Source organism: Shimia biformata (assembly GCF_016888515.1).
Classification (GTDB): Bacteria; Pseudomonadota; Alphaproteobacteria; order Rhodobacterales; family Rhodobacteraceae; genus Shimia_A; species Shimia_A biformata.
This window is the reverse complement of sequence record NZ_JAFEJK010000001.1, coordinates 847,439-903,500: the sequence shown is the minus strand read 5'-3', so window position 1 is coordinate 903,500 and position 56,062 is coordinate 847,439. Positions and strand designations below refer to the sequence as shown.

The 56,062-nt window shown below is 60.2% G+C and carries 57 protein-coding genes and 1 riboswitch (2 of these 58 cut by a window edge); of the genes, 27 read left to right on the top strand and 30 right to left on the bottom strand.

Features of this window, described 5'->3' with window-relative positions; translation table 11 throughout:
- From JQ863_RS04350 to JQ863_RS04340, 3 genes are all read right to left on the bottom strand, one after another.
- Positions 1–249, bottom strand: the beginning of a protein-coding gene (locus JQ863_RS04350) for a ChrR family anti-sigma-E factor (protein WP_204113096.1). The gene continues 390 nt to the left of window position 1, outside the view; 249 of the gene's 639 nt are visible here — the first part of the coding sequence; the start codon lies at positions 247–249; its stop codon lies beyond the left edge, outside the window.
- Positions 246–827 carry a sigma-70 family RNA polymerase sigma factor gene (locus tag JQ863_RS04345; RefSeq protein WP_239113340.1) on the bottom strand — a complete coding sequence of 194 codons (582 nt, stop codon included), beginning with the start codon at positions 825–827 and terminating at the stop codon, positions 246–248. Before JQ863_RS04345 ends, JQ863_RS04350 begins: the two co-directional genes overlap by 4 nt.
- Positions 828–948: 121 nt before the next feature.
- On the bottom strand, positions 949–1,794 hold the full coding sequence (locus JQ863_RS04340; protein ID WP_204113094.1) for a PhzF family phenazine biosynthesis protein: 846 nt from the start codon (positions 1,792–1,794) through the stop codon (positions 949–951).
- Positions 1,795–1,895: 101 nt separating this feature from the next.
- Here JQ863_RS04340 and JQ863_RS04335 point away from each other — a divergent pair, with 101 nt between their 5' ends.
- From JQ863_RS04335 to JQ863_RS04305, 7 genes are all read left to right on the top strand, one after another.
- Complete coding sequence (locus tag JQ863_RS04335) at positions 1,896–3,191, top strand: NAD(P)/FAD-dependent oxidoreductase (RefSeq protein WP_204113093.1); 1,296 nt, start codon at positions 1,896–1,898, stop codon at positions 3,189–3,191.
- Positions 3,188–3,970: a DUF1365 domain-containing protein gene (locus JQ863_RS04330; RefSeq protein WP_204113092.1), complete on the top strand. Its 783-nt coding sequence runs from the start codon at positions 3,188–3,190 to the stop codon at positions 3,968–3,970. The genes JQ863_RS04335 and JQ863_RS04330 overlap by 4 nt, the downstream gene beginning before the upstream one ends.
- Positions 3,971–3,987: 17 nt before the next feature.
- Positions 3,988–4,548, top strand: coding sequence for a DUF3833 domain-containing protein (locus tag JQ863_RS04325; protein ID WP_204113091.1), 561 nt, complete (start codon positions 3,988–3,990; stop codon positions 4,546–4,548).
- Entirely contained in the window at positions 4,548–5,294 is a 747-nt protein-coding gene (locus tag JQ863_RS04320) for an SDR family NAD(P)-dependent oxidoreductase (RefSeq protein WP_204113090.1), read from the top strand. Before JQ863_RS04325 ends, JQ863_RS04320 begins: the two co-directional genes overlap by 1 nt.
- Complete coding sequence (locus tag JQ863_RS04315) at positions 5,291–6,718, top strand: cryptochrome/photolyase family protein (RefSeq protein WP_204113089.1); 1,428 nt, start codon at positions 5,291–5,293, stop codon at positions 6,716–6,718. The genes JQ863_RS04320 and JQ863_RS04315 overlap by 4 nt, the downstream gene beginning before the upstream one ends.
- A 131-nt stretch (positions 6,719–6,849) precedes the next feature.
- On the top strand, positions 6,850–7,848 hold the full coding sequence (gap, locus tag JQ863_RS04310) for a type I glyceraldehyde-3-phosphate dehydrogenase (protein ID WP_204113088.1): 999 nt from the start codon (positions 6,850–6,852) through the stop codon (positions 7,846–7,848).
- A 68-nt stretch (positions 7,849–7,916) separates the two neighbouring features.
- Entirely contained in the window at positions 7,917–8,060 is a 144-nt protein-coding gene (locus JQ863_RS04305) for a hypothetical protein (protein ID WP_204113087.1), read from the top strand.
- A gap of 67 nt (positions 8,061–8,127) precedes the next feature.
- Here JQ863_RS04305 and JQ863_RS04300 read toward each other — a convergent pair whose 3' ends face one another.
- Positions 8,128–10,416, bottom strand: a complete 2,289-nt coding sequence (locus JQ863_RS04300) for a glycosyl hydrolase family 28-related protein (RefSeq protein WP_204113086.1) — start codon at positions 10,414–10,416, stop codon at positions 8,128–8,130.
- A 197-nt stretch (positions 10,417–10,613) separates the two neighbouring features.
- Between JQ863_RS04300 and JQ863_RS04295 the strand changes: the two genes are divergently transcribed.
- Positions 10,614–11,036, top strand: a complete 423-nt coding sequence (locus JQ863_RS04295; RefSeq protein WP_204113085.1) for a hypothetical protein — start codon at positions 10,614–10,616, stop codon at positions 11,034–11,036.
- On the opposite strand, the gene JQ863_RS04290 is transcribed toward JQ863_RS04295, so the two are convergent.
- Together JQ863_RS04290 and JQ863_RS04285 are read right to left on the bottom strand one after the other, a co-directional pair.
- On the bottom strand, positions 11,033–11,428 hold the full coding sequence (locus JQ863_RS04290) for a DUF4864 domain-containing protein (protein WP_204113084.1): 396 nt from the start codon (positions 11,426–11,428) through the stop codon (positions 11,033–11,035). The genes JQ863_RS04295 and JQ863_RS04290 overlap by 4 nt on opposite strands.
- A 52-nt stretch (positions 11,429–11,480) precedes the next feature.
- Positions 11,481–13,124 carry a lysine--tRNA ligase gene (locus tag JQ863_RS04285; protein WP_204113083.1) on the bottom strand — a complete coding sequence of 548 codons (1,644 nt, stop codon included), beginning with the start codon at positions 13,122–13,124 and terminating at the stop codon, positions 11,481–11,483.
- A 172-nt stretch (positions 13,125–13,296) separates the two neighbouring features.
- On the opposite strand from JQ863_RS04285, the gene JQ863_RS04280 reads away from it, so the two are divergent.
- On the top strand, positions 13,297–13,665 hold the full coding sequence (locus JQ863_RS04280) for a tellurite resistance TerB family protein (protein ID WP_239113339.1): 369 nt from the start codon (positions 13,297–13,299) through the stop codon (positions 13,663–13,665).
- 42 nt (positions 13,666–13,707) lie between these two features.
- Here JQ863_RS04280 and JQ863_RS04275 read toward each other — a convergent pair whose 3' ends face one another.
- Together JQ863_RS04275 and dacB are read right to left on the bottom strand one after the other, a co-directional pair.
- Positions 13,708–15,294, bottom strand: coding sequence for a U32 family peptidase (locus tag JQ863_RS04275; protein WP_239113207.1), 1,587 nt, complete (start codon positions 15,292–15,294; stop codon positions 13,708–13,710).
- 137 nt (positions 15,295–15,431) lie between these two features.
- Complete coding sequence (gene dacB / locus JQ863_RS04270; protein ID WP_204113080.1) at positions 15,432–16,922, bottom strand: D-alanyl-D-alanine carboxypeptidase/D-alanyl-D-alanine endopeptidase; 1,491 nt, start codon at positions 16,920–16,922, stop codon at positions 15,432–15,434.
- An 85-nt stretch (positions 16,923–17,007) separates the two neighbouring features.
- Between dacB and JQ863_RS04265 the strand changes: the two genes are divergently transcribed.
- Positions 17,008–17,853, top strand: coding sequence for a DMT family transporter (locus JQ863_RS04265; RefSeq protein ID WP_204113079.1), 846 nt, complete (start codon positions 17,008–17,010; stop codon positions 17,851–17,853).
- A gap of 22 nt (positions 17,854–17,875) precedes the next feature.
- Here the strand turns inward: JQ863_RS04265 and JQ863_RS04260 are convergent, their stop codons facing one another.
- Together JQ863_RS04260 and JQ863_RS04255 are read right to left on the bottom strand one after the other, a co-directional pair.
- A complete protein-coding gene (locus tag JQ863_RS04260; RefSeq protein WP_204113078.1) occupies positions 17,876–18,535 on the bottom strand; it encodes a nicotinate-nucleotide adenylyltransferase in 660 nt (219 codons plus the stop codon).
- Between the two features lie 41 nt (positions 18,536–18,576).
- Positions 18,577–19,134 (bottom strand): hypothetical protein, encoded by a 558-nt coding sequence (locus tag JQ863_RS04255; RefSeq protein WP_204113077.1) that lies wholly within the window; start codon positions 19,132–19,134, stop codon positions 18,577–18,579.
- A gap of 121 nt (positions 19,135–19,255) precedes the next feature.
- On the opposite strand from JQ863_RS04255, the gene ettA reads away from it, so the two are divergent.
- The gene (gene ettA / locus JQ863_RS04250; RefSeq protein ID WP_204113076.1) at positions 19,256–20,911 is read left to right on the top strand and encodes an energy-dependent translational throttle protein EttA; all 1,656 of its coding nucleotides are present in this window, start codon (positions 19,256–19,258) and stop codon (positions 20,909–20,911) included.
- Positions 20,912–21,002: 91 nt separating this feature from the next.
- Here ettA and JQ863_RS04245 read toward each other — a convergent pair whose 3' ends face one another.
- Entirely contained in the window at positions 21,003–21,878 is an 876-nt protein-coding gene (locus tag JQ863_RS04245) for a haloacid dehalogenase-like hydrolase (RefSeq protein WP_204113075.1), read from the bottom strand.
- A 400-nt stretch (positions 21,879–22,278) separates the two neighbouring features.
- Here JQ863_RS04245 and JQ863_RS04240 point away from each other — a divergent pair, with 400 nt between their 5' ends.
- Entirely contained in the window at positions 22,279–22,665 is a 387-nt protein-coding gene (locus JQ863_RS04240) for a DUF302 domain-containing protein (RefSeq protein WP_204113074.1), read from the top strand.
- Positions 22,666–22,811: 146 nt separating this feature from the next.
- Complete coding sequence (locus tag JQ863_RS04235) at positions 22,812–23,027, top strand: hypothetical protein (protein ID WP_204113073.1); 216 nt, start codon at positions 22,812–22,814, stop codon at positions 23,025–23,027.
- 7 nt (positions 23,028–23,034) lie between these two features.
- Here the strand turns inward: JQ863_RS04235 and JQ863_RS04230 are convergent, their stop codons facing one another.
- Entirely contained in the window at positions 23,035–23,424 is a 390-nt protein-coding gene (locus tag JQ863_RS04230) for an acyl-CoA thioesterase (RefSeq protein WP_204113072.1), read from the bottom strand.
- Between the two features lie 74 nt (positions 23,425–23,498).
- Between JQ863_RS04230 and JQ863_RS04225 the strand changes: the two genes are divergently transcribed.
- The gene (locus JQ863_RS04225) at positions 23,499–24,662 is read left to right on the top strand and encodes a geranylgeranyl reductase family protein (protein WP_204113071.1); all 1,164 of its coding nucleotides are present in this window, start codon (positions 23,499–23,501) and stop codon (positions 24,660–24,662) included.
- A 10-nt stretch (positions 24,663–24,672) separates the two neighbouring features.
- On the opposite strand, the gene trxC is transcribed toward JQ863_RS04225, so the two are convergent.
- The 8 genes from trxC to JQ863_RS04185 form a co-directional block, all read right to left on the bottom strand.
- Entirely contained in the window at positions 24,673–25,104 is a 432-nt protein-coding gene (trxC, locus tag JQ863_RS04220; protein WP_204113070.1) for a thioredoxin TrxC, read from the bottom strand.
- A gap of 41 nt (positions 25,105–25,145) precedes the next feature.
- Positions 25,146–26,195: an AbrB family transcriptional regulator gene (locus JQ863_RS04215; protein ID WP_204113069.1), complete on the bottom strand. Its 1,050-nt coding sequence runs from the start codon at positions 26,193–26,195 to the stop codon at positions 25,146–25,148.
- A gap of 89 nt (positions 26,196–26,284) precedes the next feature.
- A complete protein-coding gene (locus JQ863_RS04210) occupies positions 26,285–27,274 on the bottom strand; it encodes an ABC transporter substrate-binding protein (protein WP_204113068.1) in 990 nt (329 codons plus the stop codon).
- Between the two features lie 49 nt (positions 27,275–27,323).
- Positions 27,324–28,163: an ABC transporter permease gene (locus JQ863_RS04205; protein WP_204113067.1), complete on the bottom strand. Its 840-nt coding sequence runs from the start codon at positions 28,161–28,163 to the stop codon at positions 27,324–27,326.
- The gene (locus JQ863_RS04200; protein WP_204113066.1) at positions 28,160–29,035 is read right to left on the bottom strand and encodes an ABC transporter permease; all 876 of its coding nucleotides are present in this window, start codon (positions 29,033–29,035) and stop codon (positions 28,160–28,162) included. The genes JQ863_RS04205 and JQ863_RS04200 overlap by 4 nt, the downstream gene beginning before the upstream one ends.
- 75 nt (positions 29,036–29,110) lie before the next feature.
- Positions 29,111–29,896 carry an ABC transporter ATP-binding protein gene (locus JQ863_RS04195; RefSeq protein WP_204113065.1) on the bottom strand — a complete coding sequence of 262 codons (786 nt, stop codon included), beginning with the start codon at positions 29,894–29,896 and terminating at the stop codon, positions 29,111–29,113.
- A gap of 69 nt (positions 29,897–29,965) precedes the next feature.
- Positions 29,966–31,423, bottom strand: coding sequence for a dihydropyrimidinase (hydA, locus tag JQ863_RS04190; RefSeq protein WP_204113064.1), 1,458 nt, complete (start codon positions 31,421–31,423; stop codon positions 29,966–29,968).
- A 93-nt stretch (positions 31,424–31,516) separates the two neighbouring features.
- Positions 31,517–32,767, bottom strand: coding sequence for a Zn-dependent hydrolase (locus tag JQ863_RS04185; RefSeq protein ID WP_204113063.1), 1,251 nt, complete (start codon positions 32,765–32,767; stop codon positions 31,517–31,519).
- Between the two features lie 130 nt (positions 32,768–32,897).
- On the opposite strand from JQ863_RS04185, the gene JQ863_RS04180 reads away from it, so the two are divergent.
- The 3 genes from JQ863_RS04180 to JQ863_RS04170 all read left to right on the top strand — a co-directional run bounded on the left by JQ863_RS04180 (position 32,898) and on the right by JQ863_RS04170 (position 35,403).
- Positions 32,898–33,533, top strand: a complete 636-nt coding sequence (locus tag JQ863_RS04180; protein WP_204113062.1) for a TetR/AcrR family transcriptional regulator — start codon at positions 32,898–32,900, stop codon at positions 33,531–33,533.
- An 80-nt stretch (positions 33,534–33,613) separates the two neighbouring features.
- Positions 33,614–34,237, top strand: a complete 624-nt coding sequence (locus JQ863_RS04175; protein ID WP_204113061.1) for a TetR family transcriptional regulator C-terminal domain-containing protein — start codon at positions 33,614–33,616, stop codon at positions 34,235–34,237.
- Positions 34,238–34,251: 14 nt separating this feature from the next.
- Positions 34,252–35,403 carry an MFS transporter gene (locus tag JQ863_RS04170; protein ID WP_239113206.1) on the top strand — a complete coding sequence of 384 codons (1,152 nt, stop codon included), beginning with the start codon at positions 34,252–34,254 and terminating at the stop codon, positions 35,401–35,403.
- A 94-nt stretch (positions 35,404–35,497) separates the two neighbouring features.
- Here the strand turns inward: JQ863_RS04170 and preA are convergent, their stop codons facing one another.
- From preA to JQ863_RS04150, 4 genes are all read right to left on the bottom strand, one after another.
- Positions 35,498–36,802 (bottom strand): NAD-dependent dihydropyrimidine dehydrogenase subunit PreA, encoded by a 1,305-nt coding sequence (preA, locus tag JQ863_RS04165; RefSeq protein WP_204113060.1) that lies wholly within the window; start codon positions 36,800–36,802, stop codon positions 35,498–35,500.
- 15 nt (positions 36,803–36,817) lie between these two features.
- A complete protein-coding gene (locus JQ863_RS04160; RefSeq protein ID WP_204113059.1) occupies positions 36,818–38,140 on the bottom strand; it encodes an NAD(P)-dependent oxidoreductase in 1,323 nt (440 codons plus the stop codon).
- 163 nt (positions 38,141–38,303) lie between these two features.
- On the bottom strand, positions 38,304–38,915 hold the full coding sequence (locus tag JQ863_RS04155; protein WP_204113058.1) for an SOS response-associated peptidase: 612 nt from the start codon (positions 38,913–38,915) through the stop codon (positions 38,304–38,306).
- 2 nt (positions 38,916–38,917) lie between these two features.
- Entirely contained in the window at positions 38,918–39,550 is a 633-nt protein-coding gene (locus JQ863_RS04150; protein WP_204115051.1) for an arylesterase, read from the bottom strand.
- A 54-nt stretch (positions 39,551–39,604) separates the two neighbouring features.
- On the opposite strand from JQ863_RS04150, the gene JQ863_RS04145 reads away from it, so the two are divergent.
- Both JQ863_RS04145 and JQ863_RS04140 read left to right on the top strand, forming a co-directional pair.
- Positions 39,605–40,288 (top strand): ABC transporter ATP-binding protein, encoded by a 684-nt coding sequence (locus JQ863_RS04145; RefSeq protein ID WP_204113057.1) that lies wholly within the window; start codon positions 39,605–39,607, stop codon positions 40,286–40,288.
- Positions 40,285–42,810: an ABC transporter permease gene (locus JQ863_RS04140; protein WP_204113056.1), complete on the top strand. Its 2,526-nt coding sequence runs from the start codon at positions 40,285–40,287 to the stop codon at positions 42,808–42,810. Before JQ863_RS04145 ends, JQ863_RS04140 begins: the two co-directional genes overlap by 4 nt.
- Positions 42,811–42,876: 66 nt before the next feature.
- Here the strand turns inward: JQ863_RS04140 and gcvP are convergent, their stop codons facing one another.
- The 4 genes from gcvP to JQ863_RS04120 all read right to left on the bottom strand — a co-directional run bounded on the left by gcvP (position 42,877) and on the right by JQ863_RS04120 (position 48,074).
- Entirely contained in the window at positions 42,877–45,726 is a 2,850-nt protein-coding gene (gene gcvP / locus JQ863_RS04135; protein ID WP_204113055.1) for an aminomethyl-transferring glycine dehydrogenase, read from the bottom strand.
- 110 nt (positions 45,727–45,836) lie between these two features.
- Positions 45,837–46,196 carry a glycine cleavage system protein GcvH gene (gene gcvH / locus JQ863_RS04130; protein WP_204113054.1) on the bottom strand — a complete coding sequence of 120 codons (360 nt, stop codon included), beginning with the start codon at positions 46,194–46,196 and terminating at the stop codon, positions 45,837–45,839.
- A gap of 18 nt (positions 46,197–46,214) precedes the next feature.
- Positions 46,215–47,339, bottom strand: coding sequence for a glycine cleavage system aminomethyltransferase GcvT (gene gcvT, locus JQ863_RS04125; protein ID WP_204113053.1), 1,125 nt, complete (start codon positions 47,337–47,339; stop codon positions 46,215–46,217).
- Positions 47,340–47,502: 163 nt separating this feature from the next.
- Positions 47,503–47,590, bottom strand: a riboswitch (glycine riboswitch).
- A gap of 37 nt (positions 47,591–47,627) precedes the next feature.
- A complete protein-coding gene (locus JQ863_RS04120; protein ID WP_204113052.1) occupies positions 47,628–48,074 on the bottom strand; it encodes an Rrf2 family transcriptional regulator in 447 nt (148 codons plus the stop codon).
- Positions 48,075–48,182: 108 nt separating this feature from the next.
- Here JQ863_RS04120 and JQ863_RS04115 point away from each other — a divergent pair, with 108 nt between their 5' ends.
- The 8 genes from JQ863_RS04115 (at position 48,183) to JQ863_RS04080 (ending at position 54,573) form a co-directional block, all read left to right on the top strand.
- Complete coding sequence (locus JQ863_RS04115; RefSeq protein ID WP_204113051.1) at positions 48,183–48,755, top strand: gamma-glutamylcyclotransferase family protein; 573 nt, start codon at positions 48,183–48,185, stop codon at positions 48,753–48,755.
- Between the two features lie 133 nt (positions 48,756–48,888).
- Positions 48,889–50,091 (top strand): 3-oxoadipyl-CoA thiolase, encoded by a 1,203-nt coding sequence (gene pcaF, locus JQ863_RS04110; protein WP_204113050.1) that lies wholly within the window; start codon positions 48,889–48,891, stop codon positions 50,089–50,091.
- A 15-nt stretch (positions 50,092–50,106) separates the two neighbouring features.
- The gene (paaA, locus tag JQ863_RS04105; protein WP_204113049.1) at positions 50,107–51,099 is read left to right on the top strand and encodes a 1,2-phenylacetyl-CoA epoxidase subunit PaaA; all 993 of its coding nucleotides are present in this window, start codon (positions 50,107–50,109) and stop codon (positions 51,097–51,099) included.
- A gap of 12 nt (positions 51,100–51,111) precedes the next feature.
- The gene (gene paaB, locus JQ863_RS04100; protein WP_204113048.1) at positions 51,112–51,396 is read left to right on the top strand and encodes a 1,2-phenylacetyl-CoA epoxidase subunit PaaB; all 285 of its coding nucleotides are present in this window, start codon (positions 51,112–51,114) and stop codon (positions 51,394–51,396) included.
- Positions 51,396–52,160 carry a 1,2-phenylacetyl-CoA epoxidase subunit PaaC gene (gene paaC, locus JQ863_RS04095; RefSeq protein ID WP_204113047.1) on the top strand — a complete coding sequence of 255 codons (765 nt, stop codon included), beginning with the start codon at positions 51,396–51,398 and terminating at the stop codon, positions 52,158–52,160. Before paaB ends, paaC begins: the two co-directional genes overlap by 1 nt.
- 85 nt (positions 52,161–52,245) lie before the next feature.
- The gene (gene paaD, locus JQ863_RS04090; protein WP_204113046.1) at positions 52,246–52,719 is read left to right on the top strand and encodes a 1,2-phenylacetyl-CoA epoxidase subunit PaaD; all 474 of its coding nucleotides are present in this window, start codon (positions 52,246–52,248) and stop codon (positions 52,717–52,719) included.
- An 11-nt stretch (positions 52,720–52,730) separates the two neighbouring features.
- The gene (locus JQ863_RS04085; protein ID WP_204113045.1) at positions 52,731–53,804 is read left to right on the top strand and encodes a 2Fe-2S iron-sulfur cluster-binding protein; all 1,074 of its coding nucleotides are present in this window, start codon (positions 52,731–52,733) and stop codon (positions 53,802–53,804) included.
- 10 nt (positions 53,805–53,814) lie between these two features.
- Complete coding sequence (locus JQ863_RS04080; RefSeq protein WP_204113044.1) at positions 53,815–54,573, top strand: Phenylacetic acid catabolic protein; 759 nt, start codon at positions 53,815–53,817, stop codon at positions 54,571–54,573.
- A gap of 24 nt (positions 54,574–54,597) precedes the next feature.
- Here JQ863_RS04080 and JQ863_RS04075 read toward each other — a convergent pair whose 3' ends face one another.
- Positions 54,598–55,194, bottom strand: a complete 597-nt coding sequence (locus tag JQ863_RS04075) for a TetR/AcrR family transcriptional regulator (RefSeq protein WP_204113043.1) — start codon at positions 55,192–55,194, stop codon at positions 54,598–54,600.
- A gap of 4 nt (positions 55,195–55,198) precedes the next feature.
- Positions 55,199–56,062, bottom strand: partial view of a phenylacetate--CoA ligase PaaK gene (gene paaK / locus JQ863_RS04070; RefSeq protein ID WP_204113042.1) — the 3' portion only. Its footprint extends 447 nt past the window's final position; 864 of the gene's 1,311 nt are visible here — the last part of the coding sequence; its start codon lies beyond the right edge, outside the window — the gene reads right to left on this strand; it ends in the stop codon at positions 55,199–55,201.

The following is a 56,062-nucleotide window of genomic DNA, read 5'->3' as shown; positions in this document are numbered from 1 at the left end:
GGGCGGCTCTGGCGGCGTAGGGTCGTCCAACATGGCCAGAATGCTGGACTTCAGGCCAGCCGACACCGGCTGCGCCTCGATTGTCTCAAGCACAGCGCCGCCAAGGGTCATATGGGCCTCGTAGCGGGCGCGGCACTCGTCACACATCGAAACATGCGTGGCCAGGACCATGGCATAGGGATACGGCAGGTTACCCGACACGTAGGCCGCCATCATCGGCTCGGGGATATGATGCGAAGGTGTCATCATGGTGTTGGTCTCAGATCTTTCAATTCATGTCTCAACCGCTCTAGTCCAAGGCGTATCCTTGACTTGATCGTCCCAAGCGGAAGACCGGTTTCCTCGGTTATCTCCTGGTGGGTCAGCTCACCCAGATAGGCGCGCTCTATCATTTCCCGCTGCTTCTGCGGCAACGCGGCAAGGGCCTGCCGAAGCAAATCCGTTTCCTGACTGAGCCCCAGAATTTGCCCGGGGTCCTCCTCTGGCGCGGTCGCCTCGGTCTGCAATTCCTGTGGCACCGGGCGCGCCTCGCGCCGGGCGATGTCGATCATTCGGTTGCGGGCGATGCGATAGATCCAGCCTGAAGCCTGCGCGCGATGCGGATCGAACTGAGCCGCCTTTCGCCAGACCGACAGCATGGCGTCCTGCACGATATCCTCAGCTTGGGCTGCGGGTGTGCCGCCCTTCATAATCATCGCTTTCAGGCGCGGCGCGAACAGGTCAAAAAGGCGCGCGAAGGCATCCTTGTCCCGCTGATCGCGCACAGCCAGCATCAGGCGCGTTTCCTCGGTCACTTCGCTTGGCTCGCTCACCCGTTGCCCCTTCATCCGACGCCTCGGGCCGGCCGCAAGAATGCGCCGGTCCTTTCGTTCGATCGTTTCCGTCATGGTCAACATAACGTCATTACGGGGGGACACCGCAAGCGGATCACTCTTTCTGAGAAAAAAATCAGATGGTCACGGTGCCGTCGATAATAAATGTGACATGGCCGCCAATCCAAGGGGCATTGCTGGTCCGTGACGGGATCACAAAGACTTCGCCCGCCCGGTCGATCACGGTGCCCTGACGGAACCGGAGATCACGTGTCAATCGACCCTCGGCTCTCAACCATTGTGCCAGCGCCGCAACAAGGGACCCGGTGATCGGGTCTTCACTCATACCCGATGATGGTGCGATATTGCGGACCTCGTAATCAAAACCGTTCCCCTCGGGATGCCTGCCGATCAAGCCCACGGCAACCCAATCGGGCCAGTTCACAAGCGACGAGTCCACGGCCATCACCGCCTCGGCATCCACGAGTTCAAGGATCTTCCAGTCCGGCCCATTGTCAAGACTGACTGCTGTCACGACCCTTTCGGGGGCCAATTTCAGATCGCTGATCAGCCGGCTTGTCGCCGCGCGGTCCAGTGGCGCGATTTTTGTGTCCGGCGCAGCGAAAAAGGGATAGCCGCCGCTGACGTCAATCTCGACCAGTCCGATGCCACATTCCTGTACCACGCGGCCCTCTTGTCGCGGACGCCCGCCCGCCGCCAGCCATGCCATGCAACTGCCCAGCGTTGGATGCCCGGCAAACACCATCTCGCGCCCCGGTGTGAAAATACGCAGCTTATAGTCGGCGCCCGGGTCCTCGGGCGGAAAGATAAATGCTGTCTCGGCCAGGTTGGTCCAGGCTGCGAAACGCTGCATCTGGACATCGGACAAGCCAACGGCATCCAGCACGACCGCCAGCCCGTTGCCCTGGCACAGCTGCGACGAGAACACGTCGACCTGCATGAAATGTCTGTGTCGAACCATCGGAAATCCCCTGACCGCGCTTTTGAAATCTATGCGACGTAAAACTGATCCACTCTCGCCCGCGCGCCGTATCCCGTCAAATCGCAACTAAAGGACCAGACATGTCGTTTGACGCCAGCCCAATCACCCCGCGCCACATCGCCATCGTCGGAGGAGGCATCTCTGGCCTTGCCGCCGCATATCTTCTGGCGCCAGTCCACCGTGTCACACTGGTCGAAGCGGCGCCCCGGCTTGGCGGGCATGCGCGCACCGTTGTTGCGGGCCGGAACGGGAACCAACCGGTCGATACCGGGTTCATCGTGTTCAACCACATCAACTACCCGCATCTGACCGCGATGTTCGACGCATTGAATGTCCCTACCGCCAAAAGCGAGATGAGCTTCGGCGCAACCATCGATGGCGGTCGCATCGAATACGGGCTTCAAAGCCTGGACGCGCTGCTGGCCAACCGCAGCAACCTGTTGAAACCGCAGTTTCTGCGCATGGTGGCGGACATCCTGAAATTCATTCGCCGCGCCGAGACTGCGGCGACCACTCCCGACATGACGATTGGCGACCTGATGGAAGGCTTGAAGGTGGGCGACTGGTTTCGCCGCTATTACCTGCTTCCTATTACCGGTGCGATCTGGTCGACGTCACCGGAACAGATCCTGGACTTCCCGGCGCAAACGCTGGTCAGTTTTTTCCGCAATCACAACCTGTTGCAATATGGCGGCCAACACCAGTGGCACACCGTTGCCGGTGGTAGTCACGAATATGTCTGGCGGCTTGAGCGGCATCTGCGATCGCGGGGCGTCCACATTCGCACCGCGACTCCGGTTCAGGCGGTTGAACGTGGTCCCCGAGGTGTCACCATCCGCATTAAAGGAGAAGACCCGATCCAGGCCGATGACGTGATCATGGCCTGCCACTCGGATGATGCGCTGCGCCTTCTGGCCAACCCGACACCGGCGGAGCGGCAGGCGCTTGGGATGATCCGGTATCAGGACAACTTCGCCGTTCTGCATTGTGACCCTGCACAGATGCCCCGGAAACGGGCGGCATGGCAGTCCTGGGTCTATAAGGCAGATCATGCCAAGCCGAACATGGGGATTGGCGTGACCTACTGGATGAACCGGCTTCAGAATATCGACGAAAACGACCCCCTGTTCGTGTCGCTTAATCCGTGCGACCCCGTACCCGACCACCTGATCTATGACGCAACCACATTCCGACACCCGGTCTTTGACCATGACGCATTGCGCGGTCAGTCCATGATCGGCGACATTCAGGGGCACAATAGCACGTGGTTTGCGGGCGCCTACCTGCGCCACGGGTTCCACGAAGATGGGTTCCACAGTGCCGTAAACGTCGCCGAGGCCATTGATCGCCAAACCCGGGTCGAGGTTGCGGCATGAGTTTCTCGCCCGAACATGTTGCGGCGCGCACCTGGCATGGGAGGCGGGGAAGGATCGCCAACGCCTTTGCTTATGGCGTCGATTTTGTCCTGATCGACCCGGATACTCCGCGCGGTGCGCCGTTGTTGTCTCGCAATCGGTTCAATCTCTGGTCGGTCCACGATCACCACCATGGCGGTGAGCGCGGCAAGGGTGTCGGGGCGCCTTGGGCACGCCGGCAACTGTGCGAGGCCGGCTTGCCGGATGCCGACCGGGTGGAATTGCGTCTTCTTACACAGCCAAGTCTGTTGGGAATGCAGTTCAATCCGGTCAGCTTCTGGCTTGCTTTTCGTGGCGATGACCTGATTGCCGCTATCGCCGAGGTCAATAACACCTTTGGTGATCGGCACAACTACCTCTGTGCCAAACCTGGCTTTGCTCCTATCCACCCCGCAGACCGGATCACCGCGCGCAAATTGTTCCATGTCTCTCCATTTCAGGAAACGCGGGGGCGCTACACGTTCAATTTCCGCATTACCGCCGACCGGATTGCCATCCGCATTGACCTTCGAAACGGGGATGAGGGTGTTCTGGCCACGCTGAATGGCGCACGTCGCGCCGCAACTGCAGGATCACTGGTTTGGGCCGCACTGCGCCGCCCATTCGGAGCCGCGCGCATCCTTGGCCTGATTCACTGGCAGGCGCTGAAGCTATGGGTCCGGCGCGCGCCATTTCACACCCGCCCGGAACCGCCCTCCGCCGAGATTTCGGCCCCGACCCCACCTGTTCCGGCCGAATAGACTGACGAGTTGAGACGATGACCGAGTTCCTGATCCTCCTTGCCCTGATCGCCGCATTTTTCCTGTTGCGCCGCCGTTTTGGTTTTCGTGCGCAATCACCCGAAGATTATGCCGAAACCTTGCCCCATATCGACCTGCGACAGCACCTGAACGGTCCCATTGACTGCGAAGGCGCGATCTTTGGCCCTACAGGACGCGTCACCAGCCGCTTCGTGGCACGGATGGATGGCCGCTGGACCAACACCACTGGTACCCTGACCGAGGGTTTCACATATGACAGCGGCACCACGCAAAGCCGCGAATGGACGCTGTATCCGGGTCAGAACGGCAATTTCACCGCAACCGCGCCCGACATTATCGGCACCGCCGAGGGCGTCGTTTCTGGCGCGACCATTCGTATGACTTATCGCATTCGGCTACCGCAAAACGCCGGGGGTTATGTGCTGGATGTCACCGATTGGCTGTATCTGACATCTAACGGCGTGATGGTGAACCGGTCCGAGATGCGCAAGTTCGGCATAAAAGTGGCCGAGCTTGTCGCCACGATGCGGCCAGCGGACATGTCTGCCGCCGCGTAATGTTCAAGGGTCAGACAATCTGGATCGTCGGCGCCAGCGAGGGGCTTGGCGAAGCGCTGGCGCGGGCCTTGGACCAACAGGGCGCGCGACTGATCCTGTCCGCGCGCAACCGCCGGAAGCTGGACTTGTTGGCCGCAGAGTTGAACCGCGCCGTTTCGCTTCCAATGGATATCACTGACGCGGCCAGTGTTGCGAAAGCGTGGGAAACTGATGCGCTCGACATGGCTGCCGAGATCGACCACATCGTCTATTGCGCCGGAGCCTATGCGCCGATGGCATCGTCGGACTGGGATACGGGGGCCGCCCTGTCAATGGTTGACGTAAATTTCTCGGGTGCGTTGCGCGTGCTTGGTCATGTCGTGCCTGCATTCCTGACCCGCGACCGTGGTGAGATCACGCTGATCGGTTCACTGGCCGGGTTCAGGGGGCTGCCCGGAGCGATAGGCTACAGCGCGTCAAAGGGGGCACTCATGCATCTGGGAGAGAACCTTGCAGTTGACCTGCGGCACACGGGCGTCAGGACACGCATCGTTAATCCCGGGTTCATCGACACGCGGTTGACCCGGAAAAACAACTTTCGCATGCCAATGCTGATGGACCCGGACACAGCCGCACGGCATGTTGTGACGGCCATGACCTCGCGCCGTTTCGCAACCTCTTTCCCGCGCCCGTTTTCCTGGCTGTTCCGGGTGGCGCCGCTTTTGCCCAACTGGGTCTACTTGTTGCTGTTCGGAGCAAGGGCATGACCACTGTAATTCACTGGTTCCGGCAGGATTTGCGCTTGGCCGACAATCCCGCGCTTTGCGCCGCTGCGCGGGCCGGGTCTGTGCTTCCAGTGTACATTCTGGACGATCAGAACGCCGGGGACTGGGCGATGGGGGCCGCCTCGCGGGTCTGGCTGCACCATTCGCTCTGCCGGTTGAACGAAAGTCTCAGCGGGAACCTGAGGCTGTTTCGAGGTGATCCAGAAATCCTGATCCCCCAGATTGCGCGGGACAACAACGCGACAGCGGTTTTCTGGACCCGTGCATATGAACCTTGGCGAATGGCTCGTGACGCCGCGCTCAAGGCTGATTTGAAAACGAAGGGTCTGAGGGTCGAAAGCCACAACGGGGCACTTTTGTGGGAACCGTTCGATGTGAAAAAGCCCGACGGCTCCCCCTATCGCGTCTTCAGCCCGTTTTTCCGAAAGGGCTGCCGCGCGGCGGGTGAACCTCGTGCGCCGCTCGCCGCCCCATTGCTTGACCTCGTGCCAATCGGGACCGACCCCAACCGCCTTGACCTTCTCCCCGGTCAATCCTGGGCCGCAGATGTGACCGGGGACTGGCAGCCCGGGGAAGCAGGCGCGCGCGACCGGCTGGACAGGTTCCTCGAAGACGGTCTGGCTGGGTACAAGGAAGGGCGCAATTTTCCTGCACAGAAAAACGTGTCACGCCTGTCGCCGCACCTGCATTTCGGCGAGATCTCACCAAACCAGGTCTGGCACGCCGCCCGTCTGCGGATCGAGGGACGCGACCTGGATCACTTCCTGTCAGAGCTGGGCTGGCGCGAGTTCTCTCATTCGCTACTCTTTCACAATCCCGACCTTCCGTCGGAAAACCTGCTAAAGACATTTGACCATTTTCCATGGCGCGACGACCCACAGTCACTGAGACTGTGGCAACGCGGGCAAACCGGCATCCCCATCGTCGATGCCGGAATGCGGGAGCTTTGGCAGACGGGATACATGCACAACCGCGTCCGCATGATCGTCGGATCGTTCCTTGTGAAAAACCTGCTGATCGACTGGCGCCACGGCCAGCGCTGGTTTTGGGACACCCTGTTTGACGCAGACCTTGCCAACAATGCGGCCAGCTGGCAGTGGATCGCGGGCAGCGGCGCCGATGCAGCCCCCTATTTCCGCATTTTCAACCCGGTGACCCAAGGCCAGAAATTCGACCCCAATGGTGACTATACCCGGCATTTCGTCCCCGAGATCGCAGCCCTGCCCGACAAGTATCTTTTCAACCCATGGGAGGCGCCCGACAGCATTCTGTCGGCTGCGGGAATCAGGTTGGGTGAATGCTATCCACACCCGATCGTGGACCTGAAAGCCAGTCGGATACGCGCCTTGGACGCCTATGCGCAGGCGCGCGATGCCGCATCGCGGCATGCTGGCGATAACGGTTAGCGCTATCACATGCGACCTTGCCACGTTTAACGCTAACACTTTGGAAATCCGGGCAAACATCCCTTTCGCCAAAGGCCCCTCTACCCTATATGGGGCGTCAATCGCGCCATTCGAAAATCAGAGGAAACGTCATGACAGTCACCGTAGGTATCAACGGATTTGGACGTATCGGCCGCTGCACCCTGATGCATATCGCCGAAGCCGCCCGCGACGATGTCAAAGTGGTCAAGGTGAACGCCACCGGCCCGCTTGAGACCGCCGCGCACCTGATCCGTTACGACTCGATCCATGGCCGTTTCCCCAACGAAGTGATTGTCCAGAACGGCACCATGGATGTCGGACAAGGCCCGATGCGGATGATGTCGACCTATGACATGGACGAACTCGACTGGTCCGGCGTCGATGTCGTGCTGGAATGCACCGGCAACTTCAACGATGGGCTGAAAGCGGCCAAGCACCTTGAGCGTGGAGCCAAGAAGGTGCTGATCTCGGCACCGGCAAAAAATGTCCAGAAGACCATCGTCTTTGGCGTGAACGATGCGCTTCTGGAAGCCAATGACAACATGATCTCGAACGGCAGCTGCACCACCAACTGTCTGGCACCACTGGCCAAGGTCCTGCACGAGGCAATCGGCATCGAAAATGGCCTGATGACCACGATCCACAGCTACACCGGCGACCAGCCGACGCTGGACCGTCGTCACAACGACCTCTATCGCGCCCGCGCCGCGGCGATGGCGATGATCCCGACCTCGACCGGTGCGGCCAAAGCGCTGGGTGAGGTTCTGCCCGCCCTGAAAGGCAAGCTGGACGGCACCGCAATGCGCGTCCCCACTCCGAATGTCTCGGCTGTGGACCTGACCTTTGTCGCCTCAAAAGATGTCACCGTCGATGATGTGAACGAAGTGGTGCGCGAAGCCGCCGAGGGCGCCATGAAGGGCGTTCTGGGCTATGACGCTGCGCCCAAGGTCTCGATCGACTTCAACCACACCACGGAAAGCTCAATCTATGCGCCCGACCAGACCAAGGTTGTCGGCGGCCGCACGGTCCGCGTTCTGGCGTGGTATGACAACGAATGGGGCTTCTCGGCACGCATGGCCGACGTCGCTGCCAAGATGGGCCGCACCTGAGCCGACTTGATCGCGCCGGACTGCTCGGGCATACCTGATCCAAGCCCGAGCAGCCGAAAGCGTGCCCCATGACCAATCCTATTGCCGTCTTTCTCGCCCTGCTGATTTTTGTCGGGCTTGGGGTGGATCTGGTGATATATGATGGCCAGGCGACACTTCTGCTTGCTCGTAAGTTCTTCGACCTTGTCGAGTGGCTGGCCTTCTGGCGCTAGTGCCAACCGGCTAGCCGAACAGGGGAAACAGGCCGCCCTGACAGGCGGCCTTTTTTGCTGCGACGGATCAGACGGAATCCATCCTTACGGTCACCACGACATCGCCATGCACCGGAGTCTCCCAGGAAACATGCACATGATCCCCGTTTGCCCCCTGTTCCAGTGACACATAGGGCGCCGAGTAGATACCGACGTTGTTCTGGTTCTTGATCTTGCCCAGCATAATCAGCGAATCCACCCCGCGCGCGCGCCCGCCGAATGGCAGTTTGCCCTCGGTATCGATGTCCCATGTCGCCGAGGCCGAATTCTCGGAATGGGTGATGACAAGCGGGTTGAAGGCAGGGGTTTCGACCGCGTTATAGGTATTGCCTTCGAACAGCACCAGCTTGCCTTTGCTCATGTCGAGATCGGCAAAACTGGTGTCAATCCGCTCAACCCTGTCGATCGGCCCGTTGATCGACCGAAACTTGTTCCCGGTCACGGTCAAACCCGCCAGGAAATGACCCGCGCCATGCGGTTTGACCACGATATAGCTGAACCAGGGCGCAACATCCCCCGACAGGAACACGTTGTCCGTAATCGACAGTGCGCTGAAGGAATAGCCTCCAGTAAAATTCGGGCTGGGATCGTATTCATTGGTCCATTCGATGAACGCATTGTCACAATAATTCCCGTCGATCAGGGTCGAGCAATGCGTCTGTGTCAGAACGATCCCCGCCGTGCGCAATCCGGCCGAAACCGCATCACCTTGGAAGAAGTGGTTGCCGGTGATGATCGAATTGGCGCCTCCGATCACGACAAAGTGCCGGAACTGGCTGGCACGGTTGTTGCGGATCTTGACGTCATTGGCATTGGTGTTGATGGCCACGGTTGTCCGATCCTGCGCCGGAGTATCGCCCTCAGGCGTGGCAAAGTTGCAGCGGTCGATCAGCATCCCCTGACACCCATCCCCGATTGAGGTCACCCCGCGGTCGCGCGGGCGAGTGATCCAGCAATCCTTGAGGTGAAAGATCAACCCGTTCGGCGCCAACATGATACCGCTTGCCTTGCTGTTGCACTGAAACTCGATATCTGCCAGCGAGAACGAGGCCAGTTTCTTGAAGTTGCTGAAATCCAGCAGGTACTTGAACCGGGTAAAGGTAAAGTTCTGGGTGCCCTCCCCGTCGAAAAGCGGCTGCGAGAGCGTGATCTCCTGGGTCGCCAGGTTCTTGGATTTCACATAGACTTCGCGCCCGACACCGTTTCCGGTGACAAGTGAGCCAACCGGGATATTGGCCACGTTGACCACATTTGTCAGGGTGCGTGACGCCGAAGCGGAATAGGTGGCCTGAGACGTCACCACTTCCGGATCCCAGACACTGGTTCCGGTGACATACAGCTGGCCATTGCGAATGACGCGCCGTTGCGCAAACTCGTCCTTGTTGCCAACAGCCGCAGCCATATCTATCGGCTGTGAAATACTGATCCGGCGCCCACCCAGATCCAGGCTTTCGTGGTCTGCATTGTTGAGCAGCGCCTGGAACGCCCGCTTGAAGCCTTCCTCCTCGCTTCCGAAGGCATCAATATAGGGCGACAGGTGAAAGTCCTTGGTCAGTGTCAGATAGTCATCGCTGGCCATGGTGACAGTGCCTTCGAACTCGACATGGTTGTCAAACGTGACACTGGTTCCCAGGAAATAGGTTCCTTCCGAGATCAGAACCCTGCGGCCAGCCGCCGCTGCATCTGCAGCTTCAAAGGCTGCGGCGTCATCGGTCACACCATCGCCAACGGCACCAAAATCGCGCACATCGACCCAGTTCATCATGGTGCGATGAAAAACATGGGTGATGTCCTCGATCACGATATCGTCGATCCTAACCACGCCACCGCTGGCGCCGGTCAGGTCGATACCGAAATGTCCATAAAGCGCATCCGCGCCCCAGACCATATCGACGCCGGCGCGGTTTCCCGCGCCAATGATGGCCGAAACCTCGACGACCTCGCCATATGTGGTCAGCGGCACGGACGGGCCGACCTCGGTCACGCCATCGACATGGGTGCCGCCAGACGCACCGGCCCAGGCTGCAACCCGTACGTTTGGCAGGTTGCCACTGACCGCCTTGACCCGCGCCGTAACACGCAGATAACACCCCGCAAGCAACGGCGTTTCGCCCATGTAACGCAGTTTCTGGGTCGCGTTGGTTTTCAGGATTTCGATGCAGCCGCCAAAGTCCTGATCCGCCGGGACAAAGGCTGCGTTGGGATCGCCGTCATACGTGTCCGCCCCCGGTGTGCCGTTGCCGCTGGACCAGACATCCAGACCCTGAGCAAATTGCGGCGGCATCAGCAGCACGCCATCGGTAATCGCCTTGTTCATTGAACCCCTTTCACCCGCGCAGGCGGGTTGCCTTGATTGCCTCGTGGACGCCTGCGAGGTGCGGGCGGCCTTCGGGCATTGGGGATAGTCGAAATGGTTTAAGCGCAGTTTTCGGCACCGTGACGGAGGCGGGAAAACCTTTACGCGCTGTAAACAATAGGCTTAGCTTCCGCATCCAGAAGGGAAAGGAAGCTTATATGTTGCTACTGTTGAAGCTTGTGCATTTTTTGGCGTTCTCCATTGCCGTCGGAGCAAGCCTGGCAAACGTAATCGCCGGAAAACGCCTGGCCCCGCTGATGCCCGAAGGCGCGGCTTCGGTCATCCCCTTCCGGGCGCGTCTTGGCCAGATCGCCACCATTTGCCTGATTGCACTGTGGCTATCGGGCCTTGCGCTGGTGGCCACCACGCATGGCGCTGGTCTTTGGAGCAATGGATGGTTCCTGCTCAAGATCGCTTTGGTTCTGGCGTTGACAGCGGTGTCAGCGATCCTGAACCTGGCGGCCATCAAGGCGAACAAAACCGGCACCCCACCTGATCCGCAACGCATGATGAAGCTCGGCGTCGCCGGGCATGCGCTTGCACTTTCCATTGTAGTTGCAGCTGTCGTGACCTTTGCCTAGGCGGCCATATCCGGTGTTGGCAAGATCTGAACGGCGTTGATTTTCCAGCCCGCAACGCCCGGGATCATCTGGTAATCAAGAACATGCAATTGCCCTGCCCGATCCCGGATCAGGACCTTCTGCCAATGCACGCCACCGATCTCGCGCAGCTCCAGAAACCGCAATTCCTCCGGCCGCCAGACCATCGGATAGCCACGCTGTACCATGGTGACAAATCGGTCCGCCGAGCCAAAGACGCCTTGTATCCCGGGGGACGCGAAACTGAATGCGGTCGCGGCATCATCGGCTTGAAATGCCGCGATCTGGGACGAAATCACTCCCCTGATCTCGGCATCCTGTGCCGAAGCGAATGTCGCCCAGAACGACAAGGCAAAGACAGAAATCCAACGCATGGCGCAGCCCTCCTGCAAGGAAAGCTAGCGCCGGGTTGGTCGTCGTCCAATCTCAGCCCAAGTCGCCGGCCAAACCCTTTTCGATCAGCGCGATCGTGTCCTCGACGCCATATAGCGCGATGAAGCCACCGAAACGCGGGCCCTGACTTGCACCCAGAAGCACCTCGTAGATCGCCTTGAACCAGTCGCGAAGCGGCTCGAATTCATGCACTTTGCCAACCGCGAAAACGATGGATTGCAGGAATTCCTCATCTGCGAAATCGACCTCGGGAAGCGGGTCGTCATTGCCGACAATCGCGTTTTTCCGCCCAATCAGATCAAGCGCGTAAGCACCATCGCTCAGCGCCTTGGCAAGATCGGTCAAGGCCGCGCGCTCCTGCTCGGTCGGCGCGCGGAACACTTTCGCGGGTTTCACGAAATCCTGGAAATATCGCACCGCGTGCCCCGCGGCAGCATCCATCCCGGGGTGAGTCTCGGCGGTGGCGTCTGGGGCGTATTTGTTGATGAAGCCCCACAGGGTTTCCTTGTCCTCGGCACTGGACGCACTGGCAAGGTTCAGGAGCATCGAGAAGGGCACCACCATGTCCGACGCAGGCACATCACCATTGTGGATGTGGTAAACAGGATTGTTTAGCTTTGCCTTGGCATCCTGCCCGGCGTACGCGCGCAGTTGCTGGTGATATTCATCCACCGCCTTCGGGATCACGTCAAAGAACAGCCGTTTGGCGGTCTTCGGCTTTTGATACATGAAATACGACAGGCTCTCGGTCGAGGCATAGGTCAGCCACTCGTCGATCGAGATACCGTTGCCCGAGGATTTCGAGATCTTCTGACCCTTGTCGTCCAGGAACAGCTCATAGGTGAAATGCTCAGGCGCACGGGCACCCAGTACTCGGCAGATACCGTCATAGATCGGCGTGTTGGTCGAATGGTCCTTGCCGTACATCTCAAAGTCGACGCCCAGCGCAGCCCAGCGCGCACCGAAATCGGGCTTCCACTGCAGCTTCACATTGCCGCCCGTCACGGGCAGCGTCCATTCTTTGCCGTCCTCGTCGTCAAAGGTGATCTCCCCCTTGGCGGCATCGACGTTCTTCATCGGCACATAAAGAACACGGCCGGTTTCGGGGTGGATCGGCAGGAAGATCGAATAGGTCTGGCGACGTTCCTCACGCAACGACTTCAGCATGATTTTCATCACGTCGTCATAACGCTCGGCGGCGCGCAAAAGCACCTCGTCGAATTGGCCCGAGCGATAGAATTCGGTTGCGGAATAGAATTCGTATTCGAACCCGAACGTGTCCAGGAACCGGCGCAGCATGGCGTTGTTGTGGTCGCCAAAGCTGTCATGGGTGCCAAACGGGTCTGGCACCGAGGTCAGCGGTTTTTGCAGATGCTCTTTCAACATCTCCTGGTTCGGCACGTTGCCCGGCACCTTGCGCATCCCGTCCAGATCATCGGAAAAGCAAATCAGGCGGGTTGGAATGTCCGAGATCACCTCGAACGCGTTGCGGATCATCGTGGTGCGGAGAACCTCGCCAAAGGTGCCGATATGCGGAAGGCCCGACGGCCCATAGCCGGTTTCAAACAGAACATAGCCCTTCTCGGGCGGCGTCTTTTCATAACGTTTGAGGATCCGGCGTGCCTCTTCAAAGGGCCAGGCTTTGGATTCGAGGGCGGCGGCGCGCATCTCAGACATGTCGGACTCCGATTCTGCGTCACCGCCCAACTGCGGCAACGATCCGCCGCTACCTATTGCCCATAGGCCGACAGGTCAATATTCTGCGCCGCAACATTACCTTGAAAGGACAGGCCCAGTGCCCCAAGACCCGTCTCATCCCCTGACCCCGCAGGACTGCCTTGTTGCCGTCATGGTTGCGGTTTCCGCTTCGGACGAAAACATTCGCACGGCCGAACTGGTCAAAATCCAATCGGCCGTGAACCACCTGCCGGTTTTTGCAGATTACGATATCGACCGGATGAAAATGGTCAGCCAAACCGTGTTTGACCTGTTCGAACAAGAGGACGGCCTTTCCGCCCTGTTTGGCCTGATCAGAGAAAGCCTGCCTGAACGCCTGAATGAAACCGCCTATGCGCTGGCCTGCGACGTGGCCGCCGCCGACGGCACATTGGCCGAACCCGAGCTGCGGCTTCTGGAAGAAATCCGTTATGAGTTGAACATCGACCGCCTGCATGCCGCCGGTATCGAACGCGGCGCACGGGCCCGGCACATGACCTGAAACCAAGGGGGCACGGCGGCTTCCTGCCTCGACGTGCCCCGCCTACCCCGCCAGTTCGCTTGCCTCTGCGCGGCTCAGTTGTTCGCCCTGTTTGCGTTTCAGCAAGACTTCGCGGGCGCGGGCATACTTGTCATCCTGCCAGAAGATCAGGCAGCCGTTGCACCCCTTGCCACAGCACCCTTCCGTGCCAACACGGTTGGTCTTGAACCTGCGCTCGGTGGCATCCTCGCCTGCCGCCTCGGCCAGTTCATCACGTCGTTTGGCGTAGGCTTTGGGATTGTCCTTGCCGGTCATCTCCAGCCCCTGAACCAGTTTGTCGAACCGCACCCGTTTCCACTGCTCATCGGTCAGCGCGCGCTCCTTGCGCAGGACGGAAAAGGCCGGGAAGCGCGCTTTCAGTGTATTGATGTCCTCGTGATCGAACAGCGTGAACGGCAGACGGATCACGGTTCGTGACGACCCATGCACGACCTCCAGCCGCGCGCCATCTTCGGCCCGCTCGAAATCATAGGCCCGCAGCAGCACGGTTTCCCGCGCGATGGGAGAGACAAACTCCAGCACCTCACCCGCTTCAAGCTTGTTCTTCACCTCAACCAGGAACGCGTCCTCGGTGACATCGGTCACGACCCCTGCGTATTCCCACTGAGCAAGCGACGCAGTGTGTTCATAGTCATGCGAATAGTTCGTCAGCCGCCCTTCGTGAAACGCCAGCGAATAGCCACGGTTCCCCACCGCCTCCAACTCTCGCATATAGGATTTCGGGTCCCATCCCTCGGGGTCCGAATAGTAATCGTCAATCGCCATCCGATAGGCACGCGCCACCACGGCGCAATAATACTCCGACTTGCCACGCCCTTCGACTTTCAGGCTGTCGACCCCGATCTTCAGATATTCATCCAGCTTCGGCATGATGCACAAGTCGCGGGAATTCAGGATGTAAGACCCCCGCCCGTCTTCCTCAATCGGCATCAGTTCGCCGGGCCGACACCCTTCCTCCAAGAGGAATTCGAACATGTCGGCATTCTCTTCAGTGATGTTCAGTTCTTCTACCGAGCCGTCTTTCAGCCGCATCTTGACTGAATAATTCCAGCGGCATGAATTGGCGCAATTGCCCTGGTTCGCGCCGCGCTCGGCCATGTAGTTGGACAACAAACAACGCCCGGAATAGGTCATGCACATCGCGCCATGCACAAAGGCTTCCAGCTTGATATCCGGGCATTTTTCACGGATTTCCACCAGTTCCAGGTAAGACACCTCACGCGCCAGAACCACCAGCTCGGCCCCCTGGGCTTTCCAGAAATCCACACTGAGCCAAGAGCAGATATTGGCCTGGGTCGAGATATGAAGCGGGATTTCGGGAGCGCGGTCGCGGACATATTGAAAGACGCCGGGATCAGCGATGATCAACCCATCGGGCTGCACCTTTCGGACCGTGTCGATATACTCGTCCAGCTTCGGAATGTCCTTGTTGTGGCTGAACAGGTTCAACGTCAGGTAGGCGCGTTTGCCGTGATCATGGCAGAAGCGCACTCCCTCAATCACCTCTTCCAGCGAAAACTCGGACTTGGTGCGCAACGACATGTCGGGCGTGCCCAGATAGACCGCGTCGGCCCCGTAAAGGATCGCCATTTTCAATTTGCGCAAGTTGCCTGCAGGCATCAGAAGTTCGGATTTCCGGGTCGTCATATCGGCACCATTCCGTGAAGAAGGCTGCGTCTTAGTCCAGCGGGGCCACTTTGTGAACGGGGCGTCAGGTCGCGGGGCAATTATGCGCCGTAGAGATTGCCCCAGCGCTCGATCAATTGCTGCTGCAGCGCCTTGGCCTTGCGGTTCCACGGTCGCGCGCCCTTGGGTCGGATGCGATCGGCGCGGGAAATCTGCGCGCGCGCCGCTTCATCGGCACAGAAAATCGCAAAAGCCAGATCGCGCCCATCCGGGCCTTTCATATAACCCGCAAGCGCGCTGACGAAGTTCAGTGTCCCGGTTTTGGCGTGGACTGAAACTGGATGGGACATGTCCGGTTTCCCGTCCGGCTTGCGCATTTCAATCTGTTTCAGCAACGGGCCCAGAACGCTGTGACGATCGGCAACGGCCAACCCTTTGGCCAGAGGCGCGGCCAGCATCCTGCTATCCGCACCAAGCCCTGAATGGTCGACCAATGCCGTGCCGGGAATGCCTAGTTTTTCCGCGGCCCAACGGTTCATCTCGGCCGCAGAATCGCGCAGTGACAAGGCGGTGACCCCGCGCGCGGCCGTGGCCGACAACCCGACCATCTCAGCCGTGATATTGGTCGAATATTTCAGCATCCCGCGAATGATCTCGACCAGCTTCTGACTGCTGTTAGACACGATCTCGGTGCCGACGGGCCGCACTTGCGTGACATTCGCCGGTTTCAGCACGACGCCCTGCGCACGGGCAAATGTGCGAAACACATCGCCTGCATAAAGCTCAGGCAGGCGCACCGGAAGCCAGCGCGCTCCCCCCTTGCCCAAGGCGCCGCTGGCCACGGTCCAGACATCTGCCTCGGGTGTTGACGCATAGGTATAAACGGGCACCTGCCGCTCTACGACACGCATGCGCGCCATCGACACGTCAGGGCGATACTTGTCCGACCGCGCATCCATCGACAGCGCCCAGCCCTGCGCGCCGCGCTTCCATTCGAAGTGCACGCGGTTGAAGTTCAGCGCCAACCCGGAAATCGCAGGGCTATAACCTGCCGAGTCCGGCTGCTCCGGGTCGATGGTCTGGACGCGCGGCAATGCGCCGCCATAAACAAGGAACCGCCCGCGCACTTCACGCACTCCGGCCCGTTTCAACTCTGCGGCCATCTCGGCCAATGCGTTGGTGTCCAGCGTCGGGTCGCCACCACCCACAAGAACTAGGTCACCGTCCAGAACACCGTTTGTCACCGGCCCGTTTGCGACCAGCTTCGTCTGAAACTCATGTTCCGCACCCAATATGTCCAGCGCATAGAGCGCGGTCAGGATCTTGGCGACACTCGCGGGCGGAAGAGAGAGCTGCGGCAAATGTGTTTCCAGCAATTCGCCACTGGCAAGATCCGCAACAGCAAAAGACACCATCCCGCTAAGCTTCGACGCATCTATCAGCGCCTGAGGATCCCCGGCCGCCGCCCTGAGGACAGATGTTGGGCGCAGTTGCGGACGCAGGGAACTGGCCGGCGGATTGGCCCATGAACCAGACGCCGCCAGACAGGCTGTGCCCGCCAAAAACCCACGTCTCGAAATCGCCTTAACCATGGCCGAAACACTAAACCCGGCGCCAAGGAACGGGCAAGCCGGATTGCGCCTTTCCCATCCTGTTTTAGCATGTTAGCGCAGGCACATGTGGGCCGCCGTCGCCATCATGTTCATTGCCATGTCGCTGATCCCCGCGGGGGACACGGCGGGTAAGCTTTTGACCACGGTGCATGGCACTGAACCCGTCTTCGTCGCCTGGTCACGTTTTCTTCTTGGTTCGCTGCTTGCGGCACCGTTTGCGGCGCGTGGCACAAGGCACCTTTTTACGGATTGGAGGCTGTGGTTTCGCGGCTTTCTGATGGCCTGCGGAATCTCGTCGATCCAATACGCGCTCCAGGCAGCCCCAATCGCCAACGTCTTTGCCGCGTTCTTCATTGGACCGATCTTCAGCTTCGTCCTGTCCGTCGTATTCCTCAAAGAGCGTGTCACCCCAGTTCGATCCATCCTGATGTTTCTTGGGTTTGTCGGCGTCCTGATGGTGGTGCGACCGGGGATCGACATCACACCGGGATTGGGCTACGCAGTAATGGCGGGACTGTTCTACGGCGCATTTCTGACCTCATCACGCTGGATGTCCGCCACCGTGAATCCCAAAGGTCTCTTGTTCACGCAACTTGTCACTTGCTCACTGATCCTGACGCCTTTTGCCTTGCTGCAACTACCCAACATAACCGCCCAGATCGGCGGATTGACCGTTGCCAGTGCCGCCTTTTCGATGCTGGGAAACTTCCTTCTTCTGGTCGCATATTCACGTGCCGAAGCCAGCCGCCTTGCGCCGATGGTGTATTTTCAACTAATCGCCGCCGTTGGGCTTGGATGGCTCGTTTTCTTGGACCTGCCAGACACAATGACTCTTTTCGGATTGGTGTTCATCATCGGATCCGGGGTTGCCTCGGCGCTTGCCGGTGCGCGAAAGGGGTCGGTGCGCTAACGCTAACCGGACCGCGCGGGCGTCAGACCCACCGCCCCGCCGCCCGGATCGCGGTCGAGCTTGCATTTTTCATCGGCACGTTGATGAAACACCAGGCCGGAGCATCGACGCGGGCCAAAAGCTGGCTCTCGCGCGCAGGGATCCTGGCATGACGAAAAACCTGCGCCGCCTTTGCAGTCCGGGCCTCAATCCGGTCACCGGGCCGGGCCAACACACCGATCGGCACCCGCGCGACAATGTCCCGCCAGTCCTGCCAAAGATGGAACTGAGCCAGGTTGTCCGCGCCCATCAACCAAACGAAGCGGGCCGCCGGGTAGTCTCTTTGCAGGGCCGCAATTGTCTCGGCGGTGAACCGTGTTCCGGCACGCCGTTCATAATCGCTGATTGCGATCCGGGGATGATTGACGATGGCCCGGCATGCCGCAAGCCTTCGGCCAATTGCGGCCGGACCGCGTTGCTTCAAGGGATTGCCGGGACTGACCAGCCACCACACCCGGTCCAGTCCAAACCGCTTCAGCGCTTCGTGGCTGATGTGCACATGACCCTCATGCGGCGGATCAAAAGATCCCCCCAAAAGGCCGATGGTCTGGCCCCTGCCTATGGCGCGGCGTCTGGCATTCACGAGGTCACGTCCCTGCTGGCGCCCCGGTGAGGCCCCTGATGTCTGGCCTGCCACTTTCATCGCCAGTTCCCGCAAAAGTCAATCCAGTGGCAGGCATGCGGCTAAAGACGCGCATCGCCGCAACGGTTCTTCTCACCAACGGCCACCTTCCATGCGACCTCGGCGTCAAATCCATCGACTTGCCAGTCGTCGTCCCCTTTACGGGGCATCTGGCCAAAGGCGATCATGTAAGACGGCCGGTAGCTGGGCGGCCCCACGGCCCACAACGCATTGCAGATACGATCCTGATAGGCACTGTCGCCCAGGCGCAGCGTTTCGGCGTGGCGGCGCAATACATCAATGTCATCCTTGCCCATGCCATTGAAAATCCATTGGTTCAGCTCGGTCAGGATCTCATGCGCAGTTTCATCGCGAACCCGCTGCTGGTCGAACAGGGAATAGCTGTTGAACGCGATGAAGATCGCCATGCCGTCGCCATGGCGCCCTGCTTCAACGCATGACCGCACTGCACCTGCCAGTTCCAGCGCGGTATGGTCTGGCTGAACGTCCTCGATCTCGAAACACGGCAGCATGCGTGGCACCGGCGGCTCCTCGGCCCATGCAGCGGCGCCGACTGTCAGGCTTGCCCCCGTCAAAAGAGCTCTGAAAAATCCCCGCATCCGGTCCCCCTCCCGGTTTTGCCCGAATAACCTGTCTGGCCAAAGAAAAATCACGTTTGCGAAACCTCATGCAAGCGACTAAATGACTACTCCACCCAATCTTTGAACCCGAGGGCAGATCATGGCGTCGTATCAATATGTCTATCACATGCAGGGTGTCTCCAAGACATATCCCGGCGGCAAGAAGTGTTTTGAGAACATCCACCTGTCGTTCCTGCCCGGCGTGAAGATCGGTGTGGTCGGCGTCAACGGTGCCGGTAAATCGACCCTGATGAAGATCATGGCCGGTCTCGACAAGGACTACACGGGCGAGGCCTGGGCCGCCGAGGGCGCCAAGGTCGGCTACCTTCCACAGGAACCGCAGTTGGACGAGTCCCTGACCGTGCGCGAGAACGTGATGCTGGGTGTCGCCGAGAAGAAAGCGATTCTGGATCGCTACAACGAACTGGCCATGAACTATTCGGACGAAACCGCCGATGAGATGGCCAAGCTTCAGGACCAGATCGACAGCGAAAACCTGTGGGATCTCGACAGCCAGATCGACGTTTCGATGGAGGCGCTGCGCTGCCCGCCCGACGACGCCGATGTGAAAACCCTGTCGGGTGGTGAACGCCGCCGCGTGGCGCTGTGCAAGCTGCTCCTCGAAGCGCCCGACATGTTGCTGTTGGACGAACCGACCAACCACCTCGACGCCGAGACAATTGCCTGGCTGCAACAGCACCTGATCGACTACAAGGGCACGATCCTGATCGTCACCCACGACCGCTATTTCCTTGACGACATCACCGGCTGGATTCTCGAACTCGACCGTGGCCGCGGCATTCCCTACGAGGGCAACTATTCCTCGTGGCTGGAACAGAAGGCCAAGCGGCTTGAGCAGGAAGCCCGCGAGGACAAGTCCAAGCAGAAAACGCTGGAACGCGAACTCGAATGGATGCGGCAGGGCCAGAAGGCGCGGCAGGCCAAACAGAAAGCCCGGATCAACGCCTATAACGAACTGGCATCCCAGTCCGAGCGCGAAAAGATTTCCCGCGCCCAGATCGTCATCCCCAACGGCCCGCGCCTTGGCTCGAAGGTGATCGAGGTAACGGGCCTGGCCAAGCATTACGGCGACAAGCAATTGATCGAAGGGCTGGATTTCTCGCTGCCGCCCGGCGGCATCGTTGGCGTGATCGGTCCCAACGGCGCGGGTAAGTCGACCCTGTTCCGCATGCTGACCGGACAGGAACAGCCCGACACCGGCACGGTTGAATACGGCGACACGGTTAAGCTGTCCTATGTCGACCAGTCCCGCGATGACCTCAACGACAATGACACCGTCTGGGAGGCGATTTCCGGCGGGGCCGAGATCATCGAACTTGGCGACGCGCAGGTCAATTCCCGCGCCTATTGTTCGTCCTTCAACTTCAAGGGCGGCGACCAGCAGAAGAAACTGTCGCTGCTGTCCGGCGGTGAGCGCAACCGAGTCCACATGGCCCGGCTTCTGAAAGAAGGCGGCAACGTGCTGCTCCTCGACGAGCCGACCAACGATCTGGACGTCGAAACCCTGCGGGCACTCGAAGACGCGCTGGTCGACTTTGCCGGTTGCGCCGTCGTCATCTCACACGACCGCTTCTTCCTGGACCGTATCTGCACTCATATTCTGGCGTTCGAAGGCGACGCGCATGTGGAGTGGTTCGAAGGCAACTTCGAGGATTATGAGGAAGACAAGAAACGCCGACTGGGACCGGACGCGCTTGAGCCGAAGCGGTTGAAGCATAAGAAGTTTACAAGATAGGCGATCCGAGCGATCTCTTCCAACGGCGCACCAAAACTTCAAAGTCGCCCCGGACAAAAGAAAACGTGATCACGGTGGCTTCGCCTAGGGGTCAGTTGCATCCTTTGGGTGGAAGGTCGAAAATACGCATACGTAGCGCGATACGCGAGACAATCACGCGGAGAGTGTCTTTGACTAGCCGGTCCAAATCAGAACCTTCACGATAGTCGGCTTCGCAAAAATAGTCGATCCGTCCTGCTTGGCGCAGCGCTAGACATTTTTCCGCTCCTTCGTTGGGCTTGTGGACAGCCACAGCGTGGCCACCTTGCGCCATTACTACCGCCATACTCGGAACATCGGTTTCACCATCACCAAAATAGACCATATTGTCGAAAGGAATGCGGCGTTCGGAGGTTGGCATATGCGAGTTAATAGACTCGTTTACATCAAGGACGCCCTTGTTAATTCGAAAGAGGTATTGGGTCTTCGAAGTGTCCGAGATTATTCGCGCTGGCCAAATTGGGTGTCCGGACTTGTCGTACAAAAATTCGCAAGCGAATATCTCTGTGAATTCAGACGCAATATCGCATCCTTCAATCATTTCCTTTAGACCAGCGGAAATGATGTAGTGCTCCACCTCTATTTCTGCTCCGCCAGCTAATCCCTTGACAAACTCATTTATTCTTTGGAACCAATCTCTAACGCCCTCAAAGAATTCTATGCTTGCACCGTGGCTTGCGAAGTCATCTCTGCCCAACTTAACGTCTTTTTGATCCGCTAACTTTATCATCTCCCGCATGTAGACAAGAAGCTCTTCTGCTTTCTCAGACTTGCGTTTCGCTTTGACTTCCGCCCAGAAGTTGCTTGGTTCAATTCCTAGATTTGGAAGAACCCCGTAGTGTTGCATGGCCTCGGGGCTTAAAGTCCCGTCAAAGTCGTATACCAATGCCACGATGTTTTGTTTGAATTCTACTCCGGCTTCTTTCACTCAAAACCTCTTGTGTTGCCCGTGGGGTTCACCCTCTCCAACTGAAGCTAGTTAGCGTCAGGAAGAAGTTCAACCCTTAGAGATATAGAAGAACTTTGCCTCAACCCAGGGCCTTTGAATCCATACTCCGCATCGAGGTCTTCCGCGCAAGCCGCCGGGCATCGCCCGACCGCCCCGTCGCACTGAAGGTGCGCCAACTTGGAAAAGCACGCCTCAGGCGAGACGGCTGGCGATTTAGCAGCCTAGACACATCAAACACTGTTGGCTGTACGCGGCACCACAAGCCACCCAGCCAAAACCCAAGGGTCGCCCACTCTCGGTCGGGCGCTGCCCGCCCCATTGAACCTGCCCCTCAGAACACATATGTTATTCTGCATATAATAGCGGAAGGACATACCCCATGAGCTACACCCTGACCCGCGTGATCTCTGGCACCGAAATGGACGCCGTTGACGCCCGCACCCGCGCCGCTCTGACCGACAAAGGCTTTGGCGTCCTGACCGAGATCGACGTGCAGGCGACGATGAAGAAGAAGCTGGACCGAGACATGCCCGGCTATCGCATCCTTGGCACCTGCAATCCCAACATGGCCTGGGATGCGATCAAGATGGAACCGCGCGTCGGCGCGATGCTGCCCTGCAACGTGATCCTGCGCGAGATCGACGAGGGCATCGAACTCAGTGCGGTAGACCCCGTTGCCTCGATGTCGGGAATCGACAACGATTCGCTCAAAACAGTGGCAGACGAGGTTCGGAAACTGCTGCAGAATGTGGTCGACGCAGTTTAACGAACAGAAGAAAACTCTGACTTTTCAATAAGAAGTAAACAATTCACCGGCACCAGCGCACGGTTTGGCCCATGAATTGCCACAGTCTCGCCCCAAATGGATGGTCCCTTCTTTCGGGTGGGGAATCCTCCAGAATGGAGTTGGACATGGCGCTAGTTTTGATCTTTGCGGGAAGCTTTCTGGGTCTGTTTGCCGGCGTGGTGCAGGTCGTGCTGCATGGCGCACCGATTTGGCAGGGCGTCCTGATCTATCTCGGCTGTGCCTTCCTCTTGCCTCTAGCAATTGGCAGTACACGCTGGATGATGAACCGCGTGATGCCGCAGGAAAAGCCTGCGACAAGCGTCAGCTTCGTGCGGAACTGATATCGGCCTAGGGGGTTTCTGCCGGCACCGGTCTTGGCCGACCATCCTCGTCAATCGCGACAAATGTAAAGACCGCTTCGGTCACCTTCTCGATCGGACCAGCCCGCCGGTCAGACCACGCATCGACCTGGATCGCCATCGACGACCGTCCGACCTTCGTCACCCTGGCCCAGACACACAGCACATCACCAATCCGCACCGGACGGATGAACTTCATTGCATCCACAGCCACGGTGGTCACCCGTCCGCCCGCGCGTTCCGCCGCCACGATACCGCTGGCAATGTCCATCTGGCTCAGCACCCAGCCGCCAAAAATGTCCCCGTTCGAGTTCACATCCGCCGGACGTGCTACCACTTTCAGGGTCGGTTCACCGGCGGGGCGTGGGGCTTCGGTCATACTGCTCTCCGTTTTCTGGCCTTCCCCACGATAGACCGCTGGCGGGGCGGGTGAAAGCTGTTAGAAGCGGCCCTATGAAAACGGACGCTGAGGAATTTGATGTCATCGTCGTGGGGGCCGGTCCGGCAGGTAGTTCGGCCGCGTTCACCTTGGCACGCGCGGGGCTGACCGTCGCCCTGATCGACAAGGCATCTTTCCCGCGGTTCAAGCTATGCGGCGGGTTGTTCACCGAGCGCAGCATGTCCTATGCGCGCGACATTTTCGGCGCGGGTATCTTGCCCCCGATTGCACGCAGCTTCGACACGATCTCGTTCTGGCATGAAGGCAGGGAACTCGCCGTTTTGCGCGACGTCCCGCCCCTGCATCTGACCATGCGCGTCGATCTCGACACCGACCTGTTCCGTCGGGCCATCAACGCCGGGGCCATCGATGTCACCGGGCAGCCCGTGGCGTCGGTGCAGGGCGCAACGGTCACCCTGCGCAGCGGCGCGACGTTGACTGCGAAGGTTCTGATCGGGGCGGACGGGGTGAACTCAATTGTCGCGCGGGCGCTATTCGGCGCGCCCTTTGACAAGGGCAGGATCGGCTTCGGGCTTGAGATCGAGGCGCCACCAAACGCGCTGGATCCAACCCCACTGCCGCTGCGGATCGATTTTGGCGCGGCGGTCTGGGGCTATGGCTGGTCCTTTCCCAAACGGAACACGACCACGATCGGAGTTGGCGGGCTTCATGCGCCCAACCCCGATATGAAAGACCACATGCGCCGCTATCTGCGAGGGTTCGGGCTGGACCCCGACGCGGTTCCAATCAAGGGCCATTACCTGCCGTTCGGAGATTTTCGTCCGGTGCCGGGCCGCCGCAACGTGCTTTTGGCAGGGGATGCCGCCGGGCTGGTCGATCCAATCACCGGCGAAGGCATTGCGTTTGCTATGAAAAGCGGTCATTTGGCAGCGCTGGCAGCGATTGACGCCTTGTCAGCAAACCGGCCGGACGCCGCGCTGCCCCGCTATCAATCCTCGCTGCGCGACATGCACCGCAACCTCAGAATCGCACGCACTCTGCGGCACATCATCTTTGCCCCGCGCTGGCAAAAGGCGTTTACGTCCACGTTCCAGCGGTCGGGCACGGTGCGGTCGCAATACATGCGGCTTCTGGCCGGAGAGGTGGAGTATCCCCAGTTGGCGCGCAATGTCATTGCCCGCCTTCCCCGCTACGTGATGAACGGCATGCGGCGCTAGGACAAGCTGCTCAAACTGACGACCGGATCCAATTCACAATCATCGCCGAAGGCATCGCCCCGGACTGACGCGCCTTTTCGCGACCGCCGGAAAAGGCGGCCATGGTCGGGATGCCACGAATTCGGTATTTGGCCCCGGCCTGCGGGTGATCCTCGGTGTTCAGCTTCACCAGCCGCGCCTGCCCTGCCAATTCCGATGCCGCCGCCTGATATTGCGGCGCCATTTGTCGGCAAGGCCCACACCACGGAGCCCAGAAATCGACCACCAACGGTACATCATCGTTGCGCGCAGCCTTTTCGAGCGTTGCCAAATCGACTTCGACCACCTTGCCCGAGATCAGCTTGCTACCGCAGGTGCCGCATTTTGGCCCGGCGTCCAACTTCTTGGTGGGCACACGATTGACCTGACCGCAGTCAAAACAGGTGAGTTTTTGGGAAGCCATGTTCAAATTTTCGCCTCAATCACATTCCAATTTACATATATTTATTCAGTTGCCGGTTTTCCAGCCCGCGCGATGAAAAGCGGGACCAGCGCGGTCAGGATCAGCAGCCGTCCAACATGACTTGCAGCAACAAACCCCGGATCCGCGCCAAGCATCGCGCCCATGGCCAGCATGGTATCAAGACCCCCGGGCGCGAAGGCGACCAGCACATGCGCAACAGGGATACCAAGAAACGCCGCGACAGGCACCGCGAAACCAGCCGCCAGCCCAAGCGCCACGCCGGTCGTGACCACACCAGCCAGTGCCGCCGCCCGTAAATGGGCCAGCGTGATCCCGGTAAACCGTGATCCGATCAACGTCCCGATGGTCACATAGCCCAACAGCGCCAGAACCGGGTCAAGCTGGCCGGGCGTCATCTCGGACAGGTGCCCAACAGATGAGGCGGCCATCCCGGCAATCAGCATGGCGGCGGGAACTCGGATCCGCTGGAACAAGAGCCCAACCGCAAGGCCCAGGACCAGCAATACACTGAAATGGCCCCAAGACATCACCTCGCCCGCCCGCGAAATGCCCGACGAGACGTCGAACCCCATCGCGATCAACAGGAACGGCACCGCAACCGTCATTGCAAGTATACGGACCGATTGCACGACCACGATACGCGTCAGGTCGGCATGGATTTCCGCCCCAAGACTAAGGACATAGCTCAGATGCCCCGGCGTCGAAGCAAGCACCGCGCCACGCCGGTCGAACCCAAAGACCCGCGACAACAGGAACCGGCTGATCAACAGGATCAGGACAAGCAGCACCGCAAGGGCTGCGAATGCAATCGGCCAGCGCAGGAACGCCGCCTGCGCCTGCGCGTCGACCCCGGTGCCAATGCCGATCCCGATCACCAGGAATGCTGCGTCGCGCACCCTTGTGTCCAACGTCAGGGGCACCCCCATCAGTGCCACCGCCGCCACACACAGCGCCGGCCCCATCAACGGAAATAGAGGTAAGCCGACCAACCATCCGACAATCGCCCCTATCGCACCAATCGCAAGGGCAATTGCAGTTCTGATCAAGGGGGATTTCGTGAAGGTGGTCATGTGTTGTCGCTACCACGGCGTCACAGGCGAGACAAAAAGAAAGGGCCGGAGGTCTCCCCCCGGCCCCGATCAATTGCTGGCGAACTGGATCAGTTCAGGGCCTTATCGGTAATCGCGTGGGTCCAGGCGCCCTCGGGGGTCTTGGTAATCACCGGGTCCGAACCACCGGACATCAGGCTTTCCACCGTCCGCTCGTAGTCAGCTGGATCAAGCGCTCCATTGGAACCGGCGGTCAGCTTGGCAACCTCGCCCATCATGCGGATCTGATGTTCTTCGGTCTGGGCCCCGGTCGCATCGTTGTCCAGAACGATCATCGCGGCCTCTTCGGGGTTTTCCTCGGCCCATTTCCAGCCTTTCATCGAGGCCCGCACGAAGCGCACCATCTTGTCGACAAATGCGGGATCGGACAGGTTTTCTTCCAGCACATACATGCCGTCTTCCAGCGTCGCGACGCCCTGGTCCTCGTATTTGAACACGACCAGGTCATCCGGGGTCAGGCCCGCGTCGATGATCTGCCAGTATTCGTTATAGGTCATGGTCGACACACAGGCCGCCTGCCCTTGCAGGATCGGATCGACGTTGAAACCCTGCTTCAGCACGGTCACGCCATCGTCGCCACCATCGGTCGAATAACCCAGCTTGTTCATCCAGCTGAGGAATGGGTATTCGTTGCCGAAGAACCAGACACCCAGGGTCTTGCCCTTGAAGTCTTCCGGCGACGAAACGCCAGCATCCTTGCGGCAGGTCAACATCATGCCCGAGGATTTGAACGGCTGCGCGATATTGACCAGCGGCAGTCCCTTTTCACGGCTCGCCAGCGCCGACGGCATCCAGTCCAGAACCACGTCCGCGCCACCACCGGCGATCACCTGCGCAGGGGCGATATCGGGGCCACCGGGCTTGATCGTGACATTCAGGCCCTCTTCCTCATAAAACCCCTTGTCGGCGGCCACGTAATAGCCCGCAAACTGCGCCTGCGTGACCCACTTCAATTGCAGCGTCACGTCGTCCGCTGCTTGCGCGACCGACGCCGCCAGCCCAAGGGCCACCGCGCCGATTGTTTTGATCATTGTCTTCATCTTCGTACTCTCCTTGTTGATTTCAAATTATTGTTGTTGTTCTTTTCGCTCAGCCTCGCTGGGACGGGTGCCAGAAAGTTACCGCCTTTTCCAGAAGTGCCACCAATCCATAAAATGCCGACCCCGCGATTGCCGCGACCACGATCTCGGCCCAGACCATATCCAGCGCCAGACGCCCCACCTCGGTCGAGATGCGAAAGCCCATGCCCTTGATCGGCGAGCCAAAGAACTCGGCGACAATAGCACCGATCAGCGCCAGCGTAGTGGCAATTTTCAAACCGTTGAAGATAAACGGCATGGCGGCAGGAAGGCGCAGTTTCAAAAGCGTCTTCCAATATCCCGCCGCATAGGTCCGCATCAGATCACGCTGCATCGAATCCGTCGCCTGCAAGCCCTGCACGGTGTTCACCAGCATCGGGAAGAACACCATGACGACGACCACGGCCGCCTTGGATTGCCAGTCAAAGCCGAACCACATCACAAGGATCGGCGCCATGCCGATGATCGGCAGCGCGGCTACAAAATTGCCCACCGGCAGAAGCCCACGTTGCAGAAACGGGAAGCGATCAACGGCGATCGCCGTCAGGAAGGCCGCGCCGCAACCGATGACGTAGCCCGACAAAGCACCCTTGATGACAGTCTGGACAAAGTCTTCCCATAGGATGCCGGTCGAGGTGACGAAGCGCACCGCGATCATAGAGGGCGGCGGTAACAGGACGGGACTTATTGCAAAGCCACGGACCAGGCTTTCCCAAATCACGATCAGCGTCACGCCAAAGATCGTCGGCACCACCAGCCGCGTCATGCGCGTTCGAGGAAGGCTGGAGAGATAGACATTTAGCCGCCAGCCAACCATCCAGGCCACTATTCCAAACGCGATCCAGATCATGACGCCATCCCCATTCGTTTGAGGACAACGCGTTGAACGATACCAATGAGCCCGACAAGACAGGCCGCCAGCGCAGCCGCCGTCAGAAGCGCGCTCCAGATCTGGATCGTCTGCCCGTAATAGCTGCCGCCAAGAAGACGCGCGCCAAGACCAGCGACCGCGCCCGTCGGCAACTCGCCCACAATCGCGCCAACCAACGACGCGGCCATGGCGATCTTCATCGAGGTGAAGAAATAGGGCATGGACGACGGCAGCCGCAGCTTCCAGAACTGCTGGCCCGGGCTCGCGCTCCAGGTTTTCATCTGGTCAAGCTGCATGTGGTCGGGACTGCGCAGCCCCTTCACCATACCCACGACCACCGGGAAGAAAGACAGATACATCGAGATCACCGCCTTGGGCAGCAGACCCGAGATGCCGATGGCGTTCAGTACCACGATGATCATTGGCGCGATGGCAAGGATCGGGATGGTCTGAGAGGCGATCACCCATGGCATCACGCTCATATCCATCGTGCGATTATAGACAATGCCCACCGCCAGAGCGACACCCAGCGCTGTGCCCAGCACGAAACCCAACAGGGTCGACGACAGGGTCACCCAGGTATGATAAATCAGCGACCGCTTGGAAAACCCTCGACCTTTCAGAACCATGTCGCCGGTTGTCTTCCACATCTCTTCCGCCACCTGATGCGGCGCGGGCAGCTTCGGTTTCTTCTGGCTCATCGTATCAAGGACCAGCTCTTTCGTGGTCAGCTCGACACCGGCGCGTTTGGCTTTGTCCTGCGCCCAGGCCGCGTTCAGCGCAACTGAACCCGCATACCACAGGACAAAGATCGCGATGACCACGGTCAGGATCGGGAACAGGTTCCGCATCACCGCGCCTCCACCGTTTTCAATGCTCCTCGAACACTGTCGCCGGCAACATCCTTCGAAGCAGCAATCCGTTGCTTAGTGTTCATCGCCATGCCCCGCTCTCAACCCGTCGCGAACCCGATGCGCGATTTCGATGAATTCCGGCGTGTCGCGGATATCCAGCGGACGTTCCCTGGGAAGCGTGCTTTCGATCACATCCGTTATCCGGCCCGGACGAGGGCTCATCACCACAATCTTCGTCGAGAGATAGACCGCTTCGGGGATCGAATGGGTCACAAAACCGATGGTCTTGTTGGTCCGTGCCCAAAGCTCAAGCAGTTGTTCGTTCAGATGGTCGCGCACGATTTCGTCCAGCGCGCCAAAGGGTTCGTCCATCAGCAGGATGTCGGCATCAAAGGCCAACGCCCGGGCGATTGACGCACGTTGCTGCATCCCGCCCGACAATTGCCACGGAAACTTCTTCTCAAAATTGTCGAGATGCACCAGCTCCAGCACCTCTTTCACGCGCCGGTCCTGATCGGCCTTGTCATATCCCATGATCTCAAGCGGCAGACGAATGTTGCCGCCGATCGTGCGCCACGGATAAAGCCCCGCCGCCTGAAAGACATAGCCATAAGCCCTGGCCTTGCGCGCCTGTTCCGCACTCATGCCATTGACTGTAATCTCACCTGCCGTCGGATGCTCGAGATCGGCGATACAGCGCAGGAACGTCGTTTTGCCACAGCCCGACGGGCCAATGAAGCTGACGAAATCGCCCTTCTGGACGTCCAGGTTGACATCCTTCAAGGCGTGCACAGGCCCGTCATTTGTCTGAAAAGTCAGGCTCAGGTTCTTGGCCGCGATGACTGTGGTGTCGTTCATTCAGGTCTCAATCTTCTGGCTATTGCTGGCGCATTTGCTGGTGACGAGTGGCACGGTTGGCAGCAAAAACTACACACCAGTTGCCGGAATACCCGTCCGCTCGACGGGCCGGGGCGCAGTCAGTTCTTTCCAGGTCGAAAGCGCCTTGTTGACTGTGGTGTTCGCCTCGCGCGCCACGAACTTGCCGTGGCCTTCCTGCGTCTGGATCGCACCGTCATTCACCGCAACCTGCCCGCGTGTCAGTGTGAAGCGCGGCAAGCCCTTGACGTGATGGCCTTCGAACACGTTGTAGTCGATCGCCGACTGCTGGCTGGAGGCCGTGATGGTCTTTTCCTTCTCAGGATCCCAGACCACAAGATCGGCATCCGCCCCGACCAGAACCGCGCCCTTCCTGGGATAACAGTTCAGAATCTTGGCGATATTGGTCGAGGTCACCGCCACAAACTCATTCGGTGTCAGGCGCCCAGTGTTCACCCCATGCGTCCAAAGCATCGGCATCCGATCCTCAAGCCCACCGGTCCCGTTCGGGATCTTCGAGAAATCGCCGACACCATAGCGTTTCTGTTCGGTCGTAAAGGCGCAATGGTCGGTTGCGACAACGGACAGGGTGCCGCCCTGAAGCCCCGCCCAAAGCGAATCCTGGTGCTTCTGGTTGCGGAAGGGGGGCGACATGACGCGACGCGCGGCATGGTCCCAGTCCTTGTTGAAATACTCGCTTTCGTCCAGCGTCAGGTGCTGAATCAACGGCTCGCCCCAGACCCGCTTGCCCTGCATCCGCGCCCGGCGGATGGCTTCGTGGGCTTCCTCGCAAGAGGTATGCACCACATAAAGCGGTACCCCTGCCATATCCGCAATCATGATTGCGCGATTTGTCGCCTCGCCTTCGACCTGAGAGGGCCGCGAATAGGCATGCGCCTCAGGCCCGGTATTGCCCTCAGCCAACAGCTTCGCTGTCATCTCGGCCACAACATCACCGTTCTCGGCATGGACCATGGCGATTCCACCCAGCTCAGCCAACCGATTGAACGAGGCAAAAAGCTCATCATCATTCACCATCAGCGCGCCCTTGTAGGCCAGGAAATGCTTGAATGTGTTGATGCCGCGATCCTCGATCACGGTTTTCATGTCGTTGAAGACCTGTTCGCCCCACCAGGTCACCGCCATGTGGAACGAGTAGTCACAGTTCGCGCGCGTCGACTTGTTGTCCCAGCGCTTGATCGCGTCCAGCAGACTTTCGCCCTGGTTCGGCAGGCAGAAATCCACAACCATCGTGGTGCCGCCCGCCAGCCCGGCGCGGGTGCCGGATTCAAAGTCATCCGACGAATAGGTGCCCATGAACGGCATTTCCAGATGCACATGCGGGTCGATCCCACCCGGCATGACGTAACACCCGGTCGCATCAAGAACCTCGTCCCCTTTCAGGTCCTGGCCGATTTCGGTGATAACGCCACCTTCAACCAGCACATCTGCCTTATAGGTCAGATCCGCGGTGACGATGGTTCCGTTCTTGATGACTTTGCTTGCCATTATCTTTCTCCCTGTGGGCGGGGACTACGCCGCCGTTTCCTCTTGCCGGAAATACCTCGGGGTCCGGGGCAGCGCCCCGGCGACCCTCTCAAATCACTCCACGATCTCCGCCGTTTCCAGAACCGCATGCATCAGCACATCGGCTCCAGCAGCGGCCCATTCCTTGGAAATCTCTTCCGCTTCATTGTGGCTCAACCCGTCGACGCAGGGGCACATCACCATTGCCGTCGGCGCCACATCGTTGATCCAGCAGGCATCGTGACCCGCGCCGGACACGATATCCATATGGCTGTATCCCAGCCGCTCGGCCGCATTTCGGATCGCACTCACGCAGGTTGGATCAAAGGCGGGCGGGTCGAACTGTCCGACAATCTCGCATTCGAACGTAACGCCGATGTCTTCACACAGTTTCGGCGCGCGTTCCATGAATTCGTCGACCATGCCATTCAACTTGTCCAGAAGATGCGTGCGCATGTCTACGGTGAACACAACCTTGCCGGGGATGATGTTGCGACTGTTGGGATAGACGTCGATATGTCCAATCGCCCCAACCGCGTTGGGCTGGTTCTTCATGGCAATCTCGTGGACCAGTTCGGTCACCAGCGCCAACCCGCGCCCGGCATTCTTGCGCATATGCATCGGGGTCGACCCGGTATGGCTTTCCTTGCCTGTGATCGTGCATTCAATCCAGCGCAGCCCCTGCCCGTGGGTGACGACACCAATGTCCTTACCCTCGGCCTCCAGAATGGGGCCCTGCTCGATATGCAACTCGAACATGGCGTGCATCTTGCGGTCACCGACCTTCTCGTCGCCTTTCCAGCCGATCCGCTCAAGTTCATCGCCGAACCGCTTTCCCTCAGCGTCGACCCGGTCATAGGCCCAGTCCAGTGTGTGCTTACCGGCAAACACCCCCGAGGCCAGCATCGCCGGCGCATAGCGGGTGCCCTCTTCGTTGGTCCAGTTGGTGACAACAATCGGGTGCTTGGTCTTGATGCCAAGATCTTTCATTGTGCGCAGGACTTCCAAGCCCCCCAGCACACCAAGAACACCGTCATACTTTCCGCCCGTTGGCTGAGTATCCAGGTGAGACCCGACATAGACCGGAAGCGCGTCGGGATCAGTGCCAGGATAGGTCGCGAACATGTTGCCGATTTCATCAACACCCATTGTGCAGCCGACATCTTCACACCATTTCTGGAACAGCGCGCGCCCCTCGGCATCTTCATCCGTCAGCGTCTGACGATTGTTGCCCCCGGCGATACCGGGGCCAATCTTGGCCATTTCCATCAGGCTGTCCCACAGCCGATCGGCATTGATCTTCAGGTTTTCGCCAGGCGCTGGCATGGTGTCGTCTCCCATGATTTGACGCGTGGGCCTTTTGGCCTCTTGAAATCGCGATTATCCTGACCGTATGGTCAAGATCAGCCCACCACAACCTGACCAACCGGTCAAGAAATTTCTGGAACCCCGTCAGATGCCCCAACCCGTCCGTTCGAGCAGCAAAAAAGACAGGCGCCAGGAAAGCGAAACGCTTATTTTGGCAGCAGCGGAAAAAGTCTTTTCAGAAGCAGGGTTTGGCGGCGCCACGATGCAGTTGATCGCGGATGTCGCGGGACTGCCAAAAGCCAACCTGCATTACTATTTCCCGACGAAAGAGGCGCTGTATCGGCAGGTCGTGCAGAACATTTTTCAGATATGGCTGCAGGCGGCCGACATTTTTGACGCGGCTGACGGCCCTGCTGAAGGATTGGGCGCCTATATCGACGCCAAGATGGAGATCTCGCGCCGCCACCCTGAGGGGTCCAAAGTCTGGGCAACCGAGGTCATGCACGGCGCGCCTGTGATCCAAGATTATCTGGAAACCACGCTTCTGGACTGGACTGACGGCCGCGCCAAGGTGATCGAACGCTGGATCGAAGAAGGCCGCATGGATCCGATCGACCCGCGCCACCTGCTCTACATGCTCTGGGCAACCACCCAGCATTATGCAGACTTCGGCCACCAGATCGAAACGCTGAATGGCGGCAAGTCGCTGAGCAACGCTCAGTGGGAAGCCGCCAAGACCTCGGTCAAACAGATCATCCTGCGCGGGATCGGCGCCCTCGACTAACACGCGGCGAACAGGGTTGCTGGACCCGTTGGCCGCAAGCCATTAGGCTTTTGCGAACACGCAAACAGGAAAGACTGCCGATGCCCGATGTCGCGACCGCGAAGAAGAAGCCCAGCCGCATCCAGCTGCGCAATCGCAAACGCATTCTTGATGCAGCGCTCGAGGTCTTCTCGCAACACGGCTACCGTGGCGCGACGCTGGATCAGATCGCCGAACAAGCGGGCCTGTCCAAGCCGAATATCCTTTATTATTTCGGCGGCAAGGAAGACATCCATGTCACTTTGCTGAACAAGTTGATGGACAGCTGGCTGGACCCGCTGGACCACCTCGATCCCGACGGCTCCCCGCTTGAGGAAATCCTTGCCTATGTGCGCCGCAAGGTCGAGATGACGCGGGAGTTTCCGCGCGAAAGTCGCCTGTTTGCAAATGAGATCCTGCAAGGTGCGCCGCGCATGGGGCCACATCTGGAAAGCGGGTTGAAACCGCTTTTCGATGAGAAATGCGCGCTGATCCGAAACTGGATGGACGACGGCAGGCTTGCCCAAAGCGATCCGCGTCACCTGATCTTTTCGATCTGGGCCACGACCCAGCACTATGCCGATTTCGACGCTCAGGTCGGTGTCCTGATGGCAGGCGAAACCGGGGTTGTCGATGGTGCCGCGGATTTTCTTGAAAAGATGTATCGAAAGCTTCTGACCCCGTGACAGCCGACATTGGGATGCAAGAGCTAGATACCCCGAGCGCCCGACGTGTCTGGTGGGCCGTGACCGGAATGTTTGCCCTGAACGGCGGGTTATTCGGTATCTGGGCTTCACGTATTCCCGCAATAAAGGACCGCTTTCAACTCGAGCATTCAACACTCGGCCTGCTTTTGCTGCTGCTCGGCGTGGGTGCCATCCTGTCATTTCCACTGGCGGGACGCCTGTCCGACCGGTTCGGAGCGGCACGCGTGTCACGCTGGCTTGGCTTGGCCAACGCGGTTTCGTTGCTGGCCATTGCGTTTTCGCCGTCGCTTTTCACTTTGCCAGTTGCATTGTTCATGTTCGGCGCGACCCATGGCGCGATGGATGTCGCAATGAACGCCTGGGCCGCCGAATCCGACCGCGTTCACAAGCGCGCCGACATGCCCGTCTTTCATGCAATGTGGAGCCTCGGCGCAGGTGTCGGCGCAGCCTCGGGCGCGCTCGCGGCCTGGCTCGACGCCGCGCCACAGCCCCATTTTCTGATCGCAGGGGGAGTATTGACCGCAACCTGCCTTGCTTTGGCAGCCATCCCATGGGTTTCTGCGGCATCACCGCAAAAGGCCAAATCGGGCCTTCATATCCCCACAGGTCCGCTTCTGCTGGTTGGGCTACTGACACTTTGCTCGACACTGGGCGAAGGTGCGATGGCGGATTGGAGCGCGGTCTATTTGCGCGATGTCACCCTTGCGTCGGACACTGTTGCCGCCGCCGGATATGCGGTGTTTTCTGCCACAATGGTCGGCACGCGCCTCAGCGGCGCCTTTGTGACCCGGATCCTTGGACCCATTCGCGCCATGCGGGTCAGCGGAGTGATTGCCCTGGTCGGCGTGGTGCTGATGGTTGTCATTTCAACCCCGATGACCGCGTTGGCTGGGTTGGTTTGCCTTGGGCTTGGCTACTCGCTGGTGGTGCCGCTTGCCTTTACCCGCGCCGCCAATGATCCCGAATTACCGCAGGCGCAGGCCATCGCTCGTGTGGCCACCCTGTCCTATGGCGGGATGTTGATGGGGCCACCGACCATTGGCTTCATTGCTCATGCGCTTGGCCTGCCCGCCGCATTTTCGCTGCTTGGCCTGCTGGCAATCGTGACCATCACCCTGGCGCCGGTGTTGCGCCCACCCGAGTAACACGCCCAAAACAAAACGCCCCCGGAGTTTCACCGGGGGCGTTCTGGCCGATCCGTCGCGGGGAGGAGACACGCGAACGGGTCGGAGGACTAGTTTACTCGGCGGCTGAGACCGTCGGATTGTTCGGATGGGTCGTCCAGTTACCGTATTCGGCCGCGACCGGTGTGCCGGTACGCTCATCCAATTCGCCCGGAGCCAGCGTTTTCATCGTAATGCAACCCTCAACCGGGCAGACATTGACACACAGGTTGCAGGCGACGCATTCGTCATCCTTAACGGTGAATACGCGATCGTCCGACATGGCAATCGCCTGGTGACTGGTGTCCTCGCATGCCGCATAGCAGCGCCCGCACTTGATGCAATCGTCCTGATTGATGACCGCCTTGGTGACATGGTTGAGGTTCAGATATTGCCAATCGGTCACGTTTGGCGTCGCCATACCGACGAAGTCTGCCGTGCTTTCATAGCCCTTCTCGTCCATCCACTGGCTGAGACCCGAGATCATTTCCTGCACGATCTTGAACCCATAGGTCATGGCGGCAGTGCAAACCTGAACGTTGCCCGCGCCCAGCGCCATGAACTCGGCCGCATCGCGCCACGTGGTGATTCCGCCAATGCCGCTGATCGGAAGTTTCGCGGTGTCCGGGTTACGCGCAATCTCGGCCACCATGTTCAGCGCGATCGGCTTCACCGCCGGGCCGCAATAACCGCCATGGGTGCCCTTGCCGTCGATCATCGGCTCGGGGCTCATCACGTCAAGGTTTACGCTGGTGATCGAGTTGATCGTGTTGATCAGGCTCACTGCATCCGCACCACCGTTCATCGCCGCCGTTGCCGGATAGAGGATGTTGGTGATGTTCGGCGTCAGCTTGACGATCACCGGCAACCCGGTTGCCTCTTTCGCCCAACGCGTCACCATCTCGATATATTCCGGCACCTGCCCGACAGCCGATCCCATGCCGCGTTCGGCCATGCCATGCGGACAGCCGAAGTTCAGTTCGAACCCGTCACAGCCAGTCTCCGCAATCACCGGAAGAATGTCCTTCCACGCGCCTTCCTCGCAGGGCACCATGACCGATGCGATAAGTGCGTGTTCGGGGAAGTCACGCTTTACCCGTGCCATTTCCTCAAGGTTCACTTCGAGAGGACGGTCGGTGATCAACTCGATATTGTTGAGCCCCAGCAAGCGGCGGTCCGCGCCATGGATCGCGCCGTAACGCGGGCCGTTCACGTTCACGACCGGCGGTCCGGCTTCGCCCAGGGTTTTCCAGACGACGCCGCCCCAGCCCGCCTCAAACGCGCGGCGGACGTTGTATTCCTTGTCGGTCGGTGGCGCCGAGGCCAGCCAGAACGGGTTGGGGGATTTGATCCCGACGAATTTCGATGTGAGGTCTGCCATGTCCTGATCCCCTCTTTACGCGCTCAAAGCCGCGTGAATGTCTTCGGCCGCATCGCGACCCTCTGCCACTGCCGTCACGGTCAGGTCATCCCCGCCCGAGGCACAGTCGCCCCCGGCCCAGACACCGTCGACCGAGGTGCGGCCCGTGTCGGTGACCTTGATCTTCTGGCCTTCGAGTTCCGGCAGCCCGTCGCTTTCCAGCGATTGGCCGATGGCCTTCAGCACCTGATCGGCAGGAATGCGGACGGTCTGGCCCGTCGGCTTCAGGTCGTCACCAGTATACTCGAAATCGATCTCGCGCACCGCACCGTTGCCGTGAATGGCTTTGGGCGAGGCATTGGTGATGATCCGCACCCCCTTCGAAGCAGCGAGGTCCTGTTCGAACTGGCTGGCATTCATCCGGTCACGGCCACGGCGATAGACCAGCGTGACATTGAGCGCGCCCAGCAACTTGGACTGAACCGCAGCGTCAATTGCGGTCATGCCACCGCCGATCACTACCACGTCCCGGCCAACACCCAACTTGGTCAGGTCATCCGCCTGACGCAACTCCGCGATGAAATCAACCGCGTCCAGAACGCCCGACTTATCCTCTCCGTCGAGGCCCAGCGCATTCACACCACCAAGTCCGATGGACAGGAACACCGCGTCATACGCGTCCCGCAACCCATCAAGAGTGATGGTCTTGCCCAGCACAGACCCGGTCTCAACCGTGATCCCGCCGATCTGCAACAGCCAATCGACCTCGGCCTGCGCAAACCCGTCGACCGATTTATAGGCCGCGATGCCAAATTCGTTCAGACCGCCGGATTTCTCGCGCGCCTCGTGGATCACAACGTCATGTCCATGCATCGCCAGACGGTGCGCACAGGCCAGACCCGCCGGCCCCGCACCAACAACCGCCACGGTCTTGCCGGTCGCCGCGGCCCGGGTGAAAGGGTGGTCGCCCTTTTCCATCAGCCGATCGGTGGCATAGCGTTGCAACTGTCCGATGGTGACCGGCTTGCCCTCGGCCACCTCTCGCACGCAGACCTCTTCGCACAGGGTCTCGGTCGGGCAGACACGGGCGCACATGCCGCCAAGGATGTTCTGGCTCAGGATCGTCCTGGCTGCCGCTTCCGGTGTGCCGGTGGCGATCTGTCGGATGAACAGCGGAATGTCGATATCCGTCGGACAAGCGGTCATGCAGGGCGCGTCATGGCAGAAATAGCAGCGGTCCGCCGCCACCAAAGCCTCGTGATCGTCCAACCGGGGATGCAAGTCCGAGAAGTTCTCGGCCAGTGCCTCGGCGCTCAGGCGGGCCGGAACGACGCCTTCGCTGAAGGGAGAATTGGTCATGTTACCTCGCTGTTGGGCTGGGTTTATTGCTTTTGTCATTGGTCAAATGCTCTCACAGGTCCAAATTTTTATCAACTGGTAAAATTATTGAAAGGACACGGGGTTAGGCACCTGCCCGAAATTTCGGCAGGTTTTTCCGGGTCATGATCTGGATTTCAGCACCTCAGGGTGCAGACCAGTCCACATCCTCCGCCTTTTCGATGGTCAACCGGCCCTCGGGCCAAGGATTGCACAGGGCGGCGGCCTCCTGGTCGTCGCCATGCAACCAGGTTTCGACATCGCCTCGCTCAAGCAGGACGCCCATGCGGTGATGGATAGGTTCCAAGTCACTATTTGGGGCGCACGTAACCGTAGCCACCTGCCGCAGCGACCGCCCGCCGGGAGCCTGCCATGTATCGCAGATTGCCGCGAAGATCAGCGGTTCCGGTCCGCAAATTCGCCACGCAGTCTTTTTTCGCGTCTCGCCTGTCCACTCATACCAGCCATCCACCACCAAGGCACAACGCCCCACTCCGTCGAAGGCGGATTTGTCGAAAAAGGTTTCCGACCGGGCATTAATGATCGTTTCCATCACCGGACGGCCCCGCGCATTGACTCGACCGACCGGGATCATTCCCCACCGCATACGTTGAAAGCCGTCAGTCGTCAGGCAGATGACCTCTTGTCCTGGCTGGATATTCCGGCGTGGCGGTTCCGCGTCGCACGTGTCATCCCCGATCCCCAACCAATGCGCGATGTCACTCATCGGTGTTGTCAGGAACAGGCGGCCCGGCATCGTCAGTCCCGTTTCCGGATCATGTCGACAAGCCGCAGCACATCCGGACCCAGCTCTTCGACGATACGCGAGACGCCTGCGGCATTGGGATGGATGCCGTCCGGTTGCATCAGGTCCAGCACCTCTGCCGGGTCCTCGGTCGGGAACGCGTCAAAGAACCGCCCGGCGTATGGGATGCCGTAATCCTCGGCCAGCTCTGGATAGATTGCGTCAAACTCCGCCTTGAACTCAGGTCCGAAATTGCCGGGCGCGGTCATCCCGACAAGCAAGACCGCGACCCCCTTTTCTTCGGCGCGCGACAGGATGGCGCTCAGGTTCTCGCGGCTGTGGGCCGGATCGATCCCGCGCAGCAGGTCATTGCCCCCCAATGTCACGATCAGACCCTCGACCTCCGGCGTCAGCGTCCAGTCGATCCGCGCCAACCCGCCCGCAGTGGTGTCGCCCGAGACCCCTGCATTAACCAGCGTGACCTCGGCCCCCTTCCTGTTAAGCCAAGCCTGAAGCTGCGGAACCAACCCCTCGTCCGCAACAAGCCCATACCCTTGTGTCAGGCTATCGCCCAGCGCCGCGATCTGAACAGGCTCTGCCACAACAGGGGTTGCCATCCCCCAGACAAGCGCTGCCACCTTGCCCATGCCCTTCAAGGCCCCATATTGGAACAACAGGTTTTTCAACGGGCGGTCCTTTTCATGTCGGTCATCTCTCTCCAAGATGCGCGTCTGGCGCTGGAAAGCAATGTCGGACGGGTGGAAATCCTGCATGGCATCACGCTTGACGTCACGCGCGGCGAGACCATCGGCCTTGTCGGACCATCAGGGTCAGGAAAATCCTCACTGCTCATGCTTATGGGCGGGCTGGAACGTCCGACAGGCGGCACCGTCCGGGTTCTGGACAACGACCTGTCGTCAATGACCGAAGACGCGCTGGCCCGTCTCAGGCGCGACCACATGGGCGTGGTTTTCCAAAGCTTCCACCTGATCCCCACGATGACCGCGCTGGAAAACGTGGCGACCCCGCTGGAACTTTCCGGCGAAAGCGATGCAATGAAACGTGCCCGGTCCGAACTTGAGGCGGTCGGCCTTGGCTCCCGCGTGGGACATTATCCGTCACAACTGTCGGGGGGCGAACAGCAGCGCGTCGCCCTTGCCCGCGCCGCCGCGACGCGTCCCGAGATCCTTCTGGCGGATGAGCCGACCGGCAATCTCGACGAGGCGAACGGCAAGGCGATCATGGACCTTCTGTTTGACCTTCGCGACCGCCACGGCGCGACACTCGTCCTCGTTACCCACGCAAATGAGCTGGCGGCGCGCTGCGACCGGGTGATCCGCTTGCGCGATGGGCGGATCGACAACATGTCCCAGGCCGCGCAATGAGCCTGCGATTGGCGGCACGTTTTGCGCGGCGGGAATTGCGCGGTGGCGTCACCGGCTTCCGCATCTTCCTGATCTGCCTCTGCCTTGGTGTCGCCGCCATCGCCGCCATTGGCACTGTCCGCGCCGGGATAGAGGCAGGGATCAGCGCCGAAGGAGCGACACTCTTGGGAGGCGACGCCGAGGTCGAATTCACCTATCGCTTTGCATCGGACGAAGAACGCGCGTGGATGGGCGCAACCGCCCTGGCAACGTCCGAGATCGTTGATTTCCGCTCGATGGCAGTGGTCGACCGCGGCGACGAAGCCCTGCGCGGGTTAACCCAGGTGAAGGCGGTCGATGACCTCTATCCGCTGATCGGCGAGGTTGGTCTTGACCCTCCCCTCCCCCTTGACCAAGCGCTCGAAGGACAAGGCGGCATGCCCGGTGCCGTGATGGAGCCGGTGCTGATTGCGCAGCTTCGGCTTGAGATTGGCGACCGTTTCCGCCTGGGCACGCAGGAATTCGTCCTGACCGCTGCACTGGTTGATGAACCCGACAGCGCTACGGCAGGGTTCGGGCTGGGTCCGCGCACTCTGTTACGCACAGAGGCGCTGGCTGACTCCGGCCTTTTGCAACCCGGTACACTGTTCGAGACCAGGTATCGTCTTGATCTGCCGCCGGGTACCGATCTCGCCGCCGTCAGCACCGACGCGCTAAACCGATTTGAATCCACCGGCCTGCGCTGGCGCGACAGCCGCAACGGTGCCCCCGGCGTGGCTGAATTTGTAGAACGTCTGGGCGCATTCCTGGTCCTGGTCGGCCTGTCGGGGCTTGCGGTTGGTGGGATCGGGGTGTCGACGGCCGTTCGCGCCTATCTTGATTCCAAGACCGAAGTCGTGGCCATCCTGCGCACCTTGGGCGCGGACCGGCGCACAATATTTCTGACCTATTTCCTTCAGATCGGGCTGCTGGCGCTGATCGGAATCGCTGCGGGACTGCTGCTGGGGGGACTTCTGCCAGTGATCCTTGGTCCCTTGTTGCAATCCCTGCTGCCAATCCCAGCGATTTTCGCCATCCATCCCGCGCCGCTGGCCGAAGCCGCGATCTATGGCGCGCTGACGGCGGTGATCTTCACCCTTTGGCCGCTGGCGCGGATCGAACATGTGCGTGCTGCGGCGCTGTTTCGTGACGGCGAAGGGTCGCGGCGTCTGCCTGCCGCTCGGTTTCTTGTTGCGATATCGGTGCTGCTCGGTGGGCTTCTGGCCGTTGCCAGCCTGTTTTCCGGGTCATGGCGGCTGACGCTTTGGACCGCGGGCGGCATTGTCGGCGCGATGCTGCTTCTGGCTCTGTCGGCCGCCGCCATCCGCATCCTTGCCCGCAGCGCCACACGGCTGAGCCGCACCCGTTCGACGCTGCGCTGGGCATTGAACAGCATCGGCGGCCCCGGAGAAGCAACCGTCCCCGTGGTCCTCTCTCTTGGTATCGGCTTGTCCGTGTTGGCGGCGGTTGGTCAGATCGACGGCAACCTGCGCCGCGCCATCGCCGGTGAGCTGCCGGACATCGCCCCCAGCTATTTCTTCGTCGACATCCAGAAGGACCAGATGCCGGGCTTCCTCGAGCGCGTAGAAACCGACCCTGCCGTTAGCCGCATCGAAAGCGCCCCGATGCTGCGCGGAATCATAACGCGGATCAACGATCGCCCCGCAACCGAAATCGCAGGCGACCACTGGGTGCTGGAAGGCGACCGGGGCGTGACCTACGCCGGAGCGTTGCCGGAAACCACAACACTAACGTCGGGAACTTGGTGGGGCGCCGACTACAACGGTCCACCGCAAGTCAGCTTTGCAGCTGAAGAAGCCGCCGAAATGGGCCTGACCCTGGGCGACAGCCTGACCGTCAACATCCTTGGCCGCGACATCACGGCCACCCTGACCAGCCTGCGCGAAGTCGACTTCTCGACCGCCGGAATGGGCTTTGTCATGGTCATGAACCCATCTGCACTGGCCGGTGCGCCACATAGTTTCATCGCCACCGTCTATGCCGAGGAACAGGCCGAGGCGGCGATTCTGCGTGACGTTGCACAGATGTTCCCGAACGTGACTGCAATCCGGGTGCGGGATGCGATCAACCGCGTGGCAGACCTGCTGGGCGATCTTGCCTCGGCCACATCTTATGGCGCGGCAGTCACGCTGTTGACGGGGTTCCTTGTCCTGATCGGTGCAGCGGCAACAGGGCAGGCACGGCGCGCATATGAGGCGGCCATCCTGAAGACGCTGGGCGCAACCCGACGACGTATCCTGACAAGCTTCGCCACCCGCGCGATCCTATTGGGAGCAGGCGCAGGCGGCGTTGCTCTGCTGGCCGGGATCATCGGCGGCTGGGCGGTCAGCCATTATGTACTGGAAACCGAATTCGCGGTGATCTGGCCATCGGCATTGGCCATCATCGCGGGCGGCATCCTTGCCAATCTCGTGACAGCACTGGCCTTCAGCCTGAAACCGCTGGCCGCAAGCCCGGCAAGGGTGCTTCGGGCACGCGAGTAACGTTGAAAACAAAAAGCGTCCGCCCGTCAGGGCGAACGCTTGTTTTTTGCTGATGCGGCGGACAGTTTACTCAGCCGCGTCCGCGTAATCCTCCATCGGCGGGCAGATGCAGACCAGGTTCCTGTCGCCCCAGGCATTGTCGACCCGGTTCACCGGCGGCCAGTATTTGTCCACCCGGAACGCACCAGGCGGGAAACAGCCCTGTTCACGGCTATAGGGGCGATCCCATTCGCGCACGAGGTCTTCCATCGTGTGCGGCGCGTTTTTCAGCGGGTTGTTTTCGGCGTCCATCGCCCCCGTCTCAATCGCGCGGATTTCCTCGCGGATCGCCAGCATCGCATCGCAGAAACGATCCAGCTCGGCCTTGGTCTCGGACTCGGTCGGCTCGATCATCAGGGTGCCTGCCACCGGCCAGCTCATCGTCGGAGCGTGGAACCCGGCATCCATAAGCCGCTTGGCGATGTCCTCGACGGTAATGCCAGCGCTGTCGGCAAAGGGACGGGTGTCAATGATGCACTCATGCGCCACACGTCCCGTCGGCCCTTTGTAAAGCACGTCAAACGCGCCTTCCAACCGCTTGGCGATATAGTTGGCGTTCAGGATTGCCACTCGCGTTGCCTGTGTCAGGCCCGCGCCCCCCATCATCAGGCAATAGGCCCAGGAAATCGTCAGGATCGACGCCGACCCGTAGGGTGCCGCCGAAACCGGTCCCTCGGTCCCGCCGGTTTCCGGGTGACCAGGCAGATGCGGCGTCAGGTGCGTTTTGACCCCAATCGGCCCCATGCCGGGACCACCACCGCCATGCGGGATGGCGAAGGTCTTGTGAAGGTTCAAATGGCTCACGTCACCGCCGAGGTCACCGGGACGCGACAAGCCAACCATCGCATTCATGTTCGCCCCGTCGATGTAAACCTGCCCACCATGTTCATGGGTGATCTTGCAGACATCCATTACGGTTTCCTCGAACACACCATGGGTCGACGGATAGGTGATCATGCAACCTGCCAGATTGTCGGCATGTTTCGCGGCCTTTTCGCGGAAATCGTCAAGGTCGATGTCGCCATTGGCCGCCGATTTCACCGGAACCACCTTCCAGCCGACCATCATCGCACTGGCGGGATTGGTACCGTGCGCTGACATCGGGATCAGGCAGATATTGCGGTGCTTGTCGCCATTGGCCTTGTGATAGGCAGCGATGGTCAGAAGTCCCGCATATTCCCCCTGCGCGCCCGAGTTCGGCTGCATCGAGATCGCATCATAGCCCGTCACCTTGCACAGGATGTCCGACAGGTCATCGATCAGCGTGGTGTAACCTTCGGCCTGATCGACCGGGGCAAAGGGGTGCAGATGGGCAAACTCCGGCCATGACAGCGGCATCATCTCGGCAGCCGAGTTCAGCTTCATCGTGCAGGAGCCCAGCGGGATCATTGCCCGGTCCAGCGCAAGATCCCGGTCCGCCAGACGGCGCATATAGCGCATCATCTCGGTCTCGGCCCGGTTCATGTGAAAGATCGGGTGGGTCAGATACTCGCTGGTGCGGTGCATGTTTTCGGGCACGCGGTATTCCGGCGTATAGTCATCGTCCTTGCGGGTGATGCCGAAGGCACGCCAGACGCCCTCGACAACCTCGGGCCGGGTGGCTTCGTCCAGCGTGATGCCGACGCGCTTTTCACCGACGGGCCGCAGGTTGATGCCCTCGTCCCGCGCCGATTTCAGAACCGCCGCCTGAAGGGGGCCGACATCCACAGTGATCGTGTCAAAAAACGCCTTGGGGTCGACCTTGAACCCGGCTTCCTCCAGCCCCCGCGCAAGCCGCACGGTCTTGCGGTGGATACGCTGCGCAATGGCCTTCAGACCTTTCGGCCCGTGGAACACCGCATACATCGACGCCATCACCGCAAGCAAAGCCTGTGCCGTGCAGACGTTCGAATTGGCCTTCTCGCGGCGGATATGTTGTTCACGGGTCTGCAGGGACAGGCGATAGGCGCGGTTGCCGTGGCTGTCGATCGACACACCGATGATCCGCCCCGGCATCGCACGTTTATAGGCGTCCTTGGTTGCCATATACGCCGCGTGCGGGCCGCCATAACCAACCGGCACACCGAAGCGCTGGGTCGAGCCGATGGCGATGTCCGCCCCCATCGCGCCGGGTTCTTTGAGCAGGGTCAGCGACAACGGGTCCGCCGCGACGATGCCAATAGCCTTGTGTTCATGCAGCGCCGCAATCTGATCGGTGAAATCGCGCACATGGCCATAGGTGCCGGGATACTGGAACAGCGCGCCGAACACCTTGTCCGCCTGCAGCTTGTCCGGGTTGCCGACGATCACCTTGATACCCAGAGGCTCGGCGCGGGTGCGGATCACCTCGATATTCTGCGGGTGGCAATCGCGGTCCACGAAGAACGCCGTCGCCTTCGATTTTGCCACCCGTTGCGCCATTGTCATCGCTTCGGCACAGGCTGTGGCTTCGTCCAGAAGCGAAGCATTGGCAACCTCCAGCCCGGTCAGATCCGAGATCATGGTCTGGAAATTCAAAAGCGCCTCAAGGCGACCTTGCGAGATCTCTGGCTGATAGGGCGTATAGGCCGTGTACCAAGCCGGGTTTTCAAGAATGTTGCGCTGGATTGCCGGTGGGGTGACCGTGCCGTGATACCCCTGCCCGATGAGCGAGGTGAACACCTTGTTCTTCGACGCTGTTTCGCGCATGTGGAACAGCAGTTCGCGTTCGGACATCGGGCGGCCGAATTCCAGCGGTTCCTTCTGGCGGATGCTTTTCGGCACAGTGTCGTCGATCAGCGCCTCAAGGCTTGCCGAACCAACCGTTTTCAGCATTTCGGCCATCTCTTCCGGGGAAGGTCCGATATGCCGCCGGTTGGCAAAATCATAAGGCAGGTAGTCGGTCGGGGTGAAAGACATGAGATCCTCGGGGGCTGTTTCTTGGCGCAGAATTTGGCGCGGGCCTGTTCATGGCCCGAATGTATGCGGCAGAGGGACGCCAACCGCCCCTCCGGCAGGTTTGGATGGGACTAGCCGATGAAGTCCTTGTACTCGGCTTCGTCCAGATAGTCGTCCATCTGGCTCAGATCATCAGGCTTGATCTTGAAGAACCAGCTGTCGCCCATCGGGTCCTCGTTGACCTTGCCGGGCTCTTCCACGATGGCGTCGTTCACCTCGACGATCTCTCCGTCGATCGGGGCCAGAATATCCGAGGCGGCCTTGACACTTTCGATAACGCAGATCTCGTCATCTTTTGAGACCGTGTCACCAACCTCGGGCAGTTCGACAAACACGACGTCGCCAAGTTGCTCGCTGGCGTGTTCGGTGATGCCCACCACAACCACGTCCCCTTCGACGCGCAGCCATTCGTGTTCTTCGGTGAATTTCATCTGATGGTCTCCTGTTGATCAGCGTTTGAAATTGGCGGGTACAAACGGCATGCGTGCGACCTTAACGGCCATACGCTTGCCCCTGACCTCACCATAAAGCGTGGTGCCCTCGGCGGCATAGTCCGAAGTGACATACCCCATGGCGACAGGGCCGTTGACCGAGGGGCCGAACCCGCCGGACGTCACTTCTCCGATTTGTTCGCCACCTTCGACGCTGGCAAAAATCGGGGTGTGGGCGCGCATCGGGGCGCGGCCTTCTGGCAGCAGTCCAACGCGTTTGCGCGGCGCGCCGCCCGTCATCTCATTTAGGATCGCGACAGCCCCCGGGAACCCGCCCTCGCGGTCACCTCCAATGCGTCGTACTTTCTGGATCGCCCAGGTCAAACCAGCCGCAACCGGCGACGTGCCGGCGTCAATATCATTGCCATAGAGACACAGACCGGCTTCGAGCCGAAGCGAATCCCGGGCACCCAGGCCAATGGCCTCGACCTCGCCCATATCCAGAAGCGCGCGTGCCAGCTCGTCCGCCCGGCCCTCGGGCACACTGATTTCATAGCCGTCCTCACCGGTATATCCCGAGCGCGACACCCAGCACTCTGCCCCGGCCAGTTCAACCGTGGCGACATCCATGAATTTCATCCCGGCAACGTCCGGGTTCAGCCGCGACAGCGCCGCCTCTGCCGCCGGCCCCTGCAAGGCGATCAGCGCACGGTTGGTCACGACCTCAACCGTCACATCCGGTTCCAGCGCAGCGCGCATCCGGGCAATATCACCGTCTTTGCAGGCAGCATTGACCACAACGAACAGATGGTCGCCGCGGTTGGCAAACATCAGGTCATCCTCGATACCGCCCGTCCCGTTGGTGAACAAGCCATAGCGTTGGCGACCCTCGCCCAGACCCAGCACATCCATCGGGACCAGCTTTTCGAACGCGGCTGCTATCGTGGCATAGTCCGCCCCGCGCAGGATCACCTGCCCCATGTGGCTGACATCGAACAGGCCCGCCGCCATCCGGGTGTGCAGATGCTCTTTCATCACGCCAAGCCCGTATTGCACCGGCATTTCATACCCGGCAAACGGCACCATCTTGGCACCCAATGCGACGTGAAGATCGTAAAGCGGCGTGCGCTTCAACTCAGCCATGGTCTTGCTCCCGTGTCCGTCCGAAAGCGCCCAATCCAATTGAAACACGTCCGGCATCGCTCTTTGCACGCAATTCGGCGTGCATCCGATGCCCCCTCTGTCCTTTCGCCTGAGATCGTTATCCCTTCGGCGGGCGCAACCGCGCCACTCTCCAGAGTGTCTTTGTCGAGAATCGGTCCCTTCGGCCTGAGAGTTTCCGGGGCGGTTGCTCCTTCGGCACCGGACACGTCCGGTTCTCCCGATTCACGGGCGCAACCTAGTGCGGAGGTTGAACTCTGGCAAGAGCTTTCAGACGTGGCAGGGTTCCGGCGTCAGGATCCCGGCCAGAACCGGGTTGTCGCAGACCAGCGCATCGAGCGTCACCTTGTCGAGACGGGCAAAAAATGCCTCGGCCGCCTCGCGCAAAGCACCACGCAGGCGGCAGGCGGATACCAGCGGACAGGATCCGTCCATATCCGCGAAGCAGTCGTTAGGGCCGGTGGCGGTTTCCATCTCGCGGAAGATCTCGCCAATTTCGATCTGCTCGGGGGGCCGTGCCAGCTCAAGCCCGCCATTGCGCCCGCGCTGGGTGTGCAGGTATCCCTGCTGACCAAGTTGGTTGATTACCTGTGCAAGGTGGTTTTCGGAAGCGTTGCAGACCTTGGCAATCTCGGATTTGGTCACCAGCCGGCCGGGATTTGCGGCGCAATACATCAGCACACGCATCGCAATATTGGTTCGTTTCGTGATCCGCACGTTGTCCCCCCAGTGTCCATCCGGTGTCCGCAGCAAGTATCGGACGAGTATGACGTTATCCCGACTTTGAGGAATTGACATACGTCAAGTGGCGCGCAAGCTGGTCCTATGACACGCCCCTATTTCTTTGGCTACGGCAGCCTCGTGAACCGCGATACCCATGACTTTCCCGATGTGCGCAAGGCACGGTTATCGGGGTGGAAACGGGTCTGGCGCCATACGACTTGGCAACCCCGCCCCTTTCTGACGGTCGAGCGATGTGCTGACGCCGCGATCGACGGTCTGATTGCCCATGTGCCTGACGGAGACTGGGCCGCGCTGGATCAACGCGAGGCCGGTTATGACCGGGTCGAGGTCACCGCACTTGTCAGTCACGACGCGAATTTTGCCATGAACATAGCAACTTACACAGTTCCCGAAGGAAAGCACACACGCCCGACGGACGATCTTCCTATCGCGCTGTCCTATCTCGACGTGGTGGTCGAGGGTTACCTGCGAGAGTTTGGCGAAGCGGGTGTGCAGGGTTTCTTTGCCACGACCGATGGTTGGGACGCACCCTTTGTGAACGACCGCGCCCAACCCCGCTACAGCCGGCATCGCCCGGTCAGTAAGTTGGCCAAGGAAATGGTTGATGACTTCATGTCCGAAACCGGGGCTCAACTGGCACACAAAAAATCCTGACCTCCCAAGACATGTTACATATTTTCGAGAAAAGATGTCACTGATGTAACATTTTTCTTGCCTCGAATCGGCATATCTCATATCCCGACCATGCGGTCGGCTTTTGTGCCGCATGAACAGGAGATGCTTTCGAATGGATGCTTTCATCTGCGACGCGACCCGGACACCCATCGGACGCTATGGCGGGGCCTTGTCCTCGGTCCGCACGGATGACCTTGCGGCCCTGCCAATCGCGGGATTGATGGCGCGCAACCCCTCGGTCGACTGGGCCAGTCTTGACGACGTGATCTATGGCTCGGCGAACCAGGCGGGAGAGGACAACAGGAATGTCGCGCGCATGGCCGCGCTTCTTGCGGGGCTTCCCGTCGATGTACCCGGCACGACGATCAACCGTCTTTGCGCTTCGGGCCTTGACGCGGTCGGGATGGCGGCCCGTGCCATACGGTCAGGCGATCAGGACATGGTGATCGCGGGGGGCGTCGAAAGCATGTCGCGCGCGCCCTTTGTAATGCCCAAGGCCGAAACCGCCTTTTCGCGCGCCAACGCAGTCTATGACACCACCATCGGCTGGCGTTTCGTGAACCCGAAGATGAAGGCGCAATATGGCATCGACTCGATGCCCCAGACGGCGGACAATGTCGCAGCCGACTATGGCGTCAGCCGCGAAGACCAGGATGCTTTTGCCGCCCGCAGCCAGTCCCGCTGGGCCGCCGCGGATGCGGCCGGCGTATTTGACGACGAAATCACCCCGGTAGAAATCCCGCAACGCAAGGGCGACCCGCTGATTGTCGACAGGGACGAACACCCCCGCTCCGGAACCACACCCGAAACGCTGGCCAAGCTGCGCGGCATCAATGGTGCCGACCTGACAGTGACGGCGGGGAACGCCTCAGGCGTGAACGACGGCGCGGCGGCAATCCTTCTGGCCAATGAAGCCGCTGCGGCAAAGAACGGCCTGACCCCGATGGCCCGCGTCGTCGCGATGTCCGTCGCCGGAGTCGAACCCCGTGTCATGGGCATCGGTCCGGTTCCCGCCATGCGCAAGGTGCTGGCACGCACGGGTCTCACCATCGAGCAGATGGATGTGATAGAATTGAACGAGGCGTTTGCCGCCCAGGGACTGGCAAGCCTGCGCGAATTGGGTGTCGCTGACGACGCGCCCCATGTGAACCCCAATGGTGGTGCGATTGCCATCGGTCACCCGCTGGGAATGTCCGGCGCACGACTGGTGCTGACGGCCGCCTATCAATTGCGACGCACTGGCGGGCGCTATGCGCTTTGTACCATGTGTGTCGGGGTCGGACAGGGCGCCGCCCTGATCCTTGAACGTGTCTGACGGGAGGAGCAGACGATGTATGCACAGATGATCAAGACCGCCTCGGACGGCGTCAAATCGCGGGACGAAATGTCCCCCGAAGAGTCCGCGTTCCAGGACAAGATCGACAATGACATCAAGATCGAGCCGCGCGACTGGATGCCCGAGGATTACCGGCGTACCCTGATCCGCCAGATCGGGCAGCACGCCCATTCGGAAATCGTCGGCCAATTGCCCGAAGGCAACTGGATCACCCGCGCGCCCACGCTGGAGCGCAAGGCGATCCTGCTGGCCAAAGTGCAGGACGAGGCCGGTCACGGGCTGTACCTTTACTGCGCCGCGGAAACGCTGGGCGTCAGCCGCGATGAACTGACCGAAATGCTGCTGGATGGCCGGATGAAATACTCGTCCATCTTTAACTACCCGACGCTGAACTGGGCAGATATCGGCGCGGTCGGCTGGTTGGTCGACGGCGCGGCGATCATGAACCAGGTGCCCCTGCAACGGACGTCTTACGGGCCCTACAGCCGTGCGATGATCCGCATCTGCAAGGAAGAGTCGTTCCACCAACGGCAGGGCTACGACATCATGATGAAGATGGCGAAGGGCACGCCAGAGCAGAAAAAGATGGCGCAGGATGCTCTCAACCGCTTTTGGTATCCCTCGCTGATGATGTTCGGGCCATCCGACAAGGACTCGGTCCACTCGGCGCAGTCGATGGCGTGGAAGATCAAGATCAACACCAATGACGAACTACGCCAGAAATTCGTCGACCAGACGGTGCCGCAGGCCGAATACCTTGGCCTGACCGTCCCCGACGAGAACCTCAAATGGAATGACGAAAAAGGCGGCTACGACTTCTCGGAACCCGATTGGTCCGAGTTCTTTGCCGTCATCAAGGGCAACGGTCCCTGCAACCGAGAACGCATGAACGCGCGAGTGAAGGCCTGGGAAGATGGCGCTTGGGTGCGCGAGGGCCTGCTGGCACATGCTGAGAAGAAAGCGGCCCGCAAGGTCGCGGCAGAGTAAGGGGAAAGACAGATGAAAAACGAATGGCCCCTCTGGGAAGTATTCATCCGAGGACAACACGGAATGAGCCACCGCCACGTTGGTTCACTTCATGCGCCAGATGCCGAAATGGCCATCAAAAACGCGCGCGACGTCTATACCCGCCGCAACGAAGGTGTGTCGATCTGGGTCGTCGAAGCCCGTCATATCACGGCCACGGCACCGGGTGAAAAAGGCCCGCTGTTCGAGCCGTCGGAATCCAAGGTCTATCGCCACCCGACCTTCTTCGACATTCCCGATGAAGTGGGGCACATGTGATGGCTGTCGATCAAGGCAAACTGCTCGAATTCCTGCTGCGGATGGGCGACAACACGCTGGTTCTGGGGCATCGCGTCTCGGAATGGTGCGGCCATGCGCCCGTACTGGAAGAAGACATCGCACTGGCCAATACCGCGCTGGACCTGATCGGACAGACTCAATTCTGGCTGGGTTACGCCGCCGAGGTGCAGGGCGAGGGCAGGACCGCCGATGACCTTGCGTTCCTGCGCGACGCCTGGGATTTCCGCAACGTGCTGCTGGTGGAATTGCCGAACGGCGATTTTGGCCAGACCCTGATGCGCCAGTTTCTGTTCGACGCATGGTCCTCGATCATACTGGACCGCTTGACTGCATCCTCTGACCCTCGTGTTGCCGAGATCGCTGGCAAGGCGGCAAAAGAAGCCGCCTATCATGTCGAACGCTCGTCCGACACCGTGATTGGCCTTGGGGACGGAACCGAGGAAAGCCACAAGCGCATGCAGGCGGCGCTGGATTATCTTTATCCATACGTTGGCGAATTGTTTGAAAGCGATGCAGTGGACGCGGCGATGACCGAAGAAGGCATCGCGCCGGACCCTGCCAGCCTGCGGGCTGATTACAACGCGCTTGTGGGAAAGGTTCTGGCCGAAGCGACGTTGAGGCTGCCCGAGGGCGCCTATTCGCACAATGGTGGACGCACGGGCCGGATGCACACGGAACATCTGGGTCACATGCTGACCCAGATGCAATGGCTGCAACGCGCCTATCCGGGCGCGGCGTGGTGACGGCGTAGAAAGCCTCCGCTCCCTCCCTCTTGGGCGTGGGCGGAAGTTGCCCGGCGCATCGCTGGGGCGAAACAGGAAAACCGGCATGACCGCAGTGACGACAAAACCTGGTCTCGACCAAATCTGGCAATGGCTCGACGCCGTGCCCGACCCCGAGATTCCCGTAATCTCTCTGGTCGATCTTGGCATTATCCGCGACGTTGTCTGGCAGGAGGACACGCTTGTCGTGACCGTCACCCCGACCTATTCCGGCTGCCCTGCGACCTCAATCATCAATCTCGATATCGACACTGCGCTCCGGGGGCACGGGATCGCCAAGCTTTCGCTGAAAACCCAACTGGCCCCGGCATGGACCACCGACTGGATCAGCGACAAGGGCCGCGCGGCGCTGGAAAACTATGGCATCGCGCCGCCGCAACCCGCTGGCGGCCCGGACCGCTGCCCCCATTGCCAGGGGCGGAACCTCGAGAAGCTGAGTCAATTCGGCTCGACACCATGCAAGGCCCAGTGGCGCTGCCGCGACTGTCTTGAACCTTTCGACTATTTCAAGTGCATCTGAGGGAGGAACCCATGGCGCGCTTTCATGACCTGACCGTCACTGACATCAAAAAGACAATCCGCGATGCTGTGGTGGTGACCCTGCGCCCGGAAAACGGTGCGGCGGCTGACTTTGACTTTACCCAAGGCCAGTACCTGACCTTCCGCCACGACTTTGACGGCGAAGAGCTGCGACGCTCATACTCAATCTGCGCCGGCAAGGACGACGGCGTCCTGCAAATCGGCATCAAGCGGGTCGAGGGCGGCGCGTTTTCGACCTGGGCCAACGAGGACCTCAAAATCGGTGACCGGCTTCAGGCCATGCCGCCGATGGGTGGGTTCTTTACTGAACTCAATTCCGACAATGCCAACCACTACCTTGGCTTTGCCGGCGGGTCCGGCATCACACCTGTCCTGTCGATCATCAAGACCACTCTGGCGCGGGAACCAAAATCGTCTTTCACACTTGTCTACGCCAACAAGGGTGTGAACACGATCATGTTCCGGGAAGAGATCGAGGACCTGAAGAACCTCTATCTGGGCCGGTTCAACGTGATTCACGTTCTTGAATCGGATGCACAGGAAATCGACCTGTTTACCGGGCTGGTGACGGAAGAAAAATGCGCACAGCTGTTTGAACACTGGATCGACATCGATAGTGTCGACACTGCCTTTATTTGCGGCCCGGAACCAATGATGCTTGGGATTGCCTCGGCGCTGCGCAAGGCGGGGTTGGACGACAGCCAGATCAAGTTTGAACTGTTTGCTTCGGCGCAACCCGGACGGCTTGCCCGCAAGGTCGTCGCAAAGGACGCCGCCAAATCCGCCAACATGACCAGCGCCGCAATCACGCTGGACGGCGCAACGCAGACATTCGACATGCCGAAGGACGTCACCATCCTTGATGCCGCGCTCGAAAATGCCATGGACGCGCCCTATGCGTGCAAGGCCGGGGTCTGCTCGACCTGCCGCTGCCGGGTGTTGGAGGGTGAAGTTGAAATGGTCGCGAACCACGCGCTTGAGGACTACGAGGTCGAGAAGGGCTATGTCCTGTCGTGCCAGTCCTTCCCGCTGACCGACCGCGTCATTGTCGATTTCGACCAGTAAGGGGGCCAGGATGAACGACCAGATGAAGATCGAAGACTATCTTGCCCAGGGCGGTGTCCTGACCAATCCCGCCAACGTGCCGCCGCGTTATCGCGCCGAGGTGATGAAGCTGATGGCGACGTTCGTGGACAGCGAACTCGCGGGGGCAGCCGGGTTTGCCGACATCATCAATCAGGGACCGGGGATCAAGGAACGCATCGCGGCGGCCAAGATCGTTCTTGAGAAGACCGACAATGCCGATCGCGTGCTGCGCATCATGGGCGAGTTTGGGGCCGACACGGACCGCTACGCCAATCACCACCCCTGGACCGCGCGCCTTGGCCGCGACGCCGATATCGGCGCCTCGCGAAGCGATCACGACATGCGCCTTGCGGTGTTCAACTACCCGCTTCAGGGCTGGGCCGACGCCGTGGTGATGAACCTTCTGATGGGCCGTGCCGTCGGGGTGCAATTGGCAGAATTCTCCTTGATCTCCTACCAACCGCTCGCCGACGCCTTCCGCAAGATCGCCCCGATCGAAGCGCGCCACGCAGAGCTTGCCGCCGAAGGGATTGAGCGATTGGTCGTATCCGAAGGCGCCGCGCCGCTTCAGGCATCAGTCGACTATTGGTGGCCGCGTGTTTCGGCATCTTTCGGATCGGACTCAAGTGCCAAATTCGATACGCTCAAGGCGATGGGTATTCGCCGCACCGCGAATGCCGATCTCCGTCAACGGTGGGAGGCCGAGACTGCGGTCATTCTGTCGGACCTCGGATTGAAAAAGGGATAGGGACAAGGGGCAGCGAATGCCCGTTTACACCGCGCCCAGGCCACCAAGGGTCAGATCCGTTACCATCTGCGCATAGTCCTGCCGCGCTTTGGTGCCGGCACCGGTATTCCACATGTAGTACCAGTTCAGCATACCGAAAACCGACATGGTGGCAGCGCGCAGCTTGGTCTTGTCCTGCCCCAGCGTGTCCGGCGCGTTACGGGCAAGGATCGCACTGACAAACTGGATCATGTCGCGTTGATAGCCGCGCAACAACGCCTGTTGTTCCTCCGCCAGTGCCGCCATGCCTGAAAGCTGAACCTTATGTTCATCATCCGCCCCCTGATAGGCCAACAGGATTTCAGCGACACAGGCATGCAACTGCTCCGCTGGTGTGAGGCCGTCGATCCGGGTGCCACAGACCCGGTCCCTGAGTTCGCAAAGATATGTATCGAGAAGGTCGAACAGCAACGCATCCTTGCTGTCGTAGTAGTGGTAGATGTTCGCCTTCGAAATCCCACATTCGCGCGCCAGCATCGACATCGACGCGCGATCGAACCCCTGTTCGGCAAAGACCCGCGCCGCCGACTTCAGGATCGCGCCGCGTTTCTCGTCATGGTCCTTGGCTATTGTCCGGGCCAATGGCTCACTCCTTGTTGCGGTTATCGATCACGCGCTTGGCCTTGCCCTGGCTGCGTTCAACCTCACCCGGATCACCTACAATAATTTCAGTAGAAACCCCAACCATATCCTTGATCCGCTTGGTCAGCATTCGGGCCGCCGCCGCCTTGGACATCTCATCCGCTGCGTTCGGCATCGCTTCGACAAAGACCCGCATCGCGTCCATGCGGCCCGACCGATAAAGCTCGATCTGGTAATAGGGCGCCAGGCCACCTGTCGCCAGCACCTGTTCCTCGACCTGGCTGGGGAAAACATTGACGCCGCGCAGGATGATCATGTCGTCGCTGCGCCCGGTGATCTTTTCCATCCGACGCATGGTCCGCGCGGTGCCCGGCAGCAGCCGGGTCAGGTCACGGGTGCGATAGCGGATCATCGGCAGGCCTTCCTTGGTCAGGGTGGTAAAGACCAGTTCGCCCATCTCCCCGTCCGGCAGCACCTCGCCGGTCGCCGGGTCGATGATCTCGGGCAGGAAGTGGTCCTCCCAGATCACAGGGCCATCTTTGGTTTCGACGCATTCGCTGGCGACACCCGGCCCCATGATCTCGGACAGGCCATAGATATCAACCGCGTGCATGTCGAATGCGGCTTCGACTTCCTGGCGCATGGCGTCGGTCCACGGCTCGGCGCCGAACACACCCACCTTGAGAGAACTGTCTCGCGGATCCAGCCCGTTCTTGTGATATTGCTCAAGGATATTAAGCATATAGGATGGTGTCACCATGATACCGTCCGGCCTGAAATCGGTAATCAGGCCAACCTGTTTTTCGGTCTGGCCACCCGACATCGGCACCACCGTCGCCCCCAGGCGTTCGATCCCGTAGTGCGCGCC

Coding starts and splice junctions, on each gene's coding strand:
- JQ863_RS04325 (WP_204113091.1), top strand. CDS start 3,988: ATGACCGAGTTCCTGATCCTCCTTGCCCTGATCGCCGCATTTTTCCTG.
- JQ863_RS04140 (WP_204113056.1), top strand. CDS start 40,285: ATGAGCCTGCGATTGGCGGCACGTTTTGCGCGGCGGGAATTGCGCGGT.
- JQ863_RS04115 (WP_204113051.1), top strand. CDS start 48,183: ATGACACGCCCCTATTTCTTTGGCTACGGCAGCCTCGTGAACCGCGAT.
- JQ863_RS04345 (WP_239113340.1), bottom strand. CDS start 827: ATGAAGGGGCAACGGGTGAGCGAGCCAAGCGAAGTGACCGAGGAAACG.
- JQ863_RS04295 (WP_204113085.1), top strand. CDS start 10,614: ATGTTGCTACTGTTGAAGCTTGTGCATTTTTTGGCGTTCTCCATTGCC.
- JQ863_RS04305 (WP_204113087.1), top strand. CDS start 7,917: ATGACCAATCCTATTGCCGTCTTTCTCGCCCTGCTGATTTTTGTCGGG.
- JQ863_RS04335 (WP_204113093.1), top strand. CDS start 1,896: ATGTCGTTTGACGCCAGCCCAATCACCCCGCGCCACATCGCCATCGTC.
- JQ863_RS04160 (WP_204113059.1), bottom strand. CDS start 38,140: ATGACCAATTCTCCCTTCAGCGAAGGCGTCGTTCCGGCCCGCCTGAGC.
- JQ863_RS04235 (WP_204113073.1), top strand. CDS start 22,812: ATGGCGCTAGTTTTGATCTTTGCGGGAAGCTTTCTGGGTCTGTTTGCC.
- JQ863_RS04210 (WP_204113068.1), bottom strand. CDS start 27,274: ATGAAGACAATGATCAAAACAATCGGCGCGGTGGCCCTTGGGCTGGCG.
- paaA (WP_204113049.1), top strand. CDS start 50,107: ATGTATGCACAGATGATCAAGACCGCCTCGGACGGCGTCAAATCGCGG.
- JQ863_RS04315 (WP_204113089.1), top strand. CDS start 5,291: ATGACCACTGTAATTCACTGGTTCCGGCAGGATTTGCGCTTGGCCGAC.
- paaC (WP_204113047.1), top strand. CDS start 51,396: ATGGCTGTCGATCAAGGCAAACTGCTCGAATTCCTGCTGCGGATGGGC.
- dacB (WP_204113080.1), bottom strand. CDS start 16,922: ATGGTTAAGGCGATTTCGAGACGTGGGTTTTTGGCGGGCACAGCCTGT.
- JQ863_RS04240 (WP_204113074.1), top strand. CDS start 22,279: ATGAGCTACACCCTGACCCGCGTGATCTCTGGCACCGAAATGGACGCC.
- JQ863_RS04320 (WP_204113090.1), top strand. CDS start 4,548: ATGTTCAAGGGTCAGACAATCTGGATCGTCGGCGCCAGCGAGGGGCTT.
- JQ863_RS04230 (WP_204113072.1), bottom strand. CDS start 23,424: ATGACCGAAGCCCCACGCCCCGCCGGTGAACCGACCCTGAAAGTGGTA.
- JQ863_RS04290 (WP_204113084.1), bottom strand. CDS start 11,428: ATGCGTTGGATTTCTGTCTTTGCCTTGTCGTTCTGGGCGACATTCGCT.
- gap (WP_204113088.1), top strand. CDS start 6,850: ATGACAGTCACCGTAGGTATCAACGGATTTGGACGTATCGGCCGCTGC.
- pcaF (WP_204113050.1), top strand. CDS start 48,889: ATGGATGCTTTCATCTGCGACGCGACCCGGACACCCATCGGACGCTAT.
- JQ863_RS04085 (WP_204113045.1), top strand. CDS start 52,731: ATGGCGCGCTTTCATGACCTGACCGTCACTGACATCAAAAAGACAATC.
- JQ863_RS04275 (WP_239113207.1), bottom strand. CDS start 15,294: ATGGCGATCCTTTACGGGGCCGACGCGGTCTATCTGGGCACGCCCGAC.
- JQ863_RS04170 (WP_239113206.1), top strand. CDS start 34,252: ATGCAAGAGCTAGATACCCCGAGCGCCCGACGTGTCTGGTGGGCCGTG.
- JQ863_RS04340 (WP_204113094.1), bottom strand. CDS start 1,794: ATGGTTCGACACAGACATTTCATGCAGGTCGACGTGTTCTCGTCGCAG.
- JQ863_RS04300 (WP_204113086.1), bottom strand. CDS start 10,416: ATGAACAAGGCGATTACCGATGGCGTGCTGCTGATGCCGCCGCAATTT.
- JQ863_RS04260 (WP_204113078.1), bottom strand. CDS start 18,535: ATGAAAGTGGCAGGCCAGACATCAGGGGCCTCACCGGGGCGCCAGCAG.
- JQ863_RS04225 (WP_204113071.1), top strand. CDS start 23,499: ATGAAAACGGACGCTGAGGAATTTGATGTCATCGTCGTGGGGGCCGGT.
- JQ863_RS04195 (WP_204113065.1), bottom strand. CDS start 29,896: ATGAACGACACCACAGTCATCGCGGCCAAGAACCTGAGCCTGACTTTT.
- JQ863_RS04285 (WP_204113083.1), bottom strand. CDS start 13,124: ATGTCTGAGATGCGCGCCGCCGCCCTCGAATCCAAAGCCTGGCCCTTT.
- JQ863_RS04330 (WP_204113092.1), top strand. CDS start 3,188: ATGAGTTTCTCGCCCGAACATGTTGCGGCGCGCACCTGGCATGGGAGG.
- JQ863_RS04215 (WP_204113069.1), bottom strand. CDS start 26,195: ATGACCACCTTCACGAAATCCCCCTTGATCAGAACTGCAATTGCCCTT.
- JQ863_RS04080 (WP_204113044.1), top strand. CDS start 53,815: ATGAACGACCAGATGAAGATCGAAGACTATCTTGCCCAGGGCGGTGTC.
- JQ863_RS04175 (WP_204113061.1), top strand. CDS start 33,614: ATGCCCGATGTCGCGACCGCGAAGAAGAAGCCCAGCCGCATCCAGCTG.
- JQ863_RS04180 (WP_204113062.1), top strand. CDS start 32,898: ATGCCCCAACCCGTCCGTTCGAGCAGCAAAAAAGACAGGCGCCAGGAA.
- JQ863_RS04265 (WP_204113079.1), top strand. CDS start 17,008: ATGTGGGCCGCCGTCGCCATCATGTTCATTGCCATGTCGCTGATCCCC.
- hydA (WP_204113064.1), bottom strand. CDS start 31,423: ATGGCAAGCAAAGTCATCAAGAACGGAACCATCGTCACCGCGGATCTG.
- JQ863_RS04255 (WP_204113077.1), bottom strand. CDS start 19,134: ATGCGGGGATTTTTCAGAGCTCTTTTGACGGGGGCAAGCCTGACAGTC.
- gcvH (WP_204113054.1), bottom strand. CDS start 46,196: ATGAAATTCACCGAAGAACACGAATGGCTGCGCGTCGAAGGGGACGTG.
- JQ863_RS04155 (WP_204113058.1), bottom strand. CDS start 38,915: ATGCCGGGCCGCCTGTTCCTGACAACACCGATGAGTGACATCGCGCAT.
- JQ863_RS04205 (WP_204113067.1), bottom strand. CDS start 28,163: ATGATCTGGATCGCGTTTGGAATAGTGGCCTGGATGGTTGGCTGGCGG.
- JQ863_RS04185 (WP_204113063.1), bottom strand. CDS start 32,767: ATGCCAGCGCCTGGCGAAAACCTGAAGATCAATGCCGATCGGCTGTGG.
- JQ863_RS04150 (WP_204115051.1), bottom strand. CDS start 39,550: ATGGGCAAGGTGGCAGCGCTTGTCTGGGGGATGGCAACCCCTGTTGTG.
- JQ863_RS04145 (WP_204113057.1), top strand. CDS start 39,605: ATGTCGGTCATCTCTCTCCAAGATGCGCGTCTGGCGCTGGAAAGCAAT.
- paaD (WP_204113046.1), top strand. CDS start 52,246: ATGACCGCAGTGACGACAAAACCTGGTCTCGACCAAATCTGGCAATGG.
- JQ863_RS04280 (WP_239113339.1), top strand. CDS start 13,297: ATGGTTGCGGTTTCCGCTTCGGACGAAAACATTCGCACGGCCGAACTG.
- gcvP (WP_204113055.1), bottom strand. CDS start 45,726: ATGTCTTTCACCCCGACCGACTACCTGCCTTATGATTTTGCCAACCGG.
- ettA (WP_204113076.1), top strand. CDS start 19,256: ATGGCGTCGTATCAATATGTCTATCACATGCAGGGTGTCTCCAAGACA.
- trxC (WP_204113070.1), bottom strand. CDS start 25,104: ATGGCTTCCCAAAAACTCACCTGTTTTGACTGCGGTCAGGTCAATCGT.
- paaB (WP_204113048.1), top strand. CDS start 51,112: ATGAAAAACGAATGGCCCCTCTGGGAAGTATTCATCCGAGGACAACAC.
- preA (WP_204113060.1), bottom strand. CDS start 36,802: ATGGCAGACCTCACATCGAAATTCGTCGGGATCAAATCCCCCAACCCG.
- gcvT (WP_204113053.1), bottom strand. CDS start 47,339: ATGGCTGAGTTGAAGCGCACGCCGCTTTACGATCTTCACGTCGCATTG.
- JQ863_RS04200 (WP_204113066.1), bottom strand. CDS start 29,035: ATGCGGAACCTGTTCCCGATCCTGACCGTGGTCATCGCGATCTTTGTC.